Origin of the sequence: Actinomadura sp. DC4 (assembly GCF_030406325.1) — a bacterium.
GTDB lineage: Bacteria > Actinomycetota > Actinomycetes > Streptosporangiales > Streptosporangiaceae > Actinoallomurus.
Window position 1 is genome coordinate 284,158 of record NZ_JAUEQY010000007.1, and the last position, 57,671, is coordinate 341,828.

49 protein-coding genes and 1 pseudogene (2 of these 50 only partly in view) are annotated in these 57,671 nt (G+C 73.4%); 28 read left to right on the top strand and 22 right to left on the bottom strand.

What is annotated here, in order from left to right; all coding sequences use genetic code 11:
- The 9 genes from QWU11_RS14575 to QWU11_RS14615 form a co-directional block, all read left to right on the top strand.
- A protein-coding gene (locus QWU11_RS14575) for an amino acid adenylation domain-containing protein (RefSeq protein ID WP_290108606.1) crosses the window boundary here: on the top strand, positions 1–2,418 show its 3' portion. 684 nt of this gene lie to the left of the window's left edge; only the last 2,418 of its 3,102 coding nucleotides appear in the window; the start codon falls outside the window, past its left edge; its stop codon occupies positions 2,416–2,418.
- A 26-nt stretch (positions 2,419–2,444) separates the two neighbouring features.
- Entirely contained in the window at positions 2,445–3,431 is a 987-nt protein-coding gene (locus tag QWU11_RS14580) for an aldo/keto reductase (protein ID WP_290108622.1), read from the top strand.
- A gap of 10 nt (positions 3,432–3,441) precedes the next feature.
- Complete coding sequence (locus QWU11_RS14585) at positions 3,442–4,143, top strand: hypothetical protein (RefSeq protein ID WP_290108702.1); 702 nt, start codon at positions 3,442–3,444, stop codon at positions 4,141–4,143.
- 12 nt (positions 4,144–4,155) lie between these two features.
- The gene (locus QWU11_RS14590; RefSeq protein ID WP_290108627.1) at positions 4,156–5,022 is read left to right on the top strand and encodes a family 3 encapsulin nanocompartment shell protein; all 867 of its coding nucleotides are present in this window, start codon (positions 4,156–4,158) and stop codon (positions 5,020–5,022) included.
- Entirely contained in the window at positions 5,019–6,182 is a 1,164-nt protein-coding gene (locus QWU11_RS14595) for an MFS transporter (protein ID WP_290108630.1), read from the top strand. The genes QWU11_RS14590 and QWU11_RS14595 overlap by 4 nt, the downstream gene beginning before the upstream one ends.
- A gap of 103 nt (positions 6,183–6,285) precedes the next feature.
- Complete coding sequence (locus tag QWU11_RS14600) at positions 6,286–6,882, top strand: sulfite oxidase-like oxidoreductase (protein ID WP_290108635.1); 597 nt, start codon at positions 6,286–6,288, stop codon at positions 6,880–6,882.
- Positions 6,852–7,595 (top strand): ferredoxin reductase, encoded by a 744-nt coding sequence (locus tag QWU11_RS14605; protein WP_290108636.1) that lies wholly within the window; start codon positions 6,852–6,854, stop codon positions 7,593–7,595. The genes QWU11_RS14600 and QWU11_RS14605 overlap by 31 nt, the downstream gene beginning before the upstream one ends.
- Before the next feature lies 1 nt (position 7,596).
- The gene (locus QWU11_RS14610; protein ID WP_290108637.1) at positions 7,597–7,866 is read left to right on the top strand and encodes a DUF6510 family protein; all 270 of its coding nucleotides are present in this window, start codon (positions 7,597–7,599) and stop codon (positions 7,864–7,866) included.
- Between the two features lie 41 nt (positions 7,867–7,907).
- Complete coding sequence (locus QWU11_RS14615; protein ID WP_290108639.1) at positions 7,908–8,762, top strand: NAD(P)-dependent oxidoreductase; 855 nt, start codon at positions 7,908–7,910, stop codon at positions 8,760–8,762.
- Here QWU11_RS14615 and QWU11_RS14620 read toward each other — a convergent pair.
- The 3 genes from QWU11_RS14620 to QWU11_RS14630 form a co-directional block, all read right to left on the bottom strand.
- Positions 8,731–9,003 carry a DUF4242 domain-containing protein gene (locus QWU11_RS14620; RefSeq protein ID WP_290108648.1) on the bottom strand — a complete coding sequence of 91 codons (273 nt, stop codon included), beginning with the start codon at positions 9,001–9,003 and terminating at the stop codon, positions 8,731–8,733. The genes QWU11_RS14615 and QWU11_RS14620 overlap by 32 nt on opposite strands.
- A 66-nt stretch (positions 9,004–9,069) precedes the next feature.
- Entirely contained in the window at positions 9,070–11,640 is a 2,571-nt protein-coding gene (locus QWU11_RS14625) for a LuxR family transcriptional regulator (protein WP_290108649.1), read from the bottom strand.
- A gap of 21 nt (positions 11,641–11,661) precedes the next feature.
- Entirely contained in the window at positions 11,662–12,516 is an 855-nt protein-coding gene (locus QWU11_RS14630; RefSeq protein WP_290108650.1) for an SAM-dependent methyltransferase, read from the bottom strand.
- 99 nt (positions 12,517–12,615) lie between these two features.
- Between QWU11_RS14630 and QWU11_RS14635 the strand changes: the two genes are divergently transcribed.
- A complete protein-coding gene (locus QWU11_RS14635; protein WP_290108651.1) occupies positions 12,616–13,260 on the top strand; it encodes a HemK2/MTQ2 family protein methyltransferase in 645 nt (214 codons plus the stop codon).
- A 40-nt stretch (positions 13,261–13,300) separates the two neighbouring features.
- A complete protein-coding gene (locus QWU11_RS14640) occupies positions 13,301–13,450 on the top strand; it encodes a CDGSH iron-sulfur domain-containing protein (RefSeq protein WP_290108703.1) in 150 nt (49 codons plus the stop codon).
- On the opposite strand, the gene QWU11_RS14645 is transcribed toward QWU11_RS14640, so the two are convergent.
- From QWU11_RS14645 to QWU11_RS14660, 4 genes and pseudogenes are all read right to left on the bottom strand, one after another.
- On the bottom strand, positions 13,451–14,446 hold the full coding sequence (locus tag QWU11_RS14645; protein WP_290108652.1) for an iron-containing redox enzyme family protein: 996 nt from the start codon (positions 14,444–14,446) through the stop codon (positions 13,451–13,453). It abuts the gene before it with no gap.
- Entirely contained in the window at positions 14,446–15,522 is a 1,077-nt protein-coding gene (locus QWU11_RS14650) for a glutamate--cysteine ligase (RefSeq protein ID WP_290108653.1), read from the bottom strand. The genes QWU11_RS14645 and QWU11_RS14650 overlap by 1 nt, the downstream gene beginning before the upstream one ends.
- Positions 15,523–16,154: 632 nt before the next feature.
- Positions 16,155–16,538, bottom strand: a complete 384-nt coding sequence (locus tag QWU11_RS14655; RefSeq protein ID WP_290108654.1) for a cytochrome P450 — start codon at positions 16,536–16,538, stop codon at positions 16,155–16,157.
- Positions 16,539–16,763: 225 nt separating this feature from the next.
- Positions 16,764–16,892 (bottom strand): annotated as a pseudogene (locus QWU11_RS14660) (acyl-CoA dehydrogenase family protein); the annotation flags it as partial.
- Between the two features lie 18 nt (positions 16,893–16,910).
- Between QWU11_RS14660 and QWU11_RS14665 the strand changes: the two are divergent.
- The 9 genes from QWU11_RS14665 (at position 16,911) to QWU11_RS14705 (ending at position 27,482) form a co-directional block, all read left to right on the top strand.
- Positions 16,911–17,111: a hypothetical protein gene (locus tag QWU11_RS14665; protein ID WP_290108655.1), complete on the top strand. Its 201-nt coding sequence runs from the start codon at positions 16,911–16,913 to the stop codon at positions 17,109–17,111.
- 18 nt (positions 17,112–17,129) lie between these two features.
- Positions 17,130–18,161 (top strand): NAD-dependent epimerase/dehydratase family protein, encoded by a 1,032-nt coding sequence (locus QWU11_RS14670; protein WP_290108656.1) that lies wholly within the window; start codon positions 17,130–17,132, stop codon positions 18,159–18,161.
- A 66-nt stretch (positions 18,162–18,227) separates the two neighbouring features.
- Positions 18,228–19,052, top strand: a complete 825-nt coding sequence (locus tag QWU11_RS14675) for a patatin-like phospholipase family protein (protein ID WP_290108657.1) — start codon at positions 18,228–18,230, stop codon at positions 19,050–19,052.
- An 18-nt stretch (positions 19,053–19,070) separates the two neighbouring features.
- Positions 19,071–20,042, top strand: a complete 972-nt coding sequence (locus tag QWU11_RS14680) for a 1-acyl-sn-glycerol-3-phosphate acyltransferase (RefSeq protein ID WP_290108658.1) — start codon at positions 19,071–19,073, stop codon at positions 20,040–20,042.
- A 421-nt stretch (positions 20,043–20,463) separates the two neighbouring features.
- Positions 20,464–22,200, top strand: a complete 1,737-nt coding sequence (locus tag QWU11_RS14685) for an ATP-binding protein (protein ID WP_290108659.1) — start codon at positions 20,464–20,466, stop codon at positions 22,198–22,200.
- Positions 22,191–22,889, top strand: coding sequence for a response regulator transcription factor (locus QWU11_RS14690; protein WP_290108660.1), 699 nt, complete (start codon positions 22,191–22,193; stop codon positions 22,887–22,889). Before QWU11_RS14685 ends, QWU11_RS14690 begins: the two co-directional genes overlap by 10 nt.
- A gap of 41 nt (positions 22,890–22,930) precedes the next feature.
- Positions 22,931–24,103: an Hsp70 family protein gene (locus QWU11_RS14695; protein WP_290108661.1), complete on the top strand. Its 1,173-nt coding sequence runs from the start codon at positions 22,931–22,933 to the stop codon at positions 24,101–24,103.
- A 2-nt stretch (positions 24,104–24,105) separates the two neighbouring features.
- Positions 24,106–26,823 carry a CHAT domain-containing protein gene (locus QWU11_RS14700; protein ID WP_290108662.1) on the top strand — a complete coding sequence of 906 codons (2,718 nt, stop codon included), beginning with the start codon at positions 24,106–24,108 and terminating at the stop codon, positions 26,821–26,823.
- Positions 26,824–26,882: 59 nt separating this feature from the next.
- Positions 26,883–27,482: a hypothetical protein gene (locus tag QWU11_RS14705; RefSeq protein ID WP_290108663.1), complete on the top strand. Its 600-nt coding sequence runs from the start codon at positions 26,883–26,885 to the stop codon at positions 27,480–27,482.
- Here the strand turns inward: QWU11_RS14705 and QWU11_RS14710 are convergent.
- Positions 27,472–28,395, bottom strand: a complete 924-nt coding sequence (locus QWU11_RS14710; RefSeq protein ID WP_290108664.1) for an NAD(P)H-binding protein — start codon at positions 28,393–28,395, stop codon at positions 27,472–27,474. The genes QWU11_RS14705 and QWU11_RS14710 overlap by 11 nt on opposite strands.
- A 60-nt stretch (positions 28,396–28,455) precedes the next feature.
- Here QWU11_RS14710 and QWU11_RS14715 point away from each other — a divergent pair, with 60 nt between their 5' ends.
- A complete protein-coding gene (locus QWU11_RS14715) occupies positions 28,456–29,058 on the top strand; it encodes a TetR/AcrR family transcriptional regulator (protein ID WP_290108665.1) in 603 nt (200 codons plus the stop codon).
- Positions 29,059–29,163: 105 nt separating this feature from the next.
- On the top strand, positions 29,164–30,708 hold the full coding sequence (locus QWU11_RS14720) for a serine/threonine-protein kinase (RefSeq protein WP_290108666.1): 1,545 nt from the start codon (positions 29,164–29,166) through the stop codon (positions 30,706–30,708).
- 71 nt (positions 30,709–30,779) lie between these two features.
- On the opposite strand, the gene QWU11_RS14725 is transcribed toward QWU11_RS14720, so the two are convergent.
- The 5 genes from QWU11_RS14725 to QWU11_RS14745 form a co-directional block, all read right to left on the bottom strand.
- Positions 30,780–31,127, bottom strand: coding sequence for a hypothetical protein (locus QWU11_RS14725; RefSeq protein ID WP_290108667.1), 348 nt, complete (start codon positions 31,125–31,127; stop codon positions 30,780–30,782).
- Positions 31,128–31,652: 525 nt separating this feature from the next.
- A complete protein-coding gene (locus tag QWU11_RS14730) occupies positions 31,653–32,309 on the bottom strand; it encodes an RES family NAD+ phosphorylase (RefSeq protein WP_290108668.1) in 657 nt (218 codons plus the stop codon).
- Positions 32,310–32,498: a hypothetical protein gene (locus QWU11_RS14735; RefSeq protein WP_290108669.1), complete on the bottom strand. Its 189-nt coding sequence runs from the start codon at positions 32,496–32,498 to the stop codon at positions 32,310–32,312.
- A 3-nt stretch (positions 32,499–32,501) separates the two neighbouring features.
- Positions 32,502–33,155, bottom strand: a complete 654-nt coding sequence (locus QWU11_RS14740; protein ID WP_290108670.1) for a hypothetical protein — start codon at positions 33,153–33,155, stop codon at positions 32,502–32,504.
- 27 nt (positions 33,156–33,182) lie between these two features.
- Positions 33,183–34,313, bottom strand: a complete 1,131-nt coding sequence (locus tag QWU11_RS14745) for a hypothetical protein (RefSeq protein WP_290108671.1) — start codon at positions 34,311–34,313, stop codon at positions 33,183–33,185.
- 118 nt (positions 34,314–34,431) lie between these two features.
- Here QWU11_RS14745 and QWU11_RS14750 point away from each other — a divergent pair, with 118 nt between their 5' ends.
- From QWU11_RS14750 to QWU11_RS14775, 6 genes are all read left to right on the top strand, one after another.
- A complete protein-coding gene (locus QWU11_RS14750) occupies positions 34,432–35,148 on the top strand; it encodes a hypothetical protein (RefSeq protein WP_290108672.1) in 717 nt (238 codons plus the stop codon).
- Positions 35,145–35,975: a hypothetical protein gene (locus QWU11_RS14755; protein WP_290108673.1), complete on the top strand. Its 831-nt coding sequence runs from the start codon at positions 35,145–35,147 to the stop codon at positions 35,973–35,975. Before QWU11_RS14750 ends, QWU11_RS14755 begins: the two co-directional genes overlap by 4 nt.
- On the top strand, positions 35,975–37,276 hold the full coding sequence (locus QWU11_RS14760; RefSeq protein ID WP_290108674.1) for a hypothetical protein: 1,302 nt from the start codon (positions 35,975–35,977) through the stop codon (positions 37,274–37,276). The genes QWU11_RS14755 and QWU11_RS14760 overlap by 1 nt, the downstream gene beginning before the upstream one ends.
- A complete protein-coding gene (locus tag QWU11_RS14765; protein ID WP_290108675.1) occupies positions 37,273–37,464 on the top strand; it encodes a hypothetical protein in 192 nt (63 codons plus the stop codon). The genes QWU11_RS14760 and QWU11_RS14765 overlap by 4 nt, the downstream gene beginning before the upstream one ends.
- Before the next feature lie 345 nt (positions 37,465–37,809).
- On the top strand, positions 37,810–41,916 hold the full coding sequence (locus QWU11_RS14770) for a CHAT domain-containing protein (protein WP_290108676.1): 4,107 nt from the start codon (positions 37,810–37,812) through the stop codon (positions 41,914–41,916).
- A 192-nt stretch (positions 41,917–42,108) separates the two neighbouring features.
- Positions 42,109–42,453, top strand: a complete 345-nt coding sequence (locus QWU11_RS14775; protein WP_290108677.1) for a hypothetical protein — start codon at positions 42,109–42,111, stop codon at positions 42,451–42,453.
- A 17-nt stretch (positions 42,454–42,470) separates the two neighbouring features.
- On the opposite strand, the gene QWU11_RS14780 is transcribed toward QWU11_RS14775, so the two are convergent.
- From QWU11_RS14780 to QWU11_RS14820, 9 genes are all read right to left on the bottom strand, one after another.
- A complete protein-coding gene (locus tag QWU11_RS14780) occupies positions 42,471–43,127 on the bottom strand; it encodes an RES family NAD+ phosphorylase (RefSeq protein WP_290108678.1) in 657 nt (218 codons plus the stop codon).
- A 2-nt stretch (positions 43,128–43,129) separates the two neighbouring features.
- Positions 43,130–43,795 carry a hypothetical protein gene (locus QWU11_RS14785; RefSeq protein ID WP_290108679.1) on the bottom strand — a complete coding sequence of 222 codons (666 nt, stop codon included), beginning with the start codon at positions 43,793–43,795 and terminating at the stop codon, positions 43,130–43,132.
- A 14-nt stretch (positions 43,796–43,809) separates the two neighbouring features.
- A complete protein-coding gene (locus QWU11_RS14790; RefSeq protein ID WP_290108680.1) occupies positions 43,810–45,417 on the bottom strand; it encodes an Hsp70 family protein in 1,608 nt (535 codons plus the stop codon).
- Between the two features lie 19 nt (positions 45,418–45,436).
- Positions 45,437–49,777, bottom strand: a complete 4,341-nt coding sequence (locus tag QWU11_RS14795; protein ID WP_290108681.1) for a CHAT domain-containing protein — start codon at positions 49,775–49,777, stop codon at positions 45,437–45,439.
- Positions 49,778–49,889: 112 nt separating this feature from the next.
- Entirely contained in the window at positions 49,890–51,431 is a 1,542-nt protein-coding gene (locus QWU11_RS14800; RefSeq protein WP_290108682.1) for a hypothetical protein, read from the bottom strand.
- Between the two features lie 6 nt (positions 51,432–51,437).
- Positions 51,438–53,756 (bottom strand): GTPase-associated protein 1-related protein, encoded by a 2,319-nt coding sequence (locus QWU11_RS14805; protein WP_290108683.1) that lies wholly within the window; start codon positions 53,754–53,756, stop codon positions 51,438–51,440.
- Positions 53,757–53,763: 7 nt separating this feature from the next.
- Positions 53,764–54,948: a hypothetical protein gene (locus QWU11_RS14810; RefSeq protein ID WP_290108684.1), complete on the bottom strand. Its 1,185-nt coding sequence runs from the start codon at positions 54,946–54,948 to the stop codon at positions 53,764–53,766.
- Positions 54,945–57,569: a hypothetical protein gene (locus QWU11_RS14815; protein ID WP_290108685.1), complete on the bottom strand. Its 2,625-nt coding sequence runs from the start codon at positions 57,567–57,569 to the stop codon at positions 54,945–54,947. Before QWU11_RS14815 ends, QWU11_RS14810 begins: the two co-directional genes overlap by 4 nt.
- Positions 57,570–57,572: 3 nt before the next feature.
- Positions 57,573–57,671, bottom strand: partial view of an Hsp70 family protein gene (locus QWU11_RS14820; RefSeq protein ID WP_290108686.1) — the final stretch only. 1,533 nt of this gene lie beyond the right edge of the window; the window shows 99 of its 1,632 coding nt (coding positions 1,534–1,632); its start codon lies beyond the right edge, outside the window — the gene reads right to left on this strand; it ends in the stop codon at positions 57,573–57,575.

The window sequence follows — 57,671 nt, forward strand, 5'->3', positions numbered from 1 at the left end:
GACTCCTCGCTCTGGCAGCTGTTCTGGCCGCTGATCACCGGCGGTCACTCCGTACTGCCCGTCCAGGGGGAGTTCCTCAACCTGCAGCACACCGTCGAGACCATCGCGGAGTACGGCATCACGGCCGCCGACTTCGTCTCCAGCGTCTTCAACGCGCTCGCGGCCCACGTGGACGGCGACGCGGAGGCGCTGCGGAGGCTGGGGTCCCTGCGCCGGCTCGTCGTCGGCAGCGAGCCGCTCAACCCCGACGCGGTCCACCGCATGATGGCGCAGCTCCCCGGCCTGCGGGTGACCAACGGGTACGGGCCCACCGAGGCGACCATCGGGATGGTCTTCCACCCGGTGTCGCCCGAGGACGGCGACGCGATCCCGCTGGGCCGCCCGATCGACAACTGCTACGCCGTCGTGCTCGACGAGGAACTGCGGCCGCTGCCGCCCGGCGAAACCGGTGAGATCGTCATCGGCGGCGTCTGCCTGGGCGAGGGCTACCTCGGCGACCCGGTGGCGACCGCGAAGGCGTTCATCCGCAACCCGTTCAGCGATCGGATCCCCGGCGACCGGCTCTACCGCACCGGCGACCTCGGCCACCTCGACGAGGACGGGCGGCTCTTCTTCTCCGGCCGCAAGGACTTCCAGGTAAAGATCGGCGGAGTCCGGATCGAGCTGGGCGAGATCGCGGTGGCCGCCGAGAACCTGCCGGGCGTCCGCCAGGCGGAGGTCCTCGTGGCCGAACGGCCCGGCGCGCGGTCGCTGGCCCTGTTCGCCTCCGGCGGCGACCTGAGCGAGGAACGGCTCGCCGAGGGCCTGCGCCGTACGCTCCCCCGGGTCAGCGTCCCGCGTCACTACTTCCTGTTGACGTCCATGCCGCTCACCGACAACGGCAAGGTCGACCGCGACCGGCTCCAGGAGATCCTCGACGCCCGCCTCGCCGAGGACGCCGTGCGGCTGGCCGAGGACGCGCCGTCCACCGGCCTTCCCGGCCAGGTGCTGCGAGCCCTGCGGTCGGTACTCCACCAGCCGGGTCTCGCGGCCGGCGCGCACTTCATGAAGGCGGGCGGCGACTCGCTCCAGGCGCTGTCGGCCGTCCGGACGCTCACCGCCGAGTGCGGGGTCACGGTCGGCGTCCAGGACCTGTACGACCACCCGACCGCCGAGGCGCTGACCGCCCTGATCGAGGAGCGGCGGCGCGACGGGGCGGCCGTCGAGTCCGAGTCCGTCCTCATGGAGCGCGACGCCCTCGTGCCCGGCGACGAGCCGATCCTGGCCGCCGATCTCGACGGTCCGCTCACGACCGTCCTGGTCACCGGGGCGACCGGCTTCGTCGGCACCCGCCTGGTCCACGAGCTGCTGACCCGTACGGACCTGGCGGTGCGCTGCCTCGTACGCGCACCCGACGACGCGCAGGCCACCGCGCGGGTGGCCGGGGCGCTCGCCGAGCGCGGCCTGTGGGAGCCGGACTTCGCCGGCCGGCTGGAGGGGTTCTCGGGCGACCTGGCCCGGCCGCGGCTCGGGCTGGAGGAGCGGACCTGGGAGCGTCTGGCGCGCGGCTGTGACCTCGTGCTGCACAACGCCGCGATGGTCAACTTCCTGTTCGACTACCGCGCCCACCGGCAGGTCAACGTCCGTGCCACCGCCGAGCTGCTGCGGCTCGCCATGGCGTACCGGCCCGTGCCCTTCCACTACGTCTCGACGCTGTCGGCGTTCGAGAACGAGGCGCTGCGGCGCGGTGGCGGCCAGCCCGAGCGGTTCGACCCGTCCGGCACGGTGACGCCCCACTACGGGTACAGCCGCGCCAAGTGGGTCGCCGAGCGGTACCTCGCCCACGCGCGCGAGCGCGGAGCGCTGGTCACCGTCCTGCGGCTCGGCGAGGTACTGCCGAGCGAGGACAACGCGCATCCGAACCCGGCCGCGCTCACCCACCTGCTGCTGTCGGCCTTCCTGCGGCTCGGTGTACGGCCCGACGCCGACATCCGGACCGACTACACGCCGGTCGACTACGCGGCGGCGCGCGTGGTGGCGGCGGTCCGCGACCGCGGCGTCTGGGGCGGGACGCTCCACGTCTTCCACCCCGAGAGCGTCACCCTCGGCGCGGCGCTCCCGGTCGCCCCGGTCCCCTGCGCGGAGTTCCTGCGGCAGGTGCTGGATGTGGCCTTCGCGACCGGCGACCGCGACCTGGCCTCGCTCGCGGCACTGCTGCCCGGTCCCGGCGCGGACTCGGGCGAGGACGAGCTGAAGAGGTCCCTGGCCGACCTGCTCACCGACAACCCGGCGCTCTTCCGCAAGGACGAGTGCCGCCGGCTCGAAGAACGCTGGGGGCTCACGGACGGCCCGCTGCACGGCGCGATCGCCGCGTACGGGGCCCACCTGACGGCGCTCCAGGCCGGGACCGCCGGCCCGGCGCCGCTGCCGACCGGCTGACCCTGACGACCGAGGAAAGGCAAGCGATGCGATACCGCACGATGGGCGAGCTCGGCTGGGAGGTCAGCGAGGTCGGGTACGGCATGTGGGGCATCGCCGGCGGTCCCGGCGGGTTCACCGGCTGGGACTACGACGTCGCCCCGAAGTGCCTGGACGAGGCGGTCGAGCTCGGCTGCAACTTCTTCGACACCGCCTGGGCGTACGGGCGCGGCATCAGCGAGCAGATGCTCGGCGCGCTGCTGAAACGCCATCGCGGCCGGCGGCTGTACGTCGCGACCAAGCTCCCCCCGAAGAACCGCGAGTGGCCGCCCGGCGCCGGGGACACCCTGGACGACGCGTACCCGCCGGAGCACATCCGTGAGTACACCCAGCGCAGCCTGGACAACCTCGGGGTCTCGCGCATCGACCTCATGCAGTTCCACACGTGGGAGGACCGCTGGGCGGCCGACGAGCGCTGGCAGGAGGTCATCGCCGACCTCAAGCGCCAGGGCGTCATCGACGCGGTCGGCATCAGCGTGAACCGCTGGGAGCCGGACAACTGCTTCGCCGCGCTCGACACCGGCCTCATCGACGTGATCCAGGTGATCTACAACATCTTCGACCAGGCGCCCGAGGACGCGCTGTTCGAACGCGCGCGGCGGGAGGGCATCGGGATCATCGCCCGCGTGCCGTTCGACGAGGGCACGCTCACCGGCACGCTGACCGCCGACACCACCTTCCCCGACGACGACTGGCGCGCCACCTACTTCGGCGAGGAGAACTTCACGCCGAGCGTCGAGCGGGCCGAGCGGCTCAAGGCCGCCCTGCCCGAGGGCACGTCGCTGCCCGAGCTGGCGCTGCGGTTCATCCTCGACCACCCGGCGGTCAGCACGGTCATCCCCGGCATGCGCAGGCCCGGGCACGTACGGGCCAACCTCGGGGTCAGCGACGGGCCCCCGCTCGACGAGGCGCTGAAGGCGGAGCTGCGGCGGCACCGCTGGGACCGCGTCCCGAACCCGGCCTGGTCGGGTTGACCCGTTGACGGTGATCGCGATGTGGGCGCACTCGCGCTCGGCCTCGACGGCGTTCCTGCGGATGATGATCGAGCGCGGCGACGTGACCGTCGTGCACGAGCCGTTCCTCGCCCTGACCGAGGAGGGCGAGGTCCGGCTGCCGGAGGGGCTGACCGCGCGGTCGGCCGGGGAACTGCTCGCCCTGCTGGCCGAGCTCGGCCGTACGCGGCCGGTCTTCGTCAAGGAGGTGCTGGACTATGAGTACCGGTACCTGCTCGACCGTCCCGGCGAGCTCGCGGAGATCACGCACACCTTCATCGTCCGCGACCCCCGGCAGACGATCGGCTCGCACCACGCGGTGAAGCCGACCGTGACCTGCCCGGAGATCGGCTACGAGCGGCTCCACCAGTTGTTCGAGCTGGCCCGGGGGGCCACCGGGCGTACGCCGCTGGTCCTCCGCGCCGAACGGCTCGTACGGGAGCCGGCGGCCGTCGTCGAGGCGTTCTGCTCCTACACCGGGCTGCCGTTCCTGCCCGAGGCGCTCACGTGGGGCGCCGGCGAGCGGCCCGAGTGGCAGCGGCACCGCGCCTGGCACGCCGACGCGGCCGGCAGCGCCGGCTTCCACGACCGGCGCAACGTCTACGCGGTCACCGTCGACAACGACGCGCGGCTCAAGTCCTTCTACGACCACCACCTGCCGTTCTACGAGCGGCTCGTCCAGCACGCCCTCTGACCGGGAGCACGTATGTCAGCAGAGACAGCCACGGCCGGGACCTCCGGACGGACGCATGAGTCGCCCGGCGAGGCGTTCGCCCGCGCGTTCGCGGCCGACCCGAAGGGCGCGGAGGTGAGCTTCGACTTCGCCGTCACCGAGGCGCACGAGCCGACCAAGGACCGGCCGCGCACGACCGTGCGGAACCTGCTCAAGACCCGTACGGTCGGCGAGGAGGCCGTACGGTTCTGGACCGAGTCGCGGCCCGGACCCGGCGAGGCCGAGCTGGTGAACGAGTCCGGCATCCGCCGCGAGGCGGCGTTCCGGTTCGGCATGGCCGAGGCCGGCGTGCAGCCGATCCGTACCTGGGTCCAGATCCCCGACGGGCTCGCCGACGACCCGGCCGAACTCGCGGCGTTCATCGACTACCGGCTGCTCGTGCGCGCGGCGACGGCCGAGAACCAGGTGCTGACGTACGCCCTGCTCAACCACCCGGAGATCGCCCGGATCACCTACTCCGGCGACGGGTACGTCAACGGGCTCCTGAGCGCCTGTGACGAGATCGAGCAGTCCGGCGCGACCGCCCATGCGATGATCGTCAACCCGACCGACTACTACCACCGGCTGCTGGGCCACGACGGCCTGCTGGCGGAGCTGGCGGCGGGCAACGGGATGAAGGTCAGCCGCAACCGATGGGTGGACCGGGGCGCGGCCATCGTCGGCGACATCTCGGTGGCGGCCCGTCTCCTGGACGCCCGCCGCTCGGTGATCCGCGTCGAGGAGCCGCCGGCCGGGACGTTCGCGCGGCCGGGCGTCGCCGTCTGCGCCGAGGTCTGGGAGGGGATCGCCGTGCACCTGCCGACGCTGTTCTACGTGGTGACTCCGGCGGACGCCGGATGAGGCTGTCCGGCCTCGCGTTCTACCGTCCGTACGCGGCGATGTTCGCCGGGATCTTCTTCTGCCTGCTCGGCGTCGGCGCCTCCCTGGCGACGCTGCCGTTCTACGTCCTGCAGGAGCTGGACGGCAACAAGGTGGAGGTCGGCGTCGTGACCGCGGCCATCGCGGTGGCCGCGGTCGTCTCCCGGCCGATCGCCGGGCGGATCGCCGACCGGCACGGATACAAGCCGATCATGCTGTGCGGCGCCGGCATCTGCGTGCTGGCCGGCGCCGCGTACTACGCCGCCTTCGACGTGCCGCTCCTGGTGGCCGTCCGCATCCTGCACGGCGTCGGCGAGGGCACGGTCTACACCTCGGGTGCGGCCTGGCTGGTGCGGCTGTGCCCGGTCGAGCGGCGCGGCCGGGTCGTCGGCCTGTACGGCACGTCCATGTGGCTGGGCATCACGCTCGGCGCGTTCTTCGGCACGGTCGCGATGCGGGTGAGCGGTTTCGGGGCGGTCTGGGGCCTGTGCGTCGTGGTCGGCGCGCTGGGGCTGCTCGTCGTCTCCGTCCGGCGGCCGCCTCCGCGCACCGAGGTCACCCCCACGACGCGAGCCGCGATCCTGCCGGTCAGCACCGTCCTGCCCGGCATCGCGCTGTCCCTGGCGGCGCTCGGCTACGCGGCGCTGGCGGCGTTCGTCGCCCTGCACATGGAGGCGCGCGGCGTCGACGACGGCATCGCCGCGCTGAACGCCTTCGGCGTCACGTACGTGGGCGTGCGGTTGTTCATCGGCGGGCTGCCGGACCGGCTGGGCGCCCGCCAGGTGGCGTTCTGGTCGGCGCTCATCGAGGCCGTCGGCCTGCTGATCGTCGCGGTCGCCCACGACCTCGTCACCGTGATCGCGGGCGGCCTGATCATGGGCGCGGGCCTGTCGCTGCTGTTCCCGGCGCTCGCGCTGCTGGTGATGAACCGCACCGACCCGTCGCAGCAGGGCGCGGCGCTGGGCGGCTTCACGTCGTTCTGGGACGTCGGGCTCGCGGTGGGCGGCCCGTTCTCCGGCGTGGTCGCCAACCTGGCCGGCTATCCGTCGGTGTACTGGGTGATGCTGGCGTGCGCGGTCGCGTCGGCGCTGCTGTCGTGGGCCACGAACCCCGCGCGCCGCCCCGCGGCGGTCTCCCCCTAGGGACGCCCCGACACCGGAACCGCGTGGGTCCGGGATGCCGAGGTCGTTCGCCGGCCCGTACGCGCGTGGGAAACTCGTTGCGGCGACATTCGAGGAGGTGGCGATGGGGATCGTCTCGCCTGGGTTCCACGGCCGGCGGCGCGGAGGCGTCACGTTGCCGCCGGGGCAGTACCTCACCGAGGACTTCCCGGTGCTGTCGGCCGGGCCGACGCCGCGCGTGGCGGTGGACACCTGGAGGTTCACGGTGACCACGGAGTTCGGCCGGGAGCACCACTGGAGCTGGCCGGACCTGCTCGCGCTGCCCAGCGAGACGCCGACCGTCGACCTCCACTGCGTCACCAAGTGGTCCAAACTCGGCACCACCTGGCAGGGCGTGTCGCTCGACACTCTGCTCGCGGACGTCGAGACCGCCGCCGACTACGCGCTCGTGTACGCCCACGGCGGCTACACCACCAACCTCCCCCTCGACGATCTCCTCGACGGGCAGGCTTGGATCGTCTACCGGTACGACGACGACGATCTCACGTCCGAGCACGGCGGGCCGGCACGGCTCCTGGTCCCCCATCTGTACCTCTGGAAGTCGGCGAAATGGGTGCGCGGCATCCGGCTGCTCGACGAGAACGAGCCGGGGTTCTGGGAGACGGCCGGCTACCACGACTACGGGGACCCATGGCGCGAACAGCGATATCAAGGCGACTGACCTGGCGCGTCGCCCGGCTCGCCGAGACGCGCGAGGAGACCGCCACCGCCCGTACGCTCGTCTTCGACGTGCCCGGGTGGCCCGGTCATCTCGCCGGGCAACACGTCGACGTGCGCCTCACGGCCGAAGACGGCTACAGCACCCAGCGCAGTTACTCCCTCGCCGCGCCCGCGGACGGCGACCGGGTCGAGCTGACCGTCCAGAACGTCCGCGACGGCGAGGTCTCCCCGTACCTCACCGAGATCCTGCGCACGGGCGACCCGGTCGAGTTCCGCGGGCCGGTCGGCGGCTGGTTCGTCTGGCGGCCCGCCGAGACGGCTCCCGTCCTGCTCGTCGCGGGCGGCTCCGGCATCGTGCCGCTCATGGCGATGATCCGCGCCCGCCGCCAGGCGCGAGCCCGTACGCCGTTCCGGCTCGTCTACTCCGTACGGACGCCGGCCGACCGCTACTACGCCGAGGAACTCCGCCGCTCCCAGCCGGGCCTGGACGTGGCCTACGTCTACACACGCGAGGCGCCCGGCGGGTCGGCACGCGCGCCGGGACGGCTGACGATCGTCGACCTCGACGCGAACGGATGGCCCGCCGGGTTCGCGCCGGACTGCTTCGTCTGCGGGCCGACCGGGTTCGTCGAGCGGGCCGCCGGCATCCTCCTCAACCTGGGGCATGCCGCAGACAAGATCAAGACCGAGCGCTTCGGTCCGAGCGGAGGCTGACGTGACAGGCGACTACGAAGACGGCAACGTCCTGGCCGGGCCGCTGAGCGAGGTCTTCGCCGTCGACCTCACCTCCGCGACGGTCCGCTGCGTGAACTGCGGCCTGGGCGGCCCGGTCGCGACGCTGCGGGTCTACACGCGCGCACCCGGCTTGGTGGCGCGCTGCTCCGGATGCGAGGAGGTCGTACTCCGCCTGGTCCGTACCCCGGATGAGACCTGGCTCGACCTGCGCGGCACCGTGTCCCTGCGTGTCCCCGTCGGTGCCTCCTGAGGCCGTGGGCCCGTGACCCGGCCGGCGAGAAAGGCGAACGGATGAACGCGACGACGATCGGGCTTCTGCATCCCGGGCGGATGGGGGCGGCGATGGGGCGGGAGCTCGTGGGCAACGGCCATCGCGTCCTCTGGCAGCCGGACGGGAGGAGCGCCGCGACCGCCGAGCGGGCCGGCAAGGCCGGGCTCGAACAGGCCGGCGACCTCGCCTCGGCCTGTGACGTGATCATCTCGCTCTGCCCGCCCGCGAACGCCGAGCAGGTGGCCGAAGGCGTGGCCGCGACCGCGTTCGGCGGCGTCTTCGTCGAGGCCAACGCGATCAGCCCGGCCCGCGCCCGGCGGATCGGGGGACTGGCGGACCGCGTCGTCGACGGCTGCGTGATCGGCTCGCCGCCCTCGGCCGGCAACGTCGCGCGCCTCTACCTGTCCGGCCCGGAGCGGGACGTCGCGACGGTCGCCGCCCTGTTCGCCGGCACCGCCGTCGAGGCCTCCGTGATCGAGGGCGGGATCGGCCAGGCCTCGGCGCTGAAGATGGCCTACGGCTCGTACACGAAGGCGACGGGCGCGCTCGCGGCGGTGTCCCACGCCCTCGCCGCGACGTACGGCGTCGGCGACGAGCTGCTCACCGAGGCGCGCAAGATCACCGGCCACCAGCTCGCCGCGCCGGGCAACCTGCCCGGCGTCGCCGCCCGCGCGTGGCGGTGGGCGCCGGAGATGGACGAGGTCGCCGCGACGCTCGCCGACGCCGGCCTGCCATCCGAGCTGGCCGAGGGCGCCGCCGCGGTGTTCCGGCGGTGGGACGAGGACCGGGACGACTTCGAGCTCGCTCTCCCCGAGACCCTCGCCCACCTGCGCGCGGCCGGTCTCAGTGATAGAAGTACGGATCCAGCACGCTGACCTCGGTGATCTGGTCGACCGGCAGGCCGTTCACCTCGGCCGCCTGCCGGATCGCGGCCGGGTTGGGGCCGTCGTACACGCAGTACGTCACGCTCTTGTCGGTGCTGACGTAGGAGTGCAGCCAGGTCACCCCGACTCCGGCGTTTCCGTCGACGACGCTGAGGCACGTCTTGGCCCCCTCGGCGTCCACGGGGATGTCGAGGCCACCGGAGAAGGTTCGCTGAACGATGTATCGCGGCATGGTGCACGCTCCTTTCACCTGCGAGTCTCCGGCCGGTGAGCGGAGGCGGGCATCGGGAGCGACGCCCTACTTTTGCCGCGGCGGTGCCCCATCTTTGGCGTCGGCGCCGTCGGTCCAGCGCGCCGCCTCCTCCCGTGTCCGTACGCCGAGCTTGGCCAGGATCGCCGAGACGTGGTGGCCCACGGTCTTGTCCGCGATGTGCAGCCGGGCCGCGATGCCGGCGTTGCGCAGCCCTTCGCGCAGGAGGGCGAGGACCTCCAGCTCGCGCGAGGTCAGCCCGGCGGGGTGCGCTACGGTCGCGCGTCGCGGGCGCTTGTCCACGCCCAGGCTCCGCAGGCGCCGCGCCACCATCTCGGCGGCCGGCCGCGCCCCGAGCCGCTGCAGGCGCTCGAGCGCGGCCAGCACCTCGGTGACGTCCGGGCCGGCCGCACGGGCGACCGCCGCCTCGTACGGGCAGTCCAGCCGTTCCCAGGCCGCGGCGGCGCCGGCCCAGTCGCCCCCGGCCTCCAGAGCGTACGGCGTGTCGCCGTCCGGTGCGGCGCCGCCGGCCTGGTGGAGCCAGTGGCCCAGCTCGCCGGCCGCCCACCGGTGCCCGAGCCGTACGGCCAGCTCGTAGGTCTCCGTCACCAGCTCCGGGATCTCGGGCGTACGGCCGGACAGGTGGGCGAGTTCGGCGCGCCCGGCCGCGACCGGCCACAGGCGCTGCAGGTCCATGGTCCGCAGCGCGAGGTCCCACGCCTCGCCGAGCGACGCCTCCGCGTCCGGCTCGCCCCGGCGGACGCGCAGCCGGCCGAGCGTGGTGAGCGCGACGATGCGGCCCGGGGGCGTCCGGGCGGGCGGCGCGGCGGCGAGCACCTCGGCCGCCGCGGTCCATCGCCCGCGCTCGAAGAGCACCCGGGCGAGCCACGCCACCGCGTAGCGGTGATGGCCGTCCAGGTCGCGCTGCTCGCACCACACGGCGCACTCGCGCAGCCAGCGCTCGGCCACGTCGTAGAGGCGGATCTCCCCCGCGCCCGAGCCGAGGTTGGCCAGCGCGGAGGCCGCCGCGCCGTCGTCGCCGGCCCGGCGCGCCACCTCCAGGCTCCGCCGCAGGGTGGCCTCGGCCGGCCCGGGCTCGGTGAACCACTGCGCCGAGCCGACCGCGTTGAGCGCCTGGGCGAGCAGCGGCGCGTCGCCGATCCGCTCGGTGAGCTCCACCGCACGGGTGCCGGTCTCGATCGCGCCCGGAATGTCGCGGGCGAGCATGAGCAGGTACGCCGACCAGGTGTACGCGGCGGCCAGCGGGCGCCGCGGCCGGTCCGGGTCGAGCATCGCGAGGGAGGCCCGTACGGACGCGTGCGCGTCTTCGGAGCGGCCCGCCCGCCACAGATAGCAGGAGCGCAGCGCGAGCAGCGCCGCCTCCCGGTCCGCCGCACCGATCCGCCGCCACAGGTCCAGGGCGCGGCCGGAGGACTCCAGTGCGGCGGTGTCGCGGTCGACGTTCGCGCACGCGACGCCGTACCGTTCGAGCAGCTCGGCGCGCTCGCGCAGGTCGGCCGGCTCGTCCGTGGCGAACCTCAGAGCGCGTTCGTACTGGTCGGCCGCCTGCCGGTGGGACCCGGCCGCCGCCGCGCGCTCGGCCGCGGCCTGGGCGTGCGCCAGCACCGCCGGGCCGTCTCCCGCTCCCTCGGCGTGGTGGGCGAGCCGCGCCGGGTCGGACTCGGTACGGGCGGCCAGGCGCGCGAGCACCATCGCGTGCAGGGCCGTACGCCGGGCGGGCGGGATGGCCCGCTCGACGGAGAGCCGGGCCAGCTCGTGGCGGAAGCGGACGCCGGCGTCCTCGCCGACGAGCATCCCGGCGCGTACGCAGGCGTCGACGGCGTCCCGCGCGTCCCCGCCGCCCGGCAGCTCCAAGGCGTCGAAGAGGTACAGCTCCGCGTGGTCGGGGACGACGGCGGCCGCGTCGAGCGCGGCGCGGGCGTCGGCCCCGAGCACCGCCGCGCGGGCGAGCACCGCGTCGCGTACGGTCGCGGGCGCCGCGGGGCCGGGGTCGGCGAGCACCTCGGTGACGAAGAACGGGTTGCCGCCCGTACGGGCGTGGATCTCGCGCGGGTCCAGGTCGTACGGCCCGGCGAGGCGGGCGACCGCCTCGGGAGACAGGGGCCGCAGCCGGATGCGGCTCGCCTCACCGGCCAGCGAGCCGAGCAGGCCGAGCAGCGGGTGGTCGGGGCCCAGTTCGTCGTCGCGGTGGGTGATGACGAGCAGCCCGGGTGTGCCGCCGACCCGGCGCCCGGCGAAGACCAGCAGGTCCAGAGTCGCCTCGTCGGCCCAGTGGACGTCCTCCACCACGACCGTACGGCCCGAGGCCAGGACGTCGAGGAAGGCGCTGAACCGGTCGTAGCGGGCGGAGTCGGCGGCCATGACCCGGGCCAGCTCGCCGCCGGCGGTCCGCGCGATGTCGCGCAGCGGCCCGAGCGTACGGGGCGTGCGCAGCGCGTCGCATCCGCCGCGGAGCACGCCGTCGTGGGCCTCCGCGAACGCCGTGAGCAGGGCGGTCTTGCCGATCCCGGCCTCGCCGGCGACCAGCACGACCCGGCCACCCTCCCGGCGGGCCCCCGCCAGCGCGGCGAGTGCGTCCTCCCGCTCCAGCAGGTCCATGGGCCGGATCGTATCCGCCGGTCAGACTTTTCGCCCGACGCCGGCGAGGAGCCAGCCGGTGGGCTCCCGGTACGGGCGGTCGGGACGCCAGAGCGGGGCCTCGACCAGGCCCGGTTCGAGGAGGACCAGGTCGCCGAAGAGGGCCTCGATCGCCGCGGCGGACCGTTCGGCCATCGGGATGCCGAAGGACGTGGCGAAGGCGGCGGCCACGGCCCGGTCCTCGGCGGGCCTCCCGTCGGGGTTGTAGTGCGAGAGCACGACGTGGCTGCCGGGCGGCACGGCCGAGACGAAGGTCTTCACCAGCCCGGTGGGGTCGTCCTCGTCGGCGATGTGGTGCAGGAGCGAGGTCATCACGATGCCGACCGGCCGGTCGAAGTCGATCAGGGTCGTCGTCGTGGGATGGGTGAGGACGTCACGCGGGTGGCGCACGTCCGCGTCGAACGCGGCGGCGACGGAGGAGCTGGACAGCAGCGCCTGGTAGTGGTTGACGATCACCGGGCAGTTGTCGACGTAGACGACGGTGGCGGACGGGTCGGCGGCGTGCACGAGGTCGTGCACGTTGCCCCGGCCCGGCAGCCCGCAGCCGAGGTCCAGGAACTGCCGGACACCGGCGTCGAGCAGATGGCGTACGGCCCGGCGCATGAAGCGGCGGTTCTCGAGGACCGCGGCTAACGACGTCGGCAGGGCCTCCTGCACCTGTTCCGCGGCCTCGCGGTCGGCCAGGTAATTGTCCTTGCCGCCGAGCGCATAGTCGAACATCCGCGCGTCATTCGGCGCGGACGCGTCGAAACGCTGGTGTGCGCTGAAATGGTCGATGATGCCGAGACCTCCGGATATGGGAACGGAGAGCGCGGGATCACTGATTATAGGCGGCAATGGTTCATCGGTGGTGATTCAACCGCCGGGTTCCATGCTTGACATGACTTTTGGCAAGCTCGGTGTATCTCCGGGGCCGACCTGCGGTATCTGCTGGTTGTGTGGTTGTTCCGGCCGCCGGGCGTCTACCGGCCTCAGGGCGAGACCTGGTTTCTCGCCGACACCTTTCGTACCGCGACGGCCGTACGACTCGGTGACTCGGTGCTCGATATCGGCACCGGGACCGGCGCGCTCGCCGTCATCGCGGCGCGCGTGGGCGCCGCCCGGGTCGTCGCGGTCGACATCAGCCGGCGGGCCGTCATCGCCGCGTGGGTCAACGCGCGGATGCGGCGGCTACCGGTTCGCGCCCGGCGAAGCGACCTGTTCGCGGCCCTGGGCGAGGAGTCCTTCGACGTCATCGTGGCCAATCCTCCGTCCGTGTGCGCGGAGGACGCCGCCGGGCGCAGTGCCTGGTGCGGCGGGCCCAGCGGCCGCGCGGTGCTGGACCCGCTGTGCGCGGCGGTGCCGGACCGGCTGGCGCCCGGCGGCACGCTCCTGATCGTGCACTCGACGCTGTGCGGCGTACCGGAGACGCTGGAGAGCCTGCGTTCGGCGGGGCTCAAGGCGGCGGTGATCGCCCGGCGCCGCGAGCCGTTCGGCCCGCTGATGCAGGCCGCGGCCGAGGACCTGGAGACGCGCGGGCTGATCGGCCGCGGGCAGCGGTACGAGGAGCTGGTGGTGATCCGTGCCGATCGGCCCGAGTGAGGCCGTACGGCGCCGCGTGGTGCTCGTACCGGGCGGGCCGATGCTGATCGAGGGTCCGGTCGAGATCGTGCTCGCCGACGGGAGCACGATCGTGTCCGACCGCTTCGTGGTGGCCGTGTGCGCCTGCCGGCGCAGCCGCCGCTTCCCGATCTGCGACGCCAGCCATCGCCGCGGGCACCGGCGCGTTTAATTAACGCAGTGACGACCGGCCCGTGCGCCAGTGGGTCAGCAGGTGCTCGCTGAGACGGCTCTCCAGCAGTTCGGTCGCCTGGACGCCCAGCACCACGTCCGCCGCCAGATCGGGCTCGCGGGCGAGGAGGTCGCCGATCACGTCGTTCCGCAGCACCTGCTCGTGCACCGCGTCGGCCTCGACGTGCTCGGTGTAGAAGAGCGTGCAGCGCGGCCCTGCGCCCAGGCGTTCGAGGGCGTCCGCCATGCGCTGGGCGCTGGGCGAGGTGGTGATCTCGGCCGCGGCGAAGTTGCCGACCAGGGCGCCGCGCAGCGCCCGGTGCAGGCCGAACATCGAGATCATGTTCACCGTCGCCAGCGTCACGGCGGGGACGGCGTCCAGGTAGTGGCCGTAGGACGAGTCGAGGCCCGCGTCCCGCATCAGGTCCGCGAAGAGCCGCGCGTGCATCCGCTCCTCGCGTCCGCCGCCGTACTCGTCGAACTCCACCGCGACGAGCGCGGCCTTCGCCCGGCCGCGCAGGCGCGGGATCACCCACGCGTGCGGGTCGGCCTCCTTGAGGTGGTAGAGCGAGCGGTGGGCGAGGAACTCCCTGAGCTGCCACCACTCCCCCGCCTCCCGCAGGTGGCCTGAGACGCCCGTCTCCCCGGGGGGTTCGTCGATGACGTTCCGCAGCGCCGCCTCGACGTCGTCGCCGCCGGGCAGTTCGGCGCGCAGGGCGGACAGGAAGCGTCGCTCCATGACGCCGCGCAGGCGCAGCAGCCCGGGGTTCCACTCCCAGCCGGGGTCGACTCCCCCGAAGCCCTGGTAGTGCAGCTCGTAGCAGGTGTAGAGCGCGAGCTGGAGGTCCTCGCCGAACCCGTCGGCCGCCCGGCCGCCGGCTGTGGCCAGCGGGCCCTCCGAACGGTCGCGCAGCGCGGCGACGACCGCCTCCGACAGCGGGCCGCGCGGCGTGGGCAGCACGGCGGCCTTCTCCGCGATCCGGGCGTCGGTGATCATCAGCCTCCTCCTGTCTGCCGTACGAGCATGTCGACGACGCCGGGCAGGCCGTCCGCCGCGGCGTCGCGCTGGCGGACCGCGCCCGTACCCCGGTGCCGTACCTCTCTGACCAGGGCGTTCACCACCGCCTCGTCTCCGGCATCCTCCAGCGCGGGCCGTACGCGGACGAGCAGTTCGTCCAGCAGCCACGTCGCGGGGACGCGGCGCTCGTCGACGGGGTGGATGCCCGGCCCGTCGAGCCCGTGGCGGGCCGCGGACCAGAGGGCGGTGGCGCAGACCTGATCGGCGACCGGTGGCGCCTCGCGGCCCGCGGCGAGGTCGTCCAGGGCGGTGCGTACCAGGGCGCGTACGAGCGCGGCCTGCAGGACCGCCTCGTCGACCGTGGGCGCCGTGTCGGCCGCCCGTACCTCCACGGTGGGCAGCCGCGGCGAGGGCCGGGCCAGCCAGTAGGTCGTGGTCCGGTCCGCGAGGACGCCGAGGTCGACCAGCCGCTCCAGCCGCCGGTCGTACTCGGCCGCCGAGCCGGACCACGGCGGCACGCCGAACCCGGGAAACCGCGCCTGGGTCTGGACGCGCCAGCTCCCGTAGCCGGAGTCGCACCCCCGGTCGAAGGGCGAGTTGGCCGACAGGGCGAGAAGCGTCGGCAGCCAGGGGCGCAGATGGTTGACGACCGCGACGGCCAGCTCGGGATCGGGCACGCCGACGTGCACATGGCAGCCGCACGCCTCGTAGCCCGCCACCGCCCCGGCCAGGATCTCGCTGACCCGCGCGAAGTGCTCGCCCGGCATGAACGGGGCCGTGGGCCCGGCCAGCACCGGGATGCCGGTGGCGACGAGCCGCACCCCTTCGGCGACGGCGGCCTTGGCGAGGCATTCTCGCGCCTCGGCGAGCTGACCGCGCAGACCCGGCAGGTCGGAGCAGACCCCGGTCGCGGCCTCGACCTGCGTGGCGACCAGCTCGGTCTGAAACGCGGTCTCCGGGACGGCCGACGTCTTGATCGCGCGGGCCAGCACCGCGGCCGCCCGCGGCACCGTACGGCGGGTCTCGGTGTCGACGAGGAGGAACTCCTCCTCCACCCCCACCGTAAGACCGCTGATGTTCCCCAGCGCGCACCTCCCCGGCAACCGACCGCGGAGGGCCCGAAGCGACGCGCCCCTGGCCCCTGTGAGCAGCAAAAATGCTCCGTTGGCCTGATTCATGCCCGCAGAACCGGGCGCTGATGCGGTCCGGGGGTCCCGGAACGAGAGGCGGGCTCATGGGCGGAGCCTTTCGCGCCGGGGCGGGAGCCTGGGGGCGGCGCGGGCCATGGTGCGGGAGGGTCTCCTTGGGCGCCTGCCGGGCTTGGGCGCGGACGACCATCTGCGCCTTCAACCGGGCGCCGAGACAGCAGCCGCGAATCCCTGTCCGAAGATCCAGGGGCGTCCTCGAATGCGCGGAACAGGGGGCATGCCGCGCTCCAGCGCGGGGCGAGCCGACCGCTCCGAACCAGAGCCGAGGGCATGTCCAGCTCCTGACCGAAAGTCAGATGCCGGGCCGGCACGCGGCCGGCGCCGCCTCCAGGCCGTTGTCGGAGGCGGGCCGCGTCTTACGAATCCCGAAGACGCAGGCCGATCCGAGCCAGGGCCGAAGACATGTCCAGCTCCTGACCGAAGGTCAGCGGCATGCGGTCGGCGCCGTTCTCGGCCGGTGGAACGGCAGGTGGGCCGTGTCAGCGCAGGAAGACCGGGAGGCGGCTCGGGCCGCGGAGCAGGAGGGTGTCCTTCCAGTCCGGCTCGCCGGCCAGGCCCAGCCGGGGTGCCCGCCGGGCCAGGGCGTGGAAGACGATCTGGGCCTCCAGCCGGGCCAGGGGCGCGCCGAGGCAGAAGTGCAGGCCCTGGCCGAAGGCGAGGTGCCGGGTCGGCGCGCGGCCGATGTCGAACCGTTCGGGGTCCTCGAAGGCGGCGGGGTCGCGGTTCGCGGCACCGATCAGCAGCAGCACCCGTGTGCCACGGGCCACGGTGCGGGCGAGTGTCGTCTCCATCAGGCGGGTGAGCTGGGCGTGGGGTTCGCGTAGCCCGGCCGCGAGTGTCTCCATCGCGTCCGGGTTGCGCACCGCGTACAGCCAGAACTCCGCCTGCAGCGGGGCGAAGTCGGTGTCCTTGTCGGCGACCTCGACGAGGATCCGGCCGAGCGCCTTCGCCGAGTCCTCGATGCCGGCCTTCGCGTCGGCGTGGGCCTGGCTCGCCTCGTCGATCAGCGCACTGGACCGGGTGGTCAGCAGCTCGATGAACAGCTGCTCCTTGCCTCCGGTTCACAAACACTATTCAAATAGCGAACACTATGTCGAACAAGTCTGGACCAGCAGGTCCTGGACCAGCTGGAACCCCGCGATCGGGCGGCCGAACTGCTCGCGCTCCTTCGCGTACGCGAAGGCGAGCTCGCACGCGCCCATCATGACGCCGACGGCGAAGGTGGCGTTGCCGACATGGACGGGTCGACGCGGTTCATCTCCAGCGCGACGAACCCGGTCAGCAGGCTCCGCGCCCCGCGCGAGGCCGGCCCCGCGATGTCCGGCTCCGCGAAACCGGGAACGAGGTGGTGGGGGAACTCCGCCGCGCCCCGGTCGCCGGTCTCCTACCTCCCCTCAGGCGGGATGCTCGCCGATCCCCGGATGAGGGGCGGATGACGGGGTAGGCGCACCACTATGCGGATCGTCATCACCGGAGCCACGGGCAACGTCGGGACCAGCACCGTACGGGCCCTGGCGGCCGACCCTGCCGTCACGTCGCTCCTGTGCCTCGCCCGCCGTACGCCGGACTGGCAGGTCCCGAAGGCCGAGTGGGCGCGGGCGGACGTCGCCGAGACCGACCTGGTGCCGCTGCTGCGCGGCGCGGACGCGGTCATCCACCTGGCCTGGGCGTTCCAGCCGACCCACGACGCCGCGGCGACCTGGCGGACCAACGTCACGGGGAGCACGCGGGTGTTCTCGGCGGTGGCCGCGGCCGGCGTGCCCGCGCTGGTCCACGCCTCGTCGGTCGGCGCCTACTCCCCCGGCCCCAAGGACCGGGCGGTGGACGAGTCCTGGCCCACCGACGGCTGGCCGGGCGCCTCCTACACCCGCGAGAAGGCCTACCTGGAGCGCGTCCTGGACGCCTTCGAGGCCAGGAACCCCGGCTGCCGGGTGGTCCGGCTCCGGCCCGGTTTCATCTTCAAGCGGGAGGCCGCGCAGGAGCAGCGCCGCATCTTCGGCGGCCCGCTCGTGCCCACCGTGGACGTACGCCGGCTGCCGGTCGTGCCCGACGTCCCCGGGCTGCGCTTCCAGGTCGTGGCCGCCGAGGACGCCGCCGAGGCGTACCGGCTGGCCGCTCTGGGAGAGGCGCGGGGGCCGTTCAACATCGCCGCCGAACCGCCGGTCGGCACTCCCGAGCTGGCCGAGGCCCTGGACGCCCGGCCCGTACGCGTGCCGGCCACCCTCGTCCGTACGGCCGTGGCCGCCGGCTGGCACCTCAACCTGGTCCCGGCCTCGCCCGGCCTGTTCGACGCCGTGCTGCGGCTGCCGATCATGGACACGGCGCGGGCGCGTACCGAGCTCGGGTGGACGCCGCGGCGGAGCGCGGTGGAGGCTCTACAGGAGTTCTTCGCCGGGCTGAGCGCGGGAGAGGGCATGGACACGCCGCCGCTGGCCGCGCGTACGGGCGGCCGGGTACGGGAGTTCCTGACGAGCCGCCGGCTGTGACGGGTGGTGATCGATGGCGCGAAAGGGGTACAAGGTGCTACCTCCGTACCAACGACGGGAGACGATGTGGCAGATCACAAAACCGCTTTCGTACTCGGCGGCGGGGGCCTGCTCGGCGCGTACGAGGTGGGCATGCTCCGCGCGCTCACCGAGGCCGGCATCAGCCCCGACCTGGTCGTCGGCACGTCGGTGGGCGCGTTCAACGGCGCGTTCGTCGCCGCGGACCCGGCGAGCGCCGTCGACCTGCTGACCAAGGCCTGGCAGGGCGAGGGCGCGGGCTCGGTGTTCTCCGGCTCGTTCCTGGCCCGCATGTCCACGCTGGTCCGCTCGGGTACCCACCTGCACTCGACGAGCCTGCTGTCCACGGCGCTGGAGACGTTCATCCCGGCCGAGCGGATCGAGGATCTCGCGGTCCCGTTCCACTGCGTGGCCGCCAACATCGAGCGCGCCGAGGCCCGCTGGTTCACCCGCGGCCCCCTGGTCCCGGCCGTTCTCGCCTCCTGCGCCGTGCCCGGCGTCCTCCCGCCGGTCCGCATCGGCGAGGAGCACTTCTACGACGGCGGGCTCGTGCACAGCATCCCGATCGGCCGCGCGGTCCGCGAGGGCGCCCGGACGATCTACGTCCTGCAGGTGGGCCGGATCGAGAGCCCGCTCACCGCGCCGCGACGACCCTGGCAGGTCGGGCTGGTCGCCTTCGAGATCGCCCGGCGGCACCGCTTCGCCGAGGAGATGTCCGAGCTGCCGGACGACGTGACCGTCCACCTGCTGCCCACGGGAGGGGCGGGCCCCGGGAACGGCCTCTCCCAACTGCGCTATCGTGACGCGTCGCGTGTCGAGGACAACATCGAAAGGGCCTATGCGGCAAGTAGCGCCTACCTCGCGCGTGGCTGACCCCCTGGGAGCGGCCCTATGGTCCCGCCGCGTTTCGTACGGCGGCTGGTCTTCACGCCCCTGCTGATCGCCCTCGCGATCACGGCGGGCGTGCTCTCGCCGCTTCTCCTTCTGGTCGGGCTCCTCGCCTCTCACGGCCGGCACCGGCTGCTGCGGCTCACCGTGGTCGCGGTCGCCTGGATGGAGCTGGAGGTCGCCGCGGTCTCCGCCACGTTCGCGCTGTGGGTGTCCGGCAACGGCTCCCGGCGCGACCGGTACTACGACCTGTGCGGATGGTTCCTCGGCCGCGTGTACCGGATCGCGACGCGGGCCTTCGGGCTCGTCGTGGAGATCCAGGAGCCGCTGAACGCCTCCACGGACCGGCCGGTGATCGTCCTGAGCCGGCACGCCGGGCCGGGCGACTCGTTCCTCATCGTGCACTTCCTGCTCAACGTGTACGGACGCCGCCCGCGCATCGTCCTGAAGGCCGCCCTGCAGCTCGACCCGGCGCTCGACGCGGTGCTGAACCGGCTGCCCAACGCGTTCGTGTCCGGCAGCGGCGCGCCGCGCGAGGACGCGGTCACCGCGATCGAGCGGCTCGCCGCCGGCATGGACGGCGGCGACGCGATGCTGATCTTCCCCGAGGGCGGCAACTTCACCCCGCACCGCCGCGTACGCGCCATCCGGCACCTGTGGCGGCAGGGCCACCGGACGCGGGCGTCCCGCGCGCGGAGGATGGAGAACGTCCTGCCGCCGCACCTGGCCGGCACGCTCGCCGCGATCGAGGCCGCCCCCGCCGCCGACGTGATCTTCGTCGCGCACACCGGGTCGGACGACCTGCTCTCGGTCGGCGACGTCTGGCGCGCGCTCCCGATGCGCCGGCCCATGCGCGCCCGGTGGTGGCGAGTGCCGTACGAGGAGATCCCCGCCGACGGCCGCGAACGCTGGCTCTATGACTGGTGGGAGACCATCGACACCTGGATCGCGGACAACCGGCCGGTCACGGAGTAGCCCTCGCCACCGTTCCGCGCGGTCGAAGAACATTGCACAGCGCGGTCACAACGGTCAGACCGGTGCAAGGTACGGTCAACGCGGTCACAGAATGGACCAACCGGGCTACAGAGTCGTACCAGTCAATTTCCCCGGCCCCGGCGACGAGCGGCTCCGCACCGGCACGACGCCATCCCCGTGACGGCGAACACCGGCTCCACGCCTGGTGGCAGACCATTGACACCGGGATCCCCGCAGCGGAACAGTGCCGTGTCGCGGATGCCACCGTCCCGAGGTGATGGTTCCGCGACACTGGGTTAGCGCATCGTTCGTAGTACTTCTACCGAGCTAGCCCGGTAGAGACCGATAGGTATTGGTTGCGAAGCTTCTGCGTGGTCAGCCGGGAGACTGCCAGTCGGTGACGTGACAGAAGGGGAGTGTCATGACGGCCGCGCTTTCGTCCACCAGGGCCGGACGGGCTCAGGCAACCGTCCTGCCCGGGCACGGATGGCGGCTGAAGCCGCTGGCGGTGCGAGTGGCGTTGGTGTTGGCGGTGCTGGTCCCCGCGCTGGCCGAGGGTGGTCTCTGGGTCCGTCACCCACTGACGACCGTGGTGAACCTGCTGGTCGCCGCAGGGGCTGTGGGAGCGGGGGCGCTCCTGGCCGGCGACGTTCAGCAGCGAGTCACGGGCTATGCGTTGATCGCGTCAGGGGTGGTTCGTCCGCTGGGGTGGGCGGACGAGTGGGTGACGGGCCCGGGACCGCTGTACTCAGCGGTGTTCGGCTACTTATCGATCACTTTGACCGCGTGGGCGCTCCTGCGCTATCCCGGATCGTCGCTCGGCCGGTTCCGGCGCCGGTTCATGATCGCGCTGGCCTCGTGGCTGATCGGCGTGCCGGCGATCCAGGTGTGCGTCGCGCGGCCGGAGTGGGTCGGCGACGAGAACGCCACCTCGGCGACCTGGTGGCCCTACCTCTGGGTCAACCGCCCGGTGTTCGACCTGGTGACCCACGCGCTGATGGCCGGTTCGGCGCTGCTGGCGGTCGCCTATCTCGCGCTCATGGTGCGCCAGGTGGCCGTCGGCGGCCGGAGTGAGCGCGCCGTACGTCTGCCCGTCGCCGTCGCGGGCATGCTCGCCGCGGTGGTGTCGGGCTCGGTCCTGGTCGTGACCACCATCACCGGACCACACGAGGAGGTGTTCGCGATCGAAGGGATGGCCCAGTTGAGCGTGCCGATCGCGTTCCTGGTCTCGTTCGCCCAGCGGCGGCTGACGCGACTGTCGACGCTGGTGTCGGTGCTCGACACCACGAACCCGACGACCCACCTGCTGCGTCAGCTCTTGCGCCACAACCTGCGCGACCCGGGGCTGGACCTGCTGGTCTGGTCCGACGCCGACAAGAAATACCTCACGGTCGACGGGGAGCCCGCCGAGGCCCGCGCCTTCTCGCCCGGCCGCCAGACCATCCCGGTGCAAGGGCGGGCGGACCGCCCGCTGGCGCTGCTCGTGGTGGAGGCCGACGCGGCCGGCGACTCCGACCTGGTCGACGCCGCGGTGGCGATCAGCAAGCTCGCCCTCGAGAACCTCATGCTCTCGCGCCGCCTGCTGACCGCCGACTACGACGCGCGCCAGCTCATCGTGGCCGACCTGCACGACGGGGCGCAGAAGGACCTGTGCGCGCTGCGGGTGGCCCTGTCCAAGCTCAGCAGCGCCGACCCCGCGCGGCTGCCGGTCCTGGTGGAGGAGGCCGACCGGCTCGTCGCGGGCGCGCTGCACGAGCTGCGCGACCTGGCCCACGGCGTCTATCCGCACACCCTGACCCACGCCGGGCTCGCCGCGGCGATCGAGGAGACGGCCGACGGCCTCGACCTCATCGTCCACCTCACCGCGCCGGAACACCGCCTGCCGACCACGGTGGAGAAGACGCTGTACTTCTTCGCCAGCGAGGCGCTGACCAACGCGCACAAGCACGCCGGCACCATCCACATCGAGGTCGAGATCCGGCAGGCCGGAGGTGTCGTGGTCGCCGAGGTCCGCGACGACGGCGTCGGCGGGGCCGACGCCGAGGGCCCGGGTCTGGCCCGGCTGCGCGACCGCATCGAGGCGCACGGCGGCCGCCTGCACATCCACAGCCCCCACGGCACCGGAACCCGCGTGGTCGCGAGGATCCCATGCGTGTGATCATCGCCGACGACGTGCCCATGCTGCGGGACCTCTACCGCCAGAGCATCCAGGCCCTCGGCGTCGACGTGGTGGCCGAGGCCGCGACAACCGCCGAGCTGCTGATCCACGTCGGTGACCACCGGCCCGACGCCGTGCTGGTCGACATCAACTTCGGCGGCCACCACGGCCGTCCTCAGGACGACGACGGCCTGCACGCCGCCGAGCGGCTGCGCGCCGACGACCCGCTGCTGGGCATCGTGATGTTCTCGGTGCACATGACCCCGGCCTACCTGCGCCGCATCACCGCGATCGGCGACGGCACGCACATCGGCTACCTCGGCAAGGAGCGCATCAAGGACGCCCGTACGATCGTCGACGCCCTGGCCCGCGTCATCGCCGGCGAGACGGTCATCGACCGGACGCTGGCCGGGCAGATGCTGCGCACGCGCCGCGTCCAGGACCCCATGGCCCGGCTGACCGCCCGCCAGCGCGAGGCGCTCGAACTCCTCGCCCAGGGCCGTACGAACAAGGCCATCGCCGAGCAGATGAAGGTCGCGGTCCCGACCGTGGAGGCCTACCTCAGCGAGGTCTTCAAGGCCCTCGACATCCCGACCTCCCCCGACGACCACAAACGTGTCCTGGCCGTCCTGACCTGGCTCCGCAGCGCGGGCGCCCGGCCCTTCGACACCCGTGGTCACCAGGGCTGACCCGTGATCCGGCCGAGATGACCGCGCGTAGAGGAGTTTCGATGGCGCAGGCGATCGGCATCGATCTGGGCACCACCTACTCCGCCACGGCGGCGGTCCGGCCCGGCGGTGTCCCGGAGGTCTTATGGAACCGTGAGGGCGACCGCCTCACGCCCTCCGTCGTGCTGTTCCAGGAGTCCGGCCGGGTGCTCGTCGGCAAGAACGCCAAGCACGCGACCAAGAACGCGCCCGAGGACTGCGTGGAGTCCGTCAAGCGGTGGATGGGCGACCCCGGCTGGGTCTTCGCCGACTCCCACGGCGGCGTGCACGGCGCCGAGGAGATCACCGGCCTGATCCTGCGGCGGCTCGCCGAGGACGCCGCCGAGACGCTCGGCGAACCCGTCGGCGACGTCGTGATCACCGTCCCCGCCCACTTCGACGACGCGCGCCGCAAGGCCACCCAGGACGCGGGAGAGATCGCCGGCCTCAACGTGCTGCGGCTGATCAGCGAGCCCGCGGCGGTGGGCATCGCCTTCGCCGCGGCGGGCGCGGGGCCCGAGACGCTGATGGTCTACGACCTCGGTGGCGGCAGGTTCGACGTCACCGTGCTTCGGGTCGACGGGGACGATCTGACGGTCGTCGCCACCGCCGGCGACCGCGATCTCGGCGGCTCCGACTTCGACACGCTGCTCATGACGTACGTGGCCGCCGAGGTGTCCGCGCGGCGAGGGCCGGACCTGCTCGACGAGGGCCGGCACCAGGCCGGGTTACGGGAGAGGTGCGAACAGGCCAAGTACGCGCTGAGCCGTACCGACCAGACCCGGCTGTTCTTCAGCGACGCAGGCCGGAGCTACACGGTCGAGGTGACGCGCGAGCGGTTCGAGCAGATGGCCGAGGACCTCCTCGGCCGTACCTCGGTCATCACCGAGCAGGTCCTGGAGGAAGCGGGCCTGTCATGGGCGGATGTCGACCGCATCCTCCTTGTCGGCGGGTCGACGAGGATGCCGATGGTCCGCCGGAGGATCGAACGGCAGTCCGGCAAGGTCCCCGACATGACCGTGAACCCCGATGAGGCCGTCGCGGTGGGGGCCGCGATCCTCGCCACGGCGGAGATGACGAGGATGGCAGGGCTCCGCGGCGACACCCCGGTGACGAGCCCGCCGCGGACCGTACGGGACGTGACCCCCGCGAGGAAGGGCTCGATCGCCGGCCGTCGTCCGCCCGGGGGCGGTTAACGATGGGGCCGCTGCCGGCCGGCCTGGTCATGGTCTTCTTCTTCGCCCTGGCCTCGCTGGCCTTTCTGCAGATCGTCCGGTCCGTCGACCACCCGAGTCGGCGGCGGCTCTCGTCGACGGCGCTGCTGTTCAGCGTCTTCCAGTCGGCCGGTCTCACCCTCGGCGCCCTCTGCCTCGTGTCGCCGCCCGTGGCGTCGGCGGCGGGTTCGGCGGCGCTGGCGGTCGCGGTGCTCGTCAACCTCCGGATGGTCAGGCGCGAGTTCGCCCGGCGGTCACACCGGCCGATGGTGCCGCGCAACCGGCGGGAGGCCGCAGCGATGGAGTGGGAGTGCCGCATGGCCCTGCGGCAGGGCGCGCCCGGCCGGGTCCGCCCCGGCTGGACACGCCTCAACCTGGCCCGCGCCCTCGTGGTGCTCGCGCGCGAGGCGGACGGCTCCGGCCGGGCCGTCGAGGCGCGGGACCTTCTCGACGGGCTGCGCCGCGACACCTCGGTGGATCCCGACATGCTGTTCGACGCCTACCGCGAGCTCGTGGACACGATCGAGTTCACCGGTACGGAGGCGCTCTACGAGGAGACGCTCGACCGGCTGGAGGAGGCGGCCCGGCCGCTGGCGGCCGACATGCCGGCCCTCTACCACGTCGCCATCGCGCGGGGCGACCACGCGGCGCACCAGGTGTCCCGCAGCGGTTCCGAGACGACGAAGCGGTCCTTCCGGCTCCAGGCGCGCGGCTACTACGAGCAGGCGCTCCGCCTGGTGCGGCCCGGTTCGGATCTGGCCCTGGACGCGGAGACGCGGCTGGCGCTGATGCCCGGCCCTCCCGGTGAGTTCTGGCTGGACGAGCGGGTCGGCGTCTGGCGATCGCGCCTGCCGGGGCGCCGGGCCGATCGGGCCTCGGTCCGGTTCGTCCTCGCGTACCTGCTGCTCGCGCGGTTCGCCCGCGACGACAGCGAGCGCGACCGGGAGGAGGCCGTACGGCTGCTGGAGCGCCTCGCCCGCGGGAGGTCCGAGCTCCGTACCCACGCCGCCGAGCTGCTGCCCACCGCCCGCGCGTCGATCGCGTGGCGGCCGCGGGCCGGTACGGCCGAGGAGATCGGGGCCGCGTTCCGGCGGGCGTTCGACGAGCGGGCGCGAGAGTCGGTCGGCGGCCTCCAACGCGTCACCGCGGACTGGATCGCGTGGGCGATCGAGGAGGAGGACGTCGAGGAGGCCGCCGAGGCCTGCTGGCGGCGGGCGATGACGCTGCCGCCGCTCGTCCTGCGGCCGCACTCGTGGCGGCTGCGCGCGGAGACCGCCGCGCGGCTGGGCGGGAACGCCGCCGAGGCGGGCTTCTGGCTGCTCGCTGCGAGCCGCGTACGCGAGGCGGCGGTCGCGATGGAGTACGGGCGGACCGTCGCGTTCGGCCTGGCCACCGCCGCTCCCCCACCCGAGCTGGCCCGCCGGCTCACCGAGGCCGGCCGGCGGGATCTCTACACGGACTACGCCCGCGCCGTGGAGGCGGCGATCCGCCGGGAGTTCGGCATCGCCGGTCAGGACGAGGCGAGCGAGCGCCCGTGGGGCGAGATCGACCGGCTGCGGCGGGCCATCGCCGAGGTGCTCGGCGACGCGGAGATCCAGCCGCCGCTCGCCTACGAGGAGATCCGCGCGGTCGCCGTCGGCGGGCCCATCGTCTACCTCGGCGCGACCGAGCGCGGCGGATTCGCGATCATCGTACGGTCCGACGGCGAGCCGCAGGTCCTGCCGCTGCCCCGGCTGACCGCCCCGGAGGTCGCCGAGCGGGCGAAGACGCTGGCCCGGGTGGTCGAGGGCGCTCCCGACTCGGCGTGGGAGACCGCGGACGGGCCCGGTCAGGGGCTGTACCCATGGATGTGGTCGGCGGTGATGGAGCCGCTGACCGTACAGCTCGCCGGGCGGGAGGCCGCGCTGATCGCGACCGGGCCGCTGGGGGCGTTCCCGCTGCACGCGGCGGCGCCGACGCGCAACGCGCCGCCGGCGTCGGACTACCTCCTCCTGCGCCGCGCGCCGAGCGCCCGGCTGCTGCGCGACGCGCGTACGGCCGCCATGACGGTCTCCGCGCGGCCGCTCACCCTCCTGGCCGCCGACGTCCCGCACCCGGCGGACGGCCCCGACCTGCGCCTCGTCGCGTACCAGACCAGGGCGCTGCACGAGCGTTACGGCGCGCGCTGCGAACGGCTGCCGGACGCGACCCGGGCACAGGCGCTCGCCACGATCGGCCCGGCCGGGGCCTGGCATTTCGCCTGCGCCGTCCGGCGGGAACCCGACCTGCTCGACAGCCACTTCGCCATGGCCGACGGGCGGCTGACCCTGCGCGACCTGATCCTGCGCGACGGGAGCCACCGCCTCGCCGTCCTGTCGTCGCATGAGACCACCGCGCCCGGCGGGTCGATCGGCCTCCCCGACGGGCTGATGTACGCGGGCGTCGCGGCGGTGATCGCCTCCGCGTGGCGGGTGGAGGAGACGGCCACCGCGTGCCTCCTGCTGCGGTTCCACGAGCTCTGGCAGGGCGGGCGCGCGCCGCGCCGGGCCTTCGCCGAGGCGCAGTGCTGGCTGCGCAAGGCGACCAACGAGGAGCTGACCAGGTACGACCCTAACCTGGTCGCCGAGCCGCGGCTGGAGGCGGAGTCGCTGGCCCTGTGGCGGGCGCGGCGTCCCTTTCGCGAGCCCAAGTACTGGGCGGCGTTCAGCTACACGGGCGTCTGAACCGGGGAGTTGCCCGAAGTACGTCGGGTGGACCGCCCGTTGTCCCGATAATGGGCGCCATGAGTCGGTGGCGTGTTGTCTCGCTCGTGTTGAAAGCGGCATTGGTCGGGCTGCTGCTCTTCGCGCTCCTCCATCCGGACTGGGACCGCTTCGCGGCCAAGGCGATGGGGATCCGGGCGATGACCTATCCGCTCGCGGCGGTGCTGGTCCCGATCATCTGGTTCGCCTGGAGCCGGCTGCGCGGGCCGGTCCGGTATCCCTGGGACGTCGACGCGCTGATCGTGGCGCCGTTCGTCATCGACGTCGCCGGCAACGCCGTGAACTTCTACGACACGTTCACCTGGTTCGACGACTTCTGCCACTTCACCAACTGGGCGCTGCTGAGCGCCGCCGCCGGTGTCGCGCTGCGGCGCGGCCCGGTGATCCCGCGCTGGATGCTCGGGTTCACCTGCGCCGGGCTCGGGGCGATCGCGGCGATCCTGTGGGAGCTCGCCGAGTACTCCACGTTCATCATGAACACCAACGAGGTCGTCGACATCTACCGCGACACCCTCGGCGACGAGGCGCTGGGACTGGGCGGCGCGACGCTCTCCGGCGTCCTTCTCGCGATCTTCGCGCCCCGGAGGCCCGCCGACGTGCCGGTCGAGGTCAGCCCGTGAGCGCGGCGGGCCGCAGAGGCCTGCGCCGGGCGAGCTCGGAGTGGTACTCCCTGCCGATCCGCCCGGCGTTCTCTCGCAGGTAGTCCGTCAGCGGCGTCGGGCAGGTGGCCTCGCCCTCGACCATGACCAGCTCGGCCATCAGGCCGTCGATCTCGTCCCGGGTGAGCACGATGTCCCTGGTCACCAGCGACAGGCCGCGCAGCACCAGCGACACCAGGGCCGGTGGGAGGTGCACGGGGCGGAACGGCGACCCGATGGCGCGCGCGATGGTCGCGGCCAGGTCCTCGAAGCTGAACGACTCCGGGCCGATCGCGTCGACCACGGTGTCCTCGCGCTCGGCCCCGAGCCGTACGCACAGCTCGGCGAGGTCCTCGACGTGCACCGGGCGCAGCCGGTACCGGCCGTCGCCCGGGATGGCGAAGACGTAGAACTGCCGGAGCAGCCAGGCGATGTTGTTGAGCAGGATGTCGGGGCCACCGAAGATCACACCGGGCCGGACGATGGCGTACGGCAGGCCGCTGTCCCTGACGAGGTCCTCCACCGCGGCCTTGCCCCGGTAGTAGGCGTAGAAGGAGTCGGCGTCGGGGTTGGTGATGCTGAGGTGCACGACGCGTTCGACCCCGGCGCGGGCGGCGGCCGTCAGGAGCGCCTCGGTGTTGGTCACGGCCTGCGGGTGACTGGTCCCGCCCGGCTCGTACCGGGTCCAGTAGGTGTTGTAGAAGGTCGTGACCCCCGTGAAGGCCTCCTCCAGGGCGCCGGGGTCGGTGAAGCGGTATGGGAAGACCTCGATGTCGGCGTCGGGCGCCGGGTGGTCGGTGAGCGTACGGACCGTGTGGCCCGCCGCCTGGAGCCGGCTCCTGAGATAGGTTCCGGAGTATCCGTACGCTCCGGTCACAAGGTCTGTCTGGCTCATGACGCATCCTTCCCATCGCCCGATCCGCCGTGCCGCCGCTGACCCGAATCATACATACGTATGATTGGGCGACAAGAGGCCACCCGGGCCCGGCTGCTCCAGGCGACGCTGGAGGTGCTCGGCAGCCATGGCGTGGCGCAGACGACCTCGCGGGAGATCGCGGCCGCCGCCGGGGTGAACCTCCAGGCGATCACGTACCACTTCGGTTCGAAGGACGACCTCGTCGCCCAGGCGCTGGTCCACGCCGTACGGACCTGGATCGAGCCGGCCCGCGCGGCGCTGACCGGCATCGCCGGCGACCCGCTGCGCGGCCTGCTCGACACGATCGCGGCGCTACAGGAGGCGCTCGACCAGGCCCACGAGCATTTCCCGACTTATATCGAGGCGCTCGCGACGGCCTCGCGCAATGAGACGGTCCGCCGGCAGATCGTCGAGTTGCTCGCGGAACTGCGCGGCGCGCTCGCGACGAGCATCGGCGAACTTCGCGATTCCGGCCTTATCGCCTCATGGGTGGAACCGGAGCCGATGGCCGCACTCATCGTCGCGGCCGGCGACGGATTCGTGCTCCATTCGACGCTCGACCCGGACGGCTATTCCGCCGAGGCCACGCTGCGGCAGGTGGTCCAGCTGCTGCTCGCCGCGGCGACGGCCGCCGAGGAATGAGCATTCCGCGTCTCGCTTGTATAACGCCTCTTCACCGGTGAACCTCGGGCATATCCGCCCCGTCTCACATTGGGTGGACCGTTCTGCGGGGAGGGCGATCAAGTCATGCGCGTCGGCGACCGGTACGAATTGCTCAGCCGGCTTGGCCAAGGCGGAATGGGAACGGTCTGGAGAGCGCACGACGAGCTTCTCGGCCGCGACGTCGCCGTCAAAGAGGTGCTACTGCCGCCGGGGATGAGCGAGACCGAACGCGGTCAGCGCCACGCTCGTACGATCCGGGAGGCGCGGTCGGCCGCACGGCTCAGCCATCCGGGCGTCGTCACGGTCCACGACGTGGTCGAGCACGAGGGCCGGCCGTGGATCGTGATGGAGCTGGTCAGCGCACCGTCGCTGCAGGACGTGATCGACGCCGAGGGGCCGCTGCCGCCGCGGCGCGTGGCCGCGCTCGGCCGGCAGACGCTCGCCGCGCTGCGGGCGGCGCACGCCGCGGGCATCGTGCATCGCGACGTCAAGCCGAGCAACGTCCTGGTCGCCGGCGCGGACCGGGTCGTGGTGACCGACTTCGGCATCGCCGCGCTGGAGGGCGACGCGACACTGACCGGCACCGGTGTGCTCATCGGCTCGCCGGCCTACATCGCGCCCGAACGAGCGCGCGGCGAGCACTCCGGGCCGGCCAGTGACCTGTGGTCGCTGGGCGCCACGCTGTACGCCGCAGTGGAGGGACGTTCGCCGTTCGAGCGGTCCGGGCCGGTGTCGACGCTGGCCGCGATCATGGCGGAGGAACCGCCGCCGCCGCTCAACGCCGGACCGCTGACGCCGGTGCTGGCGGGCCTGCTGCGCCGGGATCCGGTGGACCGGATGACCGCGGCCGAGGCCGACCGGGTGCTCGGCCAGGTCGCCGAGGGGACACGGCCGCCGGCCGGCGACGGGTGGACGCTCCCGGTCGTACGGCGTGAGCTCACCGCGCCGGCCGATCTGACGCTGCCCGCCGCGCCCGTGCCTGTGCCTGTGTCGTCCTCGCGGCGGCCGGCGATGCTCGTGGCCGCGAGCGCGCTCGCCGGGGCCTTGGTCGTGGCCGCGTTCGGCGCGGTCTGGGTGCTCGGCCGGCCGTCCGCCGATGAACGGCCGCACACGGGTGCGTCCTCGTTCCGGCCGCTGGACGCGCGGACCACCCCGCCGGCCGCCGCGACCGGGGCGGCCGGTGTGGCCGGTTCCGCGTCGCCGGCGGCGGAGCACTGGACCACGCGGTCCGAGAGCGGCTTTTCGGTGCCGGTGCCCTCGTCGTGGTCGCGGCGCGTCGACGGGGACAACGTCTTCTACGAGGACGCGTCGACGCAGCTGCTGCTGCAGGTCGGCACGACCTCGTGGGACGCGGACCCCCAGACGCAGGCGCAGGCCGTGAGCGCGTCGGTCGCGCGGAGCTTTCGCGGCTATCGCGAGGCCGCGGTCACGCCGACGACGTATCTCGGCGTGCCGGCGGCCGACCTGCGGTTCGCCTACGACCGCTCGACCGGCACCGAACGCGTCATCGACCGTTTCTTCCGCATCGGCGGCCAGTGCTTCGCCATCTACTTCCGGATGCCGGCGGACCAGTGGGCGAACTCCTCGTCGTACCTCGACCCGATCTTCAATGGCTTTCACGTGGGCTGACCGTCGCCGCCCCGCTCCCCCATCGGGATGGGAGAGCGGGGTCGTCGTTTCCGCACCACCGACGGGTGCCGTCAGTTGTCGCAGGCCGACCTGATCCGATCACCGGCGCTCATCAGGCTGGTGCTGTTCGGCATCTGCGGCGCGCCCCGGCCGTCGCGGTCCGCCGTCAGCTGCTGACTGAGCTGTTCGAGCGCCGAGGCGGCGTCGTTGGCCGCGCTCTCGACGTCGTTGTCGCCGGAGTCGCGGCCCTCCTGCCGCATCGTCGTGGCACTGCTGTAATAGGTGTTGGCGAGCCCGTTCGGATCGTTGTTCTGGGAAACACCACTCTGACTGACCTGGGTAATGGTGTCCCGGAGCTTGTCACAGGCGGCTTTCTTGTCGTCATTGCCGCACGCGGCCACGGACGCTGCGAGCGTCACGGCCAGAGCGCACGACCCAGCGATCCGTATCGGTATTCTGCGCATCGAAGTCGACTCCTTTCGGGGGCCTGGCGGCGAGCTGCCGAGGCTCGCCGTAGGTCAAGGTCTGATCTGCACCTCCTCCGATCTGAAAACATCATGCATCACTCTGAGTGTTCGGCCCATCACTTTCAGGTTAGGTCTCAGAACCGCGAGAGATGCTCTGCACGAAATGGATCACCGTCGGCGATACGTGAAACGGCGCCCGGATGCTTTCGGCGGCTAAAGACCGGCTGACGCCCGGGAAACGCCCGGTCCATGCCCGGCTTTACGGACAGTGCGCGTCCGAGGATGGAGCGAAGGGTACGCAGACGGGGGAACCGGGGCAGAACCACCAGCCTGCCGGCGTGTGCGTACCGCGTCGTCAACAGCGGGCGGGGAGTCGGCATGGCCGAAACCGCATTACAGGATGCGAGAGACACGGACCCGGTACGGCCCGAGCACCGCATCGAGCCGGGCCCGACCGGCGTCGCGGGCGGGACCGCGTCACACGGTCCGGGAGACGCGGATCCGGTACGGCTCGAGGACCGCGTCGAGCCAGTCCAGGCCGGCGTCGCAGTCGAGGTCGACGGCGGCGCCGGGGATGGGCCGCAGGAGGTCCTTCGCGACGCAGCGGTCCCCGTACAGGATCACCGCGGCGTTCGGCAGGTCGCGCTTGGACAGCCAGATCATCCCCTGCGCCCAGCCGGCGGAGCGGCGCATGGCCGCGGCCCACTCGCGCGTCAGCGTGAAGTGCTCGGGCTCGGTCTGGATGAGCCACTCGTCCTGTCGTCCGCTGGCGAGGTCGGCGGTGCTGAGCAGCCGCGCGAGCCGCAGGTCGGCGGTCAGCCGGAGCGCGGACAGGCGCTTGTTCCACAGCGTACGGCGCAGGATGAGCCGGGCCTCCCGGTCCCTGCGGAAGAGCACGTCGCGGACGAGCGTCTCGGTGAGCGCGGTCGTGTCGTCGAGGGCGGCGTAGAGGTAGGGGAAGCGCTCGTCGGCGGTACAGCCGAACCGTCCGGTACCGGGCTCTCCGCCGCCCGGCCGGGGCCGGAACTCCTCGGCGTCGTACTCGGTGTCGTGCACACGCCAGAGCCGGGTACCACGCGGCAACGTGTACGCCACCGGCCCGTCCGCGACCGGCCCGGACATCCCGGCCACCACTCACCCCACCTCCAGCACCGCACGAACGGCGGCGGCACCCGGCCACCGGCCCGCCGCACCCCGTGGATCGGGCTCCACGTCCAGGAGCGCGTCGACCTTCCCCGCCACCGCGCGGACGACGCCGCGACCGGTCGCGCTCTGCCGACCGCGCCGGGCACCGGGCGCGGCCCGGCCGCGTACACCGGTCACCACTCACTCCACCTCCAGCACCACGCGAGCAGCGGCGCGTACGCGATCATCGCCGCCCGCGTCGAGCAGATCGGCCGGCGCGGCACCCAGCACCGCGTTCAGGCCCAGCCACCAATCCGCCACACCCCACGGATCGCGCTCCGCGTCCAGCAGGGCGTTCACCTCCCGCACGACCGGACGGACGCGGCCGGCGGTGTCGAACTGGAACGCGGGCAGCTGCACGCCGCCGTCCGGCCGGGGCAACCGGATCAGGTGCGGTCCGCCGTGCTCGGGCAGCATGCCGGGGGTGAGCGCCGGCGCGGCCAGCAGCCGGGTGCGGATCTCCGCCCACAGCGGGTCGCCGCCGGACAGGAAGGACAGTGCGCCGCGCAGTCCGGCGGCGGAGGTGTTCCAGTCCGTCGCGCCCGGGAGGGCGTCCGAATAACGCTCGGCGTCGCCGCGCAGCAGGGCCTCGCGTACCTCATGGCCTTCGGGGAGCACGCCGACCACCAGGTCACGCAGCCGGTCGGCCGCCTCCTCCCGGGAGTACGCGTCGTCCAGGCCCTCGGTCAGCTCCGCGGACAGCTCGGCCAGCCGTGCCCGTGCCGCGGGGTCCAGGTACGGCGCGATCTCCTCGATCCGCCCCGCGACCAGCGCCACCATGTCCTCGTACCGCACCGGGTCCTCTTCCCTGTCGCCGGCGGCTCAGACGACGCCGGGATGGTCGAGCGCGTCCGCCTCGGCGAGGACGCCGAGGACCGCCTCGGCGTGGTCGCGGTCCTTGGTGACGAGGTGGACGGCGAAGTCGCCCGCGGCCAGTTCGCTCCGCAGGGCGCTCCAGATCCAGCGGAAGCTGAGGTGCGGGTCGATCCCGCCGTGGCCGGCGCCGAACAGCGGCAGGCCGATCGAGCTCAGCTCGGGCTCGAAGAGGCGGCGCTGCTCGCGGGCCAGCGCGAACGCCGCGTGTACGGCGGCGTTGATCGTCTCGGGCGGCACGTCGTAGCCGGTGCCGTCCGAGCGGGGGACGACGACGGCCGCGTGCAGGAGCAGCCGGATGCCCTGGCCGACGAGGTCGCCGGCGCCCGTCGGCGCCACCGTTCCCGGTGCCACGGGGCGGCCGACGCGACCGTTCTTGCGCACCCAGCCGGTCAGCTCGTCGGAGATGACGTCCTCCAGCACCGCGCCGGTGGTGTCGGTACGCGCGCCGCCGCGGCGCAGGGCGGCCGACAGCGAACCGCCGTAGCTCTTGGCCATCTCGAAGTAGACGTTCTCGCTGGAGACGATGACGTCGACGCCCTGCAGAAGCTCGACCGGCATGGCGTCGAGCCAGAGCGTCCGGGGACCGGCGGCGGTGCGTACCGCGATCTGGTGCGAGCCCGGCCCGGGGAGCGCGGGCCGCTCGACGACGCGATCGGCGACGCCACCGCGCGCGGCCAGGGCCGCGTGCCGGCACAGCTTGATGATCTCCTCGGCGACCTGTTCGAGGACGCGGTGCTCGGGCTCCTTGCGGAAGGTCTCCGGCTGGACGTGGTACGCCTCGGCGGCGCGTCTCCGGCGGTCGGCGACGGGCCAGGTGGCGGTGCCGGGCACCAGGCCGAGGGTGAACTTCGCCGCGGTGCCCAGCTCGCCGTCGCCGAGACCCGCGACGGCCTGGTTGAGCAGCTCGGCCACGGCGGCGGGCGTGTAGACGGACGCCGTGGGGTCGGTCAGCCCGCACAGCGTGGCGGCCTCGACGAGCGCCGGAATCGGACGGCTGCGCAGACTCCGCATTCCTTCTTTGTGCAGCATCCGCAGACCCTGGACAAGACGGTCGTAATCGGGGGGTGGAACTGTCACCGAACCAGTATCCACCGGGCCGTAGTTCCGCACTTCCCGTTGGCGGATTAATCAACCCGAATATCAGCCGACCACCTATTTTCGCTCATATTTCACTCAAGCAGGGGGATGACCGAAATTGGCAAAAGAGAGCAACCTCCGGGAACGACGCCGACGGCCGCCGAGGCCGTCACTGCGCGACCGGCTCGCGGCCGCGCGGGCGGCGCGTGGCGACGTACGGGCCGGAATCTATGACGACGCCCCGGCGGCGACCGCCGTTCCGTTCGGCTTCATCAGCGCCACCATCGACACGGCCGACCGTCAGAGCAAGTGCCGCAGGCGTGTACTCCACGAAACGGCGGGCCCGCTGGAGGGCCGCCTGTTCCAGGCGTCGTACGCGATGCTCGACCTGCGCGACCGTGAGTGCGTCCACCTGAAGGCCGGCGGGCAGGACCGTCTGACCTCCACGCAGGCTCGCGCCGTGCGCTCCGGAGACGAGCGCAGCCGCATGGGGGCGCAGGTCTCGGACCTGTTCGGGCAATGGGCCGCGCGCTGCGCCGCGGAAGAGGCCGCGGCCGGCGAGGCGATCGCCGAGGCGAACCAGTTGCTCGGGCACTACGAGAAGGTCCGCGACCGGCGGCTCGGGCGCGCGGCGAAGAAGCGCCGGCGCTCAGGTGATGCGTCGGCGCCCCCACGTCCCGGCCCGGTGGCCCGCGCCCAGGCCGACGCGGAGTGGCGAGACCCGGTCGGCCTGCTCGGCACGGCCTCTGACGACGACGCCCGCAAGGTCGTACGCGACGCGCTCCGGCTGCTCGCACCCGAACTCCCGCCCACCACGAACGGAGAGCTCCGATGACGCGTCTGGCCGGCAACCGGTACGCACGACCACCCTCCTCGGCCGGACGAACGCTCCGCTGGCTGCCGATCTCGATGGCCGTCCTCCTCGTCGCGGGCGCGGGCGGCGGCTGGGCCTACTTTCACTTCACGAAGCCCGCGACGGCCGTCTGCGGAGTCGTGACCGACACCTCCAGCTCCGCCACCGACATCACCACGCCCGGTCTGTCGGTGAGGTACGAGCGGTCGCAGATCGAGGCGCACCTGCCCGGGTTCCTGCTCGACGAGAACTGCGACACCGTACGGCTGGCGGCGGTCACCGGCGACACCGAACGGAACGCGTGCCCGGTCACCGAGATCACGGTCCAGCCGCCGAAGACGCTCTCGCTCGGCGAGACGGGCCGCAAGCAGTACGTCGCCGACCGGCGGAAGAGCGCGCTGGCCGACGCGGAGCAGATGGCGGGAGTCGCCACGGGACCGGCGACCTGCGCGCCCGGCGCCGGAGGGTCCGACATCCTCGGCGCGCTGAAGCGGGTCGCCGAAGGACGACCCCGGCCCTCGCGGGTGATCGTATTCAGCGACCTCGCCGAGAACGCCCGGTCGCTGGACGGCGACTCGCTCTTCTACGGCGCGCCGCCGAAGGTCATGACCGAGTCGCCCCAGCATCTCGTGGCCGCGCTGGAACGCCTCAGGCGGGTGCCCGACCTGCACGGGGTCCACCTGACCCTGCACGGCGGCTGCAAGGAACTTCCCCACGCGAACCGGCGCCTGGTGACCTACGACCGCTGCACCACCTTCTGGAACGAGATCTTCGACGGCGCGGACGGCGTCGACGGATGGGGGAAGTGATGACCGGACCACGCTGGTGGCAGCGCCTGCTGCCACGCCGTACGGACGAGAGCCAGGACGCCGGGGCGCCGATGCGCGCCGAGATGCCCGCTCTCGGGACACCGACGGAGGACTACGTCGAGGACACCGGCCGCCTGCCACGTACGTGGACGGAGCCGGACCCCGGACTGCTCCGCGACGCGGCCGTCCAGGCCGGGCTGCACGACGCCGGCATCGGCATGTACGACGACCACAGCTTCGAGACCAGTGCCGTTCCGCAGTACATCCGCCAGCTCGCGGCGCGCAAGGACCAGACGGTCTCCGACAACGAGATCCGCCGGCAGGCCGCCGCGGCGGTCGACGGCGCGGCGCGACGGCGCCGTATCGCGGATCTGGCGGCCAATCAGGTCCTCATCGACCGGCTCGACGAGGAAATCGCGGCGGCCGAACGGCACCTGGAGGCGTGCGGGACCCAGCTCGACGCGCTGCAGGCCGACCACGAGCACCGCCGGCGGCGTACCCCGCGTGCCACATCCGCCCGGTGGGCCGGCGCCGCGCGGGACCGGAAGGAGCACAAGGCCGAGCGGAACGTCTTCCTCACCCTCGGCCTCGTGTTCCTCATGCTCGACCTCGTCCTGCAGTACGAGAGCTTCGCCGACCTGACCTCCAGTGCGCTCGGGCGGATGATGCTCGCCGGGGCGGTATCGCTGACGATGATCGCCCTGCCGCACCTCGCCGGGCGGCTGCTGCGGCATCGCCATGACCCGGCCGGCGACGCCTTCGCGCCGGTGGGCGCGGTGGCGACGCTCGGGGTCTGGGCTGGAGCGGCCTTCGGGCTCGCCTGGCTGCGCGTCGGCGTGCTCTCCCGCATCGGGGGGACCTCACCGGACGGCACGGCGCTCGACCCGAGCGTGGCGCTGCCCCGGGCCCTGCGGTACCTGCATCTCAGCCACTGGCAGGCCGTCCTGCTGTTCCTGACCCTGATCCTGCTGACCGGCCTGTTCGCGCTGCTCTACGGCCTGACCGACGAACATCCGGCGCTGGTCGCCCACCGCCGCGCGCGGGAGCGTCTGGACGAGCTGACCATGAACCGCATCGACGCCGTCGCGCAGCAGGCCTGGCTGGCCGCCGAGATGCCGGAGGAGGCCGACCGCCGCCGCGACGAGGCGTGGGACGCCCGCCGCGAGCAGATCGAGGCCCTCTACATCGACGCCGCCCACGCGTACCTGCACGCGGCCGCGCAGGCCTCCGCCCGGCCCCTCTTCAGCGAGGCGGTCGGTACGTGGCACGCCCCGCTCGAACCGCCGGGTGAGACGTCATGACACTGCGGGAGATCTGGCCGCGCGAACGCGGGTTCGCCCACATCCCGGGGGTCTGCGAGTACTGCGGCGTCCTCCTGGTCCGCTGCCGGCGCTGCGGGGGCGGCTGGCGCCGGCAGCGGTCGGCGTGCGGCGACTGCGGACTGGGCGTCCGCTGCCCCACGCACGGACGCGAATGGTTCGTCCACTGATGAGACAGAGACCGGTACCCGAACCCGGTGACGGGGAGGCGCGGATCGAAGCGCGCCACCGCCGGGTCTGGACGCCGCTGGAGACGTACGCCGGGAACGAGGCCCGTACGGACGTGCTGGAGGAGGCGGTGCGGCTCGTCTCGGACACGGTGGACCACTGGTCGCGTCCGCGGGCGTCACACGCCGCGGGCCTCGCCTGCGCCATCCTCGCGGAGCTGACCGGGCGGGCCGGACCCCCAGCGCACGCCGCCCGACCTTGCACCGGCCCTCGCCGCCATCGGCGACCTCGCCGACGTCGCCGCCTGGTCCGCGTTCACTCACCAAGGACACTGAAGGAGACCTGCCGTGACCACAGACGATGAGCCCGGCCGGCCCGATCCGGATCTGGTGAAACGGGCGGCCGAGGCGCGAGACGCCCTGGCACGCGCTACTTCTCCCGACGAGGTGATCGAGGTACGGCACGGCCTGGTGTGGGTGCTGCTCGACATCCACCGCTTGAGCCGGGACGGCCGGGTCACGCCCGAGCTCTCCGAGGCGGTCGGGCACGCGGACCGGCTCGTCGCGGAGACCGCGGACCACTGGGCCGCGGCCCTGGCCCTGTACGCCGCCGCTCACGCCTACGCCGCCCTCGGCGAGGTCACCGGACGGGCCGCGCCGCGCGACACCGCGATCGAGCTGCTCAGCCGGGCGCTGCGCGACGTCATCGGCAGCGACCGCGTCGAGGCGCTGTTCCTGCTGGCGAAGCTGAGCCTGGAGCGGTGGTCGGACGCGGCCTGCGCCGACGACCCCGCCGACCTGGACACCGCGCTCGAACGCGCGAGCCAGGCCTGGGAGCTGGCCGAGGCGTTCCCAGAGTCGTCCGGGCCGCTGATGACGAAGGTACGCGCCGTGCTCGGGCTGGCGTTCTGTGAGCGCTTCGCGGTCGCGGAGCCGGACACCCGGGAGGAGCGGCAGGCGGTGGACGAGGCCATCGTCCACCTGTCCGCGGTCGCCGAAGCGCTGCCGGACGGCCCGTACCTGGACGAGCTGCGGGTGAGACTCGCACGGGCGCACTGGGCCCGTCTCCACCTGGAGGAGGACGGTACGCCGGCGCGGGCGGCCGACCGGGACGCGGTGATCGAGCTGCTGCGCGGTTTCGACGACGTCTGGGCGCGGTTCATCCGCGGTCTCGCGCTGGAGCAGCGGCACACCGCGACCGGCTCCCCCGAGGACCGCGACGAGGCCATCGCCGCCCTGCTGTGCGTCCTCGACCTCGAAGACGACGACACAGACGAGCGGAGCCCGACCGTGCTCAGCGCGCTCCTCGACGGCGGTGCGCTGCTCCTGGGCCGGGCCGAGGACGACGGCGACCGGCCCGCCGACCTCGACGCCGCCATCGCCTGCTTCGGACGGGCGCTTCCCCTGCTGCCGCCCGAGGACCCGGAGCGGGTTCCGGCTCTCATGGGGCTGGCCCACGCCCACGTGCTGCGCGGTGGTGAGCATCCCGGCGAGGAGCGCCTGAACACGATCATCTCCTGCTACTCCGAGGCCTGGCCGCAGGTACGCGCCGACACCGGCCTCGATCGGGAGCTACGCCTGACCGTGGTGGCCGAGCTCGGCATCGCGCGGGTCGAGCGCATGCGTACGGCCGGCGCGCACCCCGGCGACCATGACGCCGCCATCGACGAGCTGACCGAGACCCGCGGGCTCATGGCCACCGACGGCGGCGCGTCCGACGCCTGGTGCGCGGCCCTCCTCGGGATCTGTCACGCCGCCCGGGCGCAGGAGGGGATCGGAGGCCGTACGAACGTCTCCGCGGACCTGGCCCGTGCCACGGAACTGCTCACCGAGGCCCTCGACCGGCTGCCGGCCGACGACCCGATCCGGGAGGAGACGACCGCCGCGCTGGCCGCCACCACGCTGGTCGGAGTGAACATGCACATCTACGGGCCGGCGCGGCTGACCGACCTCACGGTCATCCTCCGCGACGCGCTCGTCTCACCTCCCTCCGACGCGGCGGTCCGCTGCTGGCTCCACCAGGCGCTCGGGGTCGCGCTGTACTGGCAGACCGAACCGGACATCGACGCCGGCATCGTGCAGCTCGAAGAGGCCGCGCGGCTGGCGCCGGCTCCCCCCGAACTCGTGACGACCACCTTCAACCTGGCGAACGCGCTGGTCCAGCGCTTCTTTCTCCGGGGCGATCTCGCCGACGTCGACGCGGCCATCCGGCAGATGGACGAGCTGGAGGCCTCCGACGCTCTGCTCGCCCGGGTGCTCCCGGCCGCGGACCGGCTCGGCTGGCGGGCGCTCCGTACGACGACGCGCCTGCTCCAGGGCGTCAGCCGCGGCGGGACCGAGCACTACGAACCGGCGGTCGAGGAGCTGCGCGCCGTGATCGACCGGCTGCCCGCCGACCATCCGCAGCGCGGACGCTGGCTGGGCGACCTGGGGATGGCGATCATGGTGGCGGCGCAGGCGCGGGGCGACCTCCCGGCCGCGCGGGAGGCGCTGCCGCTGCTCGACGAGGCGGCGCGCTCGCTGGACGGCCCGATGAAGGAGATCTGCCTGATCCGGTCCGCCGCGCTCCGTGCCGTCACCGCCCAGGCCCCGGTCCGGCGGGACCTCGATGTGGCCATCGCCACGCTGACCGGCCTGACCGGCTCGCCGACCGTGGGACCGCGCGCCGGTGTGATGGCGGGCGTGCTCCTGCTCGAGCGGTACCGGCTCGGCGGGGCGCCCGCCGACGTCGACCAGGCGATCGCGCGGCTGCGGGACGCCCCGCGGAGACTCGCGCCCGGGCATCCGCTCCAGGCGGAGATGGCGCGGAGGCTGGCCGAGGCCTACCGCGCGGCCGGGGACGCGCCCCGTTCGGCCACGGCCGGCGAGGCGGCGCTGCGCGCCTGGGGGCACAACGTGCTCCTCCAGAGCGGTGCCGCGCGTGCGGTCGCCGCCGGCCGGAGCGGCAACGGGTTCGCCCGGACCGTCGCCTGCTGGCGGCTCGCCGACGGATCCCCGCAGGCCGCCGTACGCGTGCTGGAGCTCGGCCGCGGGCTGGTGCTGCACGCCGCGACGGCCGGTACGCGGATCGCCGACGAGCTGCGGGCGGCCGGCCACGGCGACCTGTTCGCCGAGTGGGACCGGGCGAAGACCGTGGAACGGGAGCCCGCCGGCACGGTGGCCGCCGTCATGGAGGGGCTCATGGGCCCGCAGGTCCCCGGCGACCTGCGGCGTCGCGTGCTCGACGCGCTCGCCACGACCCCGCGGGGGCTGCGGCTGACCGGCCCCCCGGACGTCTCCGACATCGCCGGCGCCGTCCGCCGTACGGGCGCCGACGCGCTCTGCTACCTCCTCCCGCGCCACGAACTTCCCGGTGGGTCGACGGCGCCCGGGCGTGCGCTGCTCGTCACCGCCGACGGAGGAGTCGAGGACCTGGCGCTGCCGGAGCTGGCCACCGGACCGGGCGGCGCCGTGGCGGAGTACGCCGAGGCGCTCGCCGGGATCGCCGACCCGCCCGGGAGCCCGGCGGGCCGGCGGCAGCGACGGCGGTGGCGGGAGGCGCTCGACGTGGTCTGCGACTGGGCGTGGCCGGCCGCGATCGGCCCGCTGCTCGACCGCTTCCCCTCCCTCCCCCGGCTGGTGCTCGTCCCGATGGGGCGCCTCGGGGTCGTTCCCTGGCACGCGGCCCGCACGCCGGACGGGGACTACGCCGTCGAGAAGGCCGTGCTGTCCTACGCCGCGTCCGGACGGCAGCTCGTCGACGCCGCGCACCGGCCCCACCTGGACGGCGACGCGGTCATCGTCAGCGACCCCACCGGCGAACTCACCTGGGCCAACGCCGAAGCACGCGCCCTGCGCCGCCACTACCCCGACGCACGCAGGCTCGCCCGGCCGACCGCCACACCCGGCGTCGGGATCGCCGACCCCGAGACCGTGCTGGCGGCCCTGCCCTCGGCCGACGCGCCCGGAGCGTCGCTGCTGCATCTGAGCTGCCACGGCCACGGACTCGGCTCCCCGGCCGACTCCCATCTCCGGCTGATCCACGTCGTCGACGGCACGGTCGCCGAGGCGCCGCTGACCGTCGAACGCATCCTGCACCGCGCGAACGGACGACCGCCGGCCGCACCGGGCGGCCTCGTCATGCTCTCCGCGTGCTTCAGCGACCTCACCGTCACCGACCACGACGAGGCCCTCACCCTCGCCTCCGCCTTCCTCGCCGCGGGAGCCGCCACCGTCGTCGGCACCCGATGGCAGATCACCGAACGCGCCGCCACCCTCCTCAGCGTCGTCTTCCACCACCACCTCGCCCACGGCCTCACCCCACCCGACGCACTACGCGCCGCACAGCTCTGGATGCTCGACCGCCGGCGGGAACCGCCCGACCTGCCACCCGCCCTCGCCGCCCTCACCACGACCCCCGGCCTCGACCTCACCGACCCCGCAGGATGGGCGGCGTTCACCCACCAAGGACGCTGAAATGGCAGCACAAAATGACCTGACTGGCACTTTGACTTAAAAGTCAGAAAATGTACGTATCGGTTGACTCTTATCGGCTCGACCGAGCAAGATATCGACCAGCCGAGTCATGGGAAGGAGACAGAGGTGCGACTATTCGGCGGACGTACCCCCTCTCACGCGAACGGTCTCCCCGACGACGTCGTTCGCCGGATGACCCTGCTCGGGAGGTTCGAGATCGACCCGGAGGGCTCCGGCATCGGGGGCATGGAGATCTACGACGAGTGCATCGAGCCGTTCACCGTATTCGCCGGTCAAAATCCCGATGACTTCATCGCCGAGATCCGCGCCGTCGCGCTCCGCGAGAAAGGGATCGTCGCCTACGGCTGCGCCTGCTGCGTCGTCGAGCATCTCGGCCGGCGCAATGACAACGCGGCCTTTCTCGACATCCTCGATCTCGCCATCGACTACAAGCGTTCGCTCGGCCTTCCCCGCGAACGGTTCAACGACCACGAGTTGCGGCGCTGGGCCGAGGTGCACGGCCCCGGCCGCTGGTGAATTCCGCCCGGCGGCGTTCATCGGCGGCGGGGGTGCGATATCCACGCCCGGTACGGAGCGAGGAGCGCATTGATCCATTCCGCTCCGACCACGTCGTCGAGGTCGATCACCGAGGACGAATCGACCTCCAGGACGCCTTCACAGCGGTCACCGAACAGCATCAGCGCCTCGGCGCGCCCCTCGCGCTTGGACGGCCAGATGAGCCCGTGCGCGTCCGGCGCCTGCCGGCGGATCCAGCTCGCCCAGCGCCGCGTGGCGTGGTAGTCCTCGGTGTCGGCGTGGATCAGCCAGGTGTCCTGGGCGATCGCCGCGAGCGCCGGCCCGGTGAGCAGGCTGACGAGCTTCAGGCCGGTCGTGGTCCGCACGACGCTGCTCCGCCGGTCGCGTACGGCCGGGCGGTGGATGGTCCGCACGCCTCGCGCGTCCGGGACGATGTCGCGGAGGAGCACCTCGGCCAGCGCCGTCCTCGCCTTGAGTCCCGCGTAGTAGTACGGGAACGGGTCGTGCGCCGTGGCGTCGAAACGGCCGCCGCCGAAGTTGCCGTCCGCCAGCCGCTCGGTGAACGCGGTCGGCTCGACCCTCCTGTCGTGCACCCGCCACAGGCGTGTGCCCACGGGCAGCGGATGAAGCAGCGGTGTCCCGGCGAAGCGGGCCGGAGGCGGTGCCTTCACCATGCTCAGGCCTCCGCTTCCATGGCCCGGGCGGCGGCGATCAGCGACTCGTCGGGAAGGCTCCCGATCGAGTGGGCCGGCACGGCGTGGAGCCAGGCGTTCTCACCGAGCCACCAGTCCGCGGCGCCGAAGGGATCCTCCTCGGCGAGGAGAATGCGGTTGACCGTCCGTACGACCTGCGGCGGTGTGCCGTCGGGGCCGAACTGGAACGAGGGCCACTGCGGTATCCCGTCGTCGCGGTCGAGCCGGATCAGCCCCGGATCATCGGGGTCCTGACCGCGGACGCGGACCTCGGCCGCGGTGAACGCGTCCGCCGCCAGCAGCCATGCCGACCCGTCGGCCATGACCTGGCTCGCGGTCGGCGCGGGCTCGCCGACCAGGCCGCGCAGGGGTTCGGTCAGGCGAAACCACGAGGCGAGCTCGACCGCCCGGTCCGGTGCCAGCCGTCGTTCGTCCTCGATCACCGCCTGCCGGAACGGGTGGTCCAGCGGCAGCCGCCCGCGCAAGAGGCCGACGATCTCCTCGGCGATCTCCTTGGACATGTCGCCGTCGCCCTCACCCACGAACTCCACGACCAGCGCGGACAGCTCACCCGCGTCCTCGGGACCGATCCGCTCCCGGATGTCGTCCCACTGCTCGGCCAGTACGCCGAGCGCACGTCGCATCCCCATCTTCGCCGCTCCCCCTACGAGCTCACGTCGTGCCGGGCCACCGCGGTACGCGCGGCGCTCACCGCCGCCTCGTCCATCCCGCCGATCTGTAACTCCAGGTCCAGCTCGTTCCCGGACATGGGTTCCTCGGCGTGGACGGTCAGCCTGCCGGTCTCATCCACCGCGAACGAGACGTCCAGCCGGGACAGGGCCGGGAGGCGGGGCGGCAGGCGCAGCCTGCCGCGTGCGACGCAGGCGTTGTCGCTCACCTCATCGGAGCTGGTCCCCTCCTTCTGCTCCCAGACCTCGACCTCGGCCATCGGCTGGTTGTCGATCGAGGTGGCGAATGACACGGCGCCGGAGTCGGCGGGCAGCGGCGTGTTGGCCGGCAGCAGATGGATGACGTACGTGCGCGCCCGGCCGGGATCGGTGGCGAAGAGCGGGTCGTTCTGGTCGGCGACCCGTACGCCGAAGCCACGGGGCACGACGGTGGTCACCGACCGCCGCGTCATCACCGCCGCCTCGGAGGCGCTGATGCCGAGCCGGTCGGCGATCTCCTCCGGCCCGCCGCCGGGTTCCCGGCTCGCCTGCCGGACCAGGGCGAACAGCGCCGCGCCCTTCGCCACCGCGAGCTCGGGTTCGTGTCTCCGGGCCTCCAGGCCGAGCCGCTCGCGGAGGCGCTCCCGTACGACCGGCATCTTGGTCATGCCGCCGACGAGGATCACCTCGTCGATGGTCTCGACCTTCCTGCGGCGCGCCTCCCCGACGGTCTTTTCGGTGATGTCGAGGGTGCGTTCGAGCAGGTCGGCGGTGAGCTCCTCCAACGTGGCCCGGGTCATCTCGACCTCGGCGGTCGCGCCGCCGAACCGCAGGTGGCGCGTCCAGGCCAGCGCCGAGCTCAGCTCCATCTTCACCACCTCGGCACCGATGGCGAGGTCGTGCATGAACTGCTCGTCGGCGGTGGGGTCGAGGCCCGGGCACTGCCGGGTGAAGGCCTCCAGCATGTACCGGACCACTCTCTCGTCCCAGTCCGCGCCCCCGAGCCGAAGGTCACCTCCGGTGCAGACCGCCCGGATGTCGTCGCCCTCCAGCCGGATCACGGTCGTGTCGAACGTCCCGCCGCCCAGGTCGTACACGAGGACGTGGCGGACGCCGCCGGAGGGCCGGCGCGACTGGTAGGACAACGCCGCAGCGATCGGCTCGTCGAGCACGTCCAGCACGTTGAGCCCGGCGATGCGCCCGGCCTTGCGGGTGGCCTCACGCTCCCGTACGCCGAAGTAGGCCGGCACGGTGATGACGACGTCACGTACCGGCTCGCCCGTCTGCCGCCCGGCGGACTGCGCCAGCTCGCGCAGGATGAATGCCGAGATGGTCTCGGGCGTACGCGCCTCGCCGTGGTAGGTGAACGCGACGTCCTCCCGGCCCATCTCCCGCTTGATCCGCTCCGCGACCAGGTGGGGCGCCAGCAGCGCGCTGTTGCGCGCGGCGCCGCCGACGACCACGCTGCCCGGCTTCTCGAAGTAGACGACCGAGGGCGTCGTCTCCCTGCCGATCGCATTCCTGGCCACCACGGGATGGCCCGTGTCGTCCACGTAGGCGATGCAGGAGTTGGTGCTGCCCAGGTCGATCCCGAACGCGGTCATGTCATCGTCCTTCGAAAGGTCATCGGCCCTGGTAGGTGAATGCGGCCCACGCGTCGATCGCGGTGAGGTCGAGGCAGGCCGTCTCCTCGGCCAGTCCCGGGTCCAGGCCGGCGGGCGGCCGCCGGCCCGGGTCGAGCATCCACAGCTGCGCCGCGCGCAGCGCCGTCGCGGGATCGCCGTAGCCGGAGTTGAGGTAGTGGTGGAACATGATCATGAACAGGGCGGTCGGCACGTCCGCGACCGGCCAGCGTGCGCCGACGACGCCGCAGGCGCCGGCGGCGAGGAACGCCGTGGCCAGCGTCAGCGCCTCGTCGTGATGACGGCCGGTCTCGTCGCTGCCGCACGCCGCGAGCACGACGAGGCCGCCGGCGGCGTCCCTCGCGCGTTCGCGCGCCTGCCGCAGGATGTCGGTCATGGCGAGGGCCTCGTCCTGCGCGAGCAGGAGCCGGGACTCGACCGGGCGCTCCGCCACCAGGGCGTGACAGCCGAGGTGCAGCAGCGACGCGCCCGGCGAGCCCGCACGGGGCAGCAGCGCGCGTACGCGCTCGGCGGTGGCCTTGGGCGACGGCGCGTCCCCTCGGCGGCGGCCGCCGAGGAGGGTCCCCCGCGGGTAGTGCCGGCGATGGATCTGGGCGATCTCCTGGGAGGCGTGGAACAAGCCGCTTCCCCCGACCCGGACGAGCGCGGGGGCGCTGTCCCACCGTCGCGCCGGAAGGCGCCGCGCCTCCACGAACTGCCGGGCCGAGGCGGCGTAGGAGATGGTCGCGTCCTGGCAGGCGTATCGCCGGCCGCCGCCCGCGACGACGCGCCGCGCCGCGTGCCACGGCACCGCGCCGAGCTCACCGACCGGCACGAGCACGAGGCGCGGGCGGCGCGGCGGCTCGGCCGGGACGGCGGACAGGACTCCCGTCATCGCGGCCGTCCAGGCCCATTCGCAGAGTTCCGGGAGAACCTCCCGGTCGGCTCCGCGGGCGAAGGCCGCCACGAGGCTTCCGTCACCGGTCGCCAGCCCGGGGAGCGGCACGTCACGTACCCGGCCGTCGCGTCCCACGATCAGGGCCAGCCCGTGCGGCCGTTCGTCCCGTGGCAGCAGGTAGACCAGCGCGTCCGCGCCGGCCGCGGACAACGCCTCGGCGATCTCGGGTACGCCGGGCGGCGCGAGCAGCCGCCGTTCCACCTCGGTCCCCTCGATCGCCCGCATGACCCGGTGCCGAAGGTCGCTGGGCACGACCAGGCCCTTCGGCGGATCCCCGACCATCGCTCCGGCGTGCCCGTCCCACGGACGGATCGCGCCTCCGGCGAGCGCGCGCTCCCACTCGGCGGCGAAGCCCTCGTGTCCGCCGTCACGCAGCAGCGCGGGCACGCTCGCGTCGGCCGTCGCGGCGTGCAGGACCATGGCCCGCCCGAGTTCGAGCGCCTCGACGGCCAGCTCGGCGTACCCCCCGGACAGGCACCACCGGGCGACGTCGGCGCCGTCACCGGCCGCCCCGGCGGCCACGTCGAGGGCACGCGCCTCGTCGCTCTGCAGGATCACGTCCCCGGCGGTCTCCCGCATCGCCGCGATCCCGGTCTCCGCCGCGGCCCGCCGGTCGCCCTGCTGCCGGTCGTCCCGCTCGTGGTAGGCGAGGGCGAGTGTGTAGAGCAGCCCGGCGAGCTCGGCGCCGGCCCTGTCCTGACCGGCCTCGCGCCGTGCCTCTTCCAGGCGCGTCGTGGCGTCGAGCAGGTCCCGCCGATCGCGCGTGACGTCGTACCGCAGCCGGAGCGCCATGCCATGGCTGCTCAGCAGCTGGTACAGCTGCGCCGGGCTGCGGTCCGCCTGCTCACACGCCTCCGCCAGCAGCGCGATGCCCTCGTCCATCGGCCTGCGGTCGCGCCGGGCGAAGCCCTCGTTCACCTTCGCGAAGGCCGTGAACATGAGCCCGAGAGAGTGGAAGACGTCGTCGTCCTGAGTGCTTTCCAGTTCGGCGGCGAGAGTGTCGGCGTAGGCGGTGAACAGCTCGGGCTCCCGTCCGATCTTGTCCACGTCCAGCCCGTCGGTCTTGCGCATGACCTCCAGCAGGGCGAGGTCGCCGCGCAACGATCCGTGCATCGGGTGGGACTCCGGCAGCCGTCCCCGCAACCGGAGCAGCGCGGCGCTCGCGGCCTCCAGCTGGTCAGGGGTGGTGTTGGTGCGGTACCGGACGAGCGGCCGGAGGGCGAGGAAGTACTCCATGGTCAGGGACGCGTGGGCGAACGCAGGACTGTCTTCGCCGTAGGTACCGGCGATCCGCTCGGCGTAGTACATGGCGGCGTCGAACGACTCGAGGCCGCCTCCGGCCATGTAACGCTGGCCCAGCAGTACGACGAGGCCCGTGTGGACCATGCTCTGGATCGCCTCGTTCTCGGGGGCCAGCGCGGCGGCGGCCTCGAGCCGCTCGATCGCGGAGGTGCGCCGGTCCGGGTCCGCGTCGAACATCGCGCTGAATCCCTCGGTCAGCCCGAGGAGCGCCAGGTTGATCGCCTTGTTCGGCGGGTCCGCCGAACGCTCGACGGCCTCGCCCAGGAGCGCCCGCATGCGGTCCAGGCGCGGCCCAGATCGGACGTACCGGATGTTCTGCAAGAACGCCGACCCGAGACGGGTCAGGGTCAGGGTCCGGGCGGGATGGTCGTCGGGCATGTGCGCCAGTGCGTGTTCGAGCGCCTCGACCGCCGCGTCGAGCTCGTCTCGCGAGGCGTCTCTCCCCTCGAAGGCGATGCCCGCGGACCCCCCGAGCACGCCCAGGAGCGTGCCGCGCAGCGGATGGCCGTCCGGGAGGCCCTGGGTGGCCGCGACGAACGACTCCGCCACACGCCGGCGGTTCTCCTCACCCTCCGGCCCGCCGGCGTGGAGGCCGTGGAGCAGGCCGATCAGCGCCTGTGTCTCGTACACGCCCGGATCCCCGTCCGGCGCCGCCGCCATGCTCCCCTCCAGGTCCGCGATGGCCTGGGCCGCGCTCCCCTCGGAGACCGCGCCCGGGTCGGGCGCGACGGTGAGACACGCCCGGAGCCACTGGACCAGTCCCCCGTACTCCGGACCGGCCGTCGCCGCCTCGGAGACCTGGCCGAGGTGCGCCAGCGCGACGTCCGCCACCTCCCGCGGCAGCGCCGTGGGCGGCACGGCCATCGCACGGCCGACGGACGCGATGCCGAAGTCGGCGTCGACGGACCCCACCTTCCTGGGCGTCCAGTCACCGAGGAGGAGCGCGGCGCTGAGGACGTGGCAGGTGTCGGCCGTCGCGACCGGGCAGTCGGGCGCGTCGAGCTCCTCGCCGAAGACGGCCAGCGCGGCGGTCCTGTCGTCGTCATCACCGGCCAGCGCGAGGAACCGGACGGCCCGGACGCCGGCCAGCTCGAGCCGTGCCGTCGCCAGCAGCGGATCCTCCCCGGCCAGGTGGGCCATGCCGTCGCCGATCAGCCGTACGGCCTCGTCGGCCCGCTCTCGCGCGGCCTCGCGCACGTTCGGGAACGTCCTGGACTCCTGCCGTGCCCACATGCCGCGCGCCAGGCCCAGGTAGATCGCCGTCTGCCCGTGGCCCTCGTGCCCCTCAGGCAACGCGCCGAGCGCGGCGGACAGGTGCTCGGCGGCGACTTCCAGGTCGTCGCGGGAGTCGCCGCCGAGGATCTGGGCCCGGATGAGGTGGGCCAGGCCGAGGCGGTACAGCGGGATGGCGATGTCCGGGTCGTCGCCGGCCACGCCCGCCAGGCACCGCTGGGCATAGCCGATCGCGGCCGTCGCGTCCGCCACGTCGTGGTTCTGCTCGGCGCGGTCGATCAGGAGGAGGGCCAGCAGAAAGTGGTCCGGCGCCAGACCGGCGTCCGGGCGCACCAGGACGTCGTACACGCGGCGCAGCCAGACGATCGCCTCGTCGCGGTCGGCGGAAAGGCCATGCTCCTCGTAGCGGTCGCCCAGGGCGACGCCGAGGGCGGCCGCCTCCGGAAGGTCCGGTCCGTACCGGACGGCGGCGCGGCCGAACAGCGCGATCGCCGTCCGCAGTGTCTCCGTTCCGTCCTCGGCGCCCGGGGCGTCGACGGCCGGGGACAGCGCGCCGAGCAGCACCGCCGCCTGGAGACGGTTCTTGCCGGAGGTGGACGCGACGGCCTCCGCCAGGATTTCGAGCGCGGCGGTGAGGTCCGCCGTGACGGCGCTCTCCTCCTCGTCCTCCCGGGCCGCCTCGGCGAGTAGCAGCCAGAAGCGGCCGGCGAGGGCCTTCGCGAGGTCGGCGAGCGCGGCCGGTCCTCCGTCCGCCGCGTCGAGCAGCCGCTCGACCGCCCGGTCGGCCTCCCTCCGCGAGGACGGGACCTCACCGTCGCCCGCCGCCGGCTCCTCCGGACGCTCGGTCATCGTGCCACCGTGAACAGCGCGGTCAGCGCGATCGCGGCGATCATGAAGGCGAGCGTGGCGGCGAAGATCTGCTGCCGCACGCGGCGGTACGCCTGTTCCTCGACCGGCTCGGTCATGGCCCCTCCCCCGGGAGACTCACGCCGGACGGGGCCAGCAGCCAGCGCATGAGATCGGCGACCGACGGGTCGACCGTGCCGCCGGTGTCGAGCACCGCGGCCGTACGGAAGAAGCGGACCTTGCGGAAGCCGTGCGTCGCCGAGCGGATGAGGTTGCCCAGGCCGAGTTCGTCGCGCGCCCACGCCTCGACGTCGTCGCCGGCTCCGGGGCCCTCCAGGAGGTCCGCGCGGCTGAAGACCACGGCCAGCCGGCACTTCCCGAGGGCGACGCCCATCCGTTCCATCTCCTGCTGCGTCTGCAGGAACGCCAGGTCCGGCGACGGCGCCTTCGAGCGCTCGCCCTCCAGGCTCGCCTGCCGCTCGGCGGAGAGCCCCTCCCAGAACGCCGAGACGGACAGCGGGTCGATGACCAGCACGAACGTCCGTGCCTTGTCGAGATAGCCGAGCATCTGCGTCCGCTCGGTCCAGTAGAACAGCTCCCCCGCGGCGTCGAAGATCTGCAGGATCCGGGTGTCGTTGCCCGTGCCGAGCCGGATGATCAGCGAGCGCGGGGTCTGGACCGCCGTCTTGGGCGTCGCCCGTCCCCTGCGCAGGAAGCGGCCGGCCAGGTCGAGGTCGCCGGAGGTGAACCCGTCGGCGAGCTCGGCATTCAGCAGGCCCTTCTCGGACCAGGACCGCAGGCGCTCCGCCATGCCGTACAGCAGCCGGGTCTTGCCCGCCCCGGCGGCGCCGAACAGCGGCAGGACGATCTCCCGCGCCTCACCGGGACGGTGCTCCATCGACCGGGAGCAGCCCTGGTGCGGGCAGTACGCGGCCATCCGCGCGGTGCCGAACAGCAGCAGCGTCGGCAGCTTCGCGCCGCAGAGGCAGTGGCGGCGTACGACGCCGTACCGGCCGGGCCGGATGTCGCGGTGCCGCCGGGTGCAGCCACGGGCCGGGCAGCCGTACGCCGGATAGGGCACCCGGTCGAAACAGTGCGGGCAGACCATCCGGATGTGCCGGATCCGCAGCAGCGCCGAGTCGGCCGCGCGCAGCACCGCGCCGGTCGTGCGCACCACCACGAACGCCACGCCGACGACGGTCAGGTGAACGAGGGCGCAGAGGGCGAACCCGGCCATCCCCAGCAGGCTCCCGACGACCAGGCCGAGGGCCCCGCCGATGCCGATCGGCGCGGTGACCACACTCGCCTGGCCCATGCCGAAGGTCTCGCTCACGAGGTCGCCGCCGAAGTTCCACAGCCGGCGGCAGCGGTCGTACGCGGTGCGCACGGCGTGGTCGGCGTCGGCGACGGCGGGCCCGTAGAAGTAGCCGAGGACGGCGGGTTCGTCATCGGCTCCGCGCCGCGGCCATCGCGGCGGGACGGGCAGGCCGGCGGGCCGCGCGACCAGCACGGTGCCCATCCCGGTCAGGTACGCGCCGGTGAACGCGACCGCGTACGCGACGCTCACCGCGAGTGCCGCGAGCGGGACGACGACCGCCGCGTACGCCGCCACGAGGGCGACGCCGCAGAAGATCACGGCCAGATAGACGATCCACATGGCGTGTCACCTCTCACCGCGGGACGACCGCGCGTCGCCGAACAGCCGGCGGCGGCCCGAGCCCCGGTACTCATCGCGCCACGCCTGGAAGCGGTCCGCCGTCTCCGGGTCGAGCTGACGCGCGAGGGCGTTGAGCTCGCGCCGCTTCCACTCGCGTACCGGCCCGAACGCGATGGCGAGGGTCTGCTCCACCGGCCGGCCCGTCACGTCGAAGTGGGCGAGGGCGGCGAAGACGCGTGCCGCCAGCGTCCGGTCCGCGCGCAGGGGCGACAGCCGCCGCCACACGTCGTCGCCGAACGCCGTGAGGACCTCCTCCGGGCATCCGCGCAGCGCGGCGCCCAGCGGATCGGCCTGGGCGAGCAGCGACGACAGCTCGCGGCGGAGTAACCGCCGTACGTCGTCGCCGCCGTACTCGTAGGCCTGGTACAGCTCGGCGAACACCCCGACGTCGCCCTTCGGAACGCGCTTGCGGGCCCGGCCGAGCAGCGGCGCGACCCGCGACGCCCCGCGTACGCCGTTGCGCACGTCGACGGGCAGGCGGGGCAGGAGCGGATGCTCGGCGATCGCCTCGGCGAGCCGCAGCCAGCCCTCGGTGCGCTTGTCCCGCGAGGCGTCCGCGATCTCGTGCGCGAACCAGTCCAGGACGTCCGGGGGCGGCGGGTCGGCCACCGCGTCGAGGAGCTCGGTGAGGTCCTCCGGCGGGCAGCCCCTCGGCCAGAGCCGGGTCAGCAGGGCGCCGTCGAACAGCGGCGTGCGCCGCAGGTCCCTGATGCGGTCGAACGCCTCCAGGGGCGCGGCCCTCCCCCCGTCCGCCGCGATCAGCCACCACTGCTCGGCCAGCACGGGATGGGCGGTGAGGTCGCCGCGCCCGACGAGCCCGGCGAGCGGGCCGCCGAGCGCCCGCCGGGCCTCCTCCGGCGTCGCCCGGGCCAGCCGGTCGAGCAGGCCGTGCAGGACGGCGGGCCGTCCGCCGAGCAGTGCGGCGAGTGCCGCCTCCGGGGCGGACGCGTCGAGCGTGCGCCCGTACCGCTCCAGGTCCGCCTCGAAGGGATCGGCGCCCGCCGCTTCGGCCCAGGTCAGCAGGGTCAGGGCGGCCTCGGGGGCGATGCGCGGCAGCGCCTCGGCGACCCGCGCGCGCACCTTCTCGCGTACGCGGGGCGTGGTGATGCGGATGGGGTCGCCGCGCCCGAAGGTGCGGTCCGTCAGGAGCTCTTCCAGGCGTTCCACCCGGCCGCCCGAGCCCAGCCGGCTCGCCACGTCGAGCAGGCCGCGCACCCGCGCGTCGTCCAGGGTGTCCGGCGGCCGGCCCAGCAGCATGTCGAGCACGACCCCGGTGTGCTGCGCGGGCAGCCGGCCGGCCGCCGCGGGCAGCCACGAGGCGACGGCGGCGACGTCCTCCGCGGTGAGGGCGGTGCCGAGCAGCGCCGCCGCGGCGGCCACCGGCGCGTACCAGCCGTCCAGGTCCGCCTCCCCGCCGGAGGCGAACGCGCCCGCCTGCTGCCACAGCCCCGCCGTGGCCATCACCCCGGACCGGACGAGGAGCGCGGCGAGCGGGTGCACCGCGATGCCGGGCGTGCCGCCGGACGCGGCGTCGAACAGGTGGAAGGCGAGTTCGGCGTCGCGCGGCAGGGCCTCCGCCAGCAGCCCGATGACGTGGTGACGCGTGTACCCGGGCCGGTGGCTGTAGGTGGTGAAGGTCATACGGCGGCCGAGCCTGTCGCCGAGGAGGTAGGAGAGCGCGGCGATCCACCAGGCGTTCTCGGCGGCGTCCCGGCCGGCCAGCAGCACCGGTTTGTCCCCGGCCATCGCCCGGTCCACCGCCGACAGCAGGACCGGCAGCATCGCCGCCCCGCCGCGCGCGTCGAGGAACGCCTGGGTGTCGGGCCGGTCCACGGCGCCACGGGCCGGCGGACCGGACAGCGCGGGCAGCTCCGTGGCCCGTACCGGGACGCGCCGCCAGAACGGCGCGCCCCACAGCTCGACCGGGAGCAGGGCGCCGAAGTCGGCCTCCGGCGTCTCGGTCACCAGAGCGTGGGCGAAGTAGTTTCCGGGGCGGCCGGAGTAGTCGTCGCCGGCGAACACGACCTGCGCGGTGATCGTGGCCTCGCTCGCCTCGCTGAAGGCGTGGGAGAAGGCCACCGGGTAGACGCCCGGATCCTCCGGTGGCGTGGCCAGGAACTCGCGCGGGGGCTCGTACACGGTGCCGTCCTCGACCTCGCGCATGATCGGCGTCGAGACTCCGGGCGTGACCGCGTTGAACTGGTAGCCCCCGTAGCCGGCCAGGCCGTTCTCGCAGGAGGTGTAGTAGAGCTGCCGGAAGGTCATGTCGGCCTCACTTCGTCCGTACGGCGCCGAATCGGCCGAGAATCCACATGAACGGATCGGTGACGCGGTACGGCCGGATGCCCCGCGGGGAGATCCGGTTGTCCGCGGTCGGCGTCTCGCCGAGGGCCGAGACGCCGAAGTAGCGGTACCGGCGGTAGTGCAGCCGGACGAGCTGGTCGATGCGCGAGCCCTCCCAGCGGGTGAGCAGCCGCTGGATCTCGGTGTGCACCTCCTGGCCGTCCCGCTCGTCGAAGTACGGCGACTCGGGCGGCGGCCGGCGCAGGGGGCTGGTCTCCTTCAGGTCATGGGCCAGCGCGTCCATCTTCGTGAAGACGACCGCCAGCGGCTTGTTGATCAGTTCGTTCGGCCGCCGGCCGCCCGTGGCGAGCACGAGGTCGGTGATGTTCTCCAGCACGGTGGCCGGGTCGTCGCGGGCGGTGCCCGGGTCGGGCAGCGCGCCGGGGGCGGCGAGCCCTCGTGCGCCCCGCATCTGCAGCGGGTCGAGGAGTAAGACGATGCCGTCGGCGGCGGCCAGGTAGCGGACGTTCTCCTCCACCGAGCTCTGCGACCGAAGGTCCTCACCCGCCGTGTCGAAGAACGACAGCAGCGTGTGCTGCGGGCCGCCGGTCCCGAGCGACCGGCGGCCGTCGGTCGTGAAGCGGAACACCAGGGGCGCCTGGTTCCCGCTCTTCGTCGTGCCCAGCAGCTTCGAGCCGCGGTACAGCGGCTGCTCGTACCGCTCGGCGAAGGCGTGCCGGGTGTTGTCGTCCGCGCCGCTGATGGCCGCGTTGAGGCGGTCGCCGACCCGGTGCATCAGCTCGTGCACGAGCACGGTCATGAACACGGTCTTGCCGCTCTCCTTCGCGCCGACCAGCGCGATGAGACGGCTGCGGACCTTGCCGAAGTGCACCGGGAGCTGGCTGTGGCAGGCCGGGCAGATCCGCGTCGTGGTGGTCGAGCCGCAGCGCGGGCAGTCAGAGCTCGGCGTACGGCCGTCGGCGGCGAAGGCGGGCGGCAGGGCGCCGCCCATGCCGATCCGGGCCCTCAGCAGTTCGTCCACGACGGACTGGCAGCGTCTTCCCTGCCGGCTCGGCCGGCCGTTGCACCGGAACTCGATGGCGCGTTCGGCGAACTCCTCATAGCAGTACGGGCAGTACAACCGGGTGCCGGTCAGCAGTGGCAGTGGCCTCATCGGACTCTCATCTCCTTCCGGGGCGGGGGGAACAGCAGCACGCCGTCGGCTCCAGCGTCGGGCGCGACGAAACAGCCCAGCCAGGCCGTCCCCTTGACGGGCAGCTCGACGGTGGCCGTGACCGGCGCGTCCGGCGCGATCGGCTGCGCCTCGACCCGCGCCACCGGCACGCCCTCGCCGGCCTCGTCCGGCGGGAGGTTCCCGGTGGTGCGCACGACGACGACCTCCGGCAGCCGGGCCGGGCGCTCGGCGGTGAACTCGATGACGCGCTGCCGCGGGTGCAGCGGCCCGGCGCGGCGGATCCGGTAGTGGACGGCGACCGGCCGGGCGGCCACCGTGACCCGCGCGGGCGGCGCGGTACGCCCGTCCGCATAGACCGCGTGCACGTCGAAGGCGGTCTCGGCCGGGCCCGCGGTGAGGGCGACGGCACCTTCGTCGTGGTAGACGCGGTGGGTGAACCGGCGCTCGCCGCCGGGCCAGCGGACCAGCGCCTCCACCGCGTCGGCCGGCCAGGCCCAGCTCAGCGCGACGACGTCGTGCCGGCGTTCGGCCACCACGTCGCGTACGGGCTCGGACAGGCCGACCTCGACGGTGCCGCCGACGACGGCGCGCCCTCCCGCCACGGTGAGCGCGGTGAGGAAGTGCCGGCCCGGCGGCGGGGCGAACTCCACCGACGTGCGCCCGTCCCGGCCGGCCCGCTGCACGCCGGTGACCGCCATGCCGATCCGGGCCGCCTCCGCGAGCGCGACGCTCGTACCCGCACGGACCGCCGGGGCCGTCGCGCCCAGGACCAGCCGGACCTGGCCGTACGCCGCCGGCGTCCAGCCGGCCACGACGGTCGGCCGGGCGCCCTCGCCCAGCCGCAGGTCCAGGTCGGTGACCGGCTGCGGCGCCGGCGCGGGGACGGCCGAGAGGGTGACGCCCGCCGAGCGGCGCAGGTCGCCGGAGGGCGAGCGGTAACACGCCACGATCCGGTAGTGGTACTCCGTCCCGGTGCGCAGGCCGGTGTCGCTGAAGCCGTCGGAGGAGGCGGTCACGCGGACGCCCTCGTCGCCGCGCGGCGGACGGCCCTCGCCGCGTACGACGGTCACCGAGTGGACGGAGGGGTGCGCACGCCAGGCGGCCGTGACCGCGTCGTCGTGCGCCGTCACCTCCGGCTCGGCGACCTCCGGCGTGAACACGACCGCCGGCGTCCCCGCCGCCCGCGACCACGTACGGCCTCCGCGTGAGGCGAAGACGCCGTAGAACAGGTCGGTCCCCGTGGGCGCCTCCGGGTCGAGGAGCTCGCACCGGTCCACGGACGCGGCGACGGTGTGGCCCTCGGCGGGCGAGGCCGGCGCCCGCTCGGTGCCGCGGCACACGCGGTAGCGCACCGGGCCGGCCCGCGTGAGGCTCGGCTCCCAGGTGAGCAGCACGTGGTCCCCGTCGACCCGTGCCGTCGCCCCGCGCACGGGTGGCGGGGGCACCGCGGCCAGCCGCTCGGCGAGGTCGGCGTCGTCCTCGGCCAGCGCGATCGCCTCGGACAGCAGGCGCGCCGCGTGCTCGCGGCGCCCGGCGGCCTCCTCCCGGTCGGCCCTCGTGACCAGCGCGGCCACCTCGGCCTCACGTTCCGCGACCTTCTCCCGCAGCGGATCGGCGGGCGGCAGCCCGGCGGCCAGCCGCTGGGCGGCGCGCAGGCGGCCGCCGGCGAGCTCCTCGGCCACCTGCCGCTGTACGGCCTCGACCGTGTCGCCGGCCAGCATGGCGGCGGCCAGGATCCCGGCGTCGTCCTCGGCCAGGCCGAGCTCGTGCGCCTGGCCCGCGATCACCTTCTGCACGAACTTGTCCAGGACGAACGGGCGCAGCCGTTCGAGGATCTCCCACAGGACCAGGGCCTCGAACTGACCGGGCCGGCCCAGCGCCGCGCGCAGGATGGCCAGCAGATTCGCGGTCGGCGTCTTGCCGGGATCGTTGAACGGAAGGGCCTCCAGCCGGCGGCTCGCGGCGTCGAGCGCCGTGTCGTCCAGGCGGCGCCCGTCCGCGAGCCGGAAGTGGCCGAGCAGGTGGAACCCGCGGCGTACGTCCTCGCCGAAGACCGCCTCGGCGCACAGGCCCAGGCCGAGCGCGTTGACGTGCCGGGCCAGGTCGGCGTACTTCGGCGGGGCCTGCACCGGCAGCCGGGGCAGCGTGTCGACGACCCGTACGCCGGCGTCCGTGATCGCCTTGCGCACCTGCGCGTCGCTCACGCCGCCGCCCGCAGCGGCGCGGAGCCGGGCGACGGTGAGCGGGCCGACGTGGGTCGCCGCGCCCGCCTCCGCCTGGGCGAGCCGCGCGAGCCGGGCCCGCTGCTCGCGGCTCGTACGCTCGCGCTCCCGTGCGAACCCCTGCGGGCTGAGGGCACCGGCCTTGTCGAGCTCGGCGTGGGCGGCGAGCAGCGCGGTGGCGAGCGCCGCGTACGTCCGCTTGTTCCGCAGCTCGCGCCAGTAGGCGAGCACCTGCCCGACCTGGGCCTCGAAGGCGGCCCGGTCGGGCACCACGTTGGGCACCCCGTAGCGGGTGAACAGGTCGGCCGGGAGGACGTTGCCCGCACGGCGTGCGGGCTCCAGCACCTCGAGCCGGTAACGCTCACGCTCCAGCGCCATGGGCTATCCGCTCACCTCGTACCGGGCCACCGCACTGGTGGCCTCCCGAACCTCGGCCTCTTCGAGTCCCCCGATCTGGATCTCGAAGCGGACCTCACGCCC

Excerpts from the sequence above, each read along its gene's own strand:
- QWU11_RS14665 (WP_290108655.1), top strand. The coding sequence starts at position 16,911 with ATGGACGGGTCGACGCGGTTCATCTCCAGCGCGACGAACCCGGTCAGC.
- QWU11_RS14765 (WP_290108675.1), top strand. The coding sequence starts at position 37,273 with ATGACACTGCGGGAGATCTGGCCGCGCGAACGCGGGTTCGCCCACATC.
- QWU11_RS14815 (WP_290108685.1), bottom strand. The coding sequence starts at position 57,569 with ATGGCGCTGGAGCGTGAGCGTTACCGGCTCGAGGTGCTGGAGCCCGCA.
- QWU11_RS14700 (WP_290108662.1), top strand. The coding sequence starts at position 24,106 with ATGGGGCCGCTGCCGGCCGGCCTGGTCATGGTCTTCTTCTTCGCCCTG.
- QWU11_RS14670 (WP_290108656.1), top strand. The coding sequence starts at position 17,130 with ATGCGGATCGTCATCACCGGAGCCACGGGCAACGTCGGGACCAGCACC.
- QWU11_RS14685 (WP_290108659.1), top strand. The coding sequence starts at position 20,464 with ATGACGGCCGCGCTTTCGTCCACCAGGGCCGGACGGGCTCAGGCAACC.
- QWU11_RS14640 (WP_290108703.1), top strand. The coding sequence starts at position 13,301 with ATGCTGATCGAGGGTCCGGTCGAGATCGTGCTCGCCGACGGGAGCACG.
- QWU11_RS14620 (WP_290108648.1), bottom strand. The coding sequence starts at position 9,003 with ATGCCGCGATACATCGTTCAGCGAACCTTCTCCGGTGGCCTCGACATC.
- QWU11_RS14680 (WP_290108658.1), top strand. The coding sequence starts at position 19,071 with ATGGTCCCGCCGCGTTTCGTACGGCGGCTGGTCTTCACGCCCCTGCTG.
- QWU11_RS14790 (WP_290108680.1), bottom strand. The coding sequence starts at position 45,417 with ATGACCGCGTTCGGGATCGACCTGGGCAGCACCAACTCCTGCATCGCC.
- QWU11_RS14690 (WP_290108660.1), top strand. The coding sequence starts at position 22,191 with ATGCGTGTGATCATCGCCGACGACGTGCCCATGCTGCGGGACCTCTAC.
- QWU11_RS14595 (WP_290108630.1), top strand. The coding sequence starts at position 5,019 with ATGAGGCTGTCCGGCCTCGCGTTCTACCGTCCGTACGCGGCGATGTTC.
- QWU11_RS14695 (WP_290108661.1), top strand. The coding sequence starts at position 22,931 with ATGGCGCAGGCGATCGGCATCGATCTGGGCACCACCTACTCCGCCACG.
- QWU11_RS14710 (WP_290108664.1), bottom strand. The coding sequence starts at position 28,395 with ATGAGCCAGACAGACCTTGTGACCGGAGCGTACGGATACTCCGGAACC.
- QWU11_RS14800 (WP_290108682.1), bottom strand. The coding sequence starts at position 51,431 with ATGTGGATCGTCTATCTGGCCGTGATCTTCTGCGGCGTCGCCCTCGTG.
- QWU11_RS14795 (WP_290108681.1), bottom strand. The coding sequence starts at position 49,777 with ATGACCGAGCGTCCGGAGGAGCCGGCGGCGGGCGACGGTGAGGTCCCG.
- QWU11_RS14625 (WP_290108649.1), bottom strand. The coding sequence starts at position 11,640 with ATGGACCTGCTGGAGCGGGAGGACGCACTCGCCGCGCTGGCGGGGGCC.
- QWU11_RS14785 (WP_290108679.1), bottom strand. The coding sequence starts at position 43,795 with ATGGGGATGCGACGTGCGCTCGGCGTACTGGCCGAGCAGTGGGACGAC.
- QWU11_RS14645 (WP_290108652.1), bottom strand. The coding sequence starts at position 14,446 with ATGATCACCGACGCCCGGATCGCGGAGAAGGCCGCCGTGCTGCCCACG.
- QWU11_RS14590 (WP_290108627.1), top strand. The coding sequence starts at position 4,156 with ATGTCAGCAGAGACAGCCACGGCCGGGACCTCCGGACGGACGCATGAG.
- QWU11_RS14755 (WP_290108673.1), top strand. The coding sequence starts at position 35,145 with ATGACGCGTCTGGCCGGCAACCGGTACGCACGACCACCCTCCTCGGCC.
- QWU11_RS14600 (WP_290108635.1), top strand. The coding sequence starts at position 6,286 with ATGGGGATCGTCTCGCCTGGGTTCCACGGCCGGCGGCGCGGAGGCGTC.
- QWU11_RS14705 (WP_290108663.1), top strand. The coding sequence starts at position 26,883 with ATGAGTCGGTGGCGTGTTGTCTCGCTCGTGTTGAAAGCGGCATTGGTC.
- QWU11_RS14720 (WP_290108666.1), top strand. The coding sequence starts at position 29,164 with ATGCGCGTCGGCGACCGGTACGAATTGCTCAGCCGGCTTGGCCAAGGC.
- QWU11_RS14615 (WP_290108639.1), top strand. The coding sequence starts at position 7,908 with ATGAACGCGACGACGATCGGGCTTCTGCATCCCGGGCGGATGGGGGCG.
- QWU11_RS14580 (WP_290108622.1), top strand. The coding sequence starts at position 2,445 with ATGCGATACCGCACGATGGGCGAGCTCGGCTGGGAGGTCAGCGAGGTC.
- QWU11_RS14810 (WP_290108684.1), bottom strand. The coding sequence starts at position 54,948 with ATGAGGCCACTGCCACTGCTGACCGGCACCCGGTTGTACTGCCCGTAC.
- QWU11_RS14715 (WP_290108665.1), top strand. The coding sequence starts at position 28,456 with ATGATTGGGCGACAAGAGGCCACCCGGGCCCGGCTGCTCCAGGCGACG.
- QWU11_RS14775 (WP_290108677.1), top strand. The coding sequence starts at position 42,109 with ATGACCCTGCTCGGGAGGTTCGAGATCGACCCGGAGGGCTCCGGCATC.
- QWU11_RS14605 (WP_290108636.1), top strand. The coding sequence starts at position 6,852 with ATGGCGCGAACAGCGATATCAAGGCGACTGACCTGGCGCGTCGCCCGG.
- QWU11_RS14780 (WP_290108678.1), bottom strand. The coding sequence starts at position 43,127 with ATGGTGAAGGCACCGCCTCCGGCCCGCTTCGCCGGGACACCGCTGCTT.
- QWU11_RS14805 (WP_290108683.1), bottom strand. The coding sequence starts at position 53,756 with ATGACCTTCCGGCAGCTCTACTACACCTCCTGCGAGAACGGCCTGGCC.
- QWU11_RS14760 (WP_290108674.1), top strand. The coding sequence starts at position 35,975 with ATGACCGGACCACGCTGGTGGCAGCGCCTGCTGCCACGCCGTACGGAC.